This window comes from Paraburkholderia sp. AV2, from assembly GCF_054968425.1.
On the sequence record NZ_JBANLK010000043.1, the window covers coordinates 1 to 56489 of the forward strand.

Genomic DNA, 56489 nt, shown 5'->3' on the forward strand with positions numbered 1-56489 from the left:
CAACTGCCGGCTTCTTCCTGCGTCGCTGCGTCTGCAGCAGAGAAACGAGATTATGAAGCGTCTCTTTCGCTTCGTCAACACCTTTTTTGCGCTTCCGCTTGAAAGCTGTCAACTCCACCGCCGCCCGTTTCCCTCCGGCGGCCCCGCTGCCCGTACATCTGAACTGCGAAGGGGGCGAATCTTACCGCCCCTCCACAGCACTACGCAAGGGGGAACGAGAAAAACTCGGCTTACCTCCCGGCCAACGCTGCCAGCGGCACCGCCTCAGCCATCGCCGCATAGCCCGTATCGCTTGGATGGATGTGGTCGCCGCTGTCGTATTCGCGGCGCAGTCGCACCGGATCGGCCGGATCGCGCAGCACGGCATCGAAATCCGCGACGTCGTCGAACGCGTGGCTAGTCCGGATCCATTTATTCACTGCCTGGCGAATCGCCTCGCGTTCCGGCGGCAACGAGGCCGGAGTCAGCGTCGCCCCGACAATACGCACGTCGTGCGCGTGGGCCTGTGCAATCACCCGCTTGTACCCCGCAATCAGATCCTCCGCGTTCACGCGCGTATGCGGCGCGTCGCAGTCGAGACCGCCACGCGGCGGCATTGCCTGAAAGTTGATGTCGTTGATGCCGATGAGCAGCACAGCCGTTTTCACACCGGGATGGCCGAGTGCATCACGTTCGAAGCGGCGCTCCAGCGCGTCGCCGTAGCAGGGCGAGTCGCTCAACAGCCGGTTGCCACTGATCCCGAGGTCGATCACGGCCAGACCCGGCCTTTGCTCGCGCGCAAGCCGTCTGGCCAGTGCATCCGGCCAGCGGCGGTTCTGGTTCAGCGATGACCGCATGCCGTCCGTGATCGAATCACCGATCGCCGCGACGGTCGCCGCACCGGGCGCCTCGACGGCAAGCCCCGTCACCCACGCATACTGCGTGAAGCGCTGCGAGAAGGCCGCGCCCGATGCGTCGGCGACGTGATCGCCCGGCCGCGAGACGTAGTTCACCTGGCTCGCCACCCTATGCCAGGCGACCATCGTTTGCCCGGATCCCATATAGGAGCTGATCGCGTACGCCGAGCCCGCGCGTATGTCGATGCGCACCGGATCGCTGTCCACAGCCCCGCCAGGCGGCACCGCCACACCCGGCTGTCCGCCGAACGTCACCCGTGCGGCGCCCGCTTCGCTGGCCGCCGCCTCGCCCGACGACGGCGCGATTCCCATCGCCTCGATGACGAGCGGCGCGCGCCCGTACTCATTGCTGATATGCACGCGAGCGACCTGGCCGCCCAACGTCGGATAGACGATCTGCCGAACCGTGCGCCCCGCGACGGCCGGCGCCCGATAAAGGGGCGGTGGTGCCACGAGCGCAGGAATCGACTGCAGCGCCGTCGCCCAGCTCGTCACCCAGGAGGCCGAAGGTTGATCGGCAAACGAAGGCCCGCTAACGGCCAGCGAAGCAAGAAAAGCGGCGCCGGCCGCAACGCGCGAAAGAGCAATCTTCATCCGGAAGAGCATGGGAGAACAAAACGCCCATTGTGCCCGATGCCCCGCAACATCGACCTTCCAACCTGCTGACACGACGAAGATCCCTCTTCGATCCGCGATCGGGGCACACCGCTGGCGATTCGCATCCGATCCGCTAAAACTCAATAAGCGGGTTCGGCCCGCTCTTTTTTGCTCCATCGCAAAAATTTATTTACCGACCGGTCGGTTGGTTTATACTGCGCACCATACCTAACCTCGAAGAGAGCGTTCGCCATGTACACGCAATCCCTCGACATCCCCGGCAACGTCGCCCCGCTCGACGCGGACGCCGCCTCGCCGGAGCAGGCCCGGTTCGATGCCGTGATGGCCGCCGACGGCAAGATCGAGCCGCAGGACTGGATGCCCGAAGCCTACCGCAAGACGCTCGTGCGCCAGATTTCGCAGCACGCGCATTCGGAAGTGGTGGGCATGCTGCCGGAAGGCAACTGGATTTCGCGCGCGCCAAGCCTCAAGCGCAAGGCGATCCTGCTCGCCAAGGTGCAGGACGAAGCGGGCCACGGCCTCTACCTCTATAGCGCGGCGGAAACGCTCGGTGTCTCGCGCGATCAGTTGGTCGATGCCCTGCACGCCGGCAAGGCCAAATACTCCAGCATTTTCAACTACCCGACGCCCACCTGGGCGGACGTCGGCGTGATCGGCTGGCTCGTGGACGGCGCCGCGATCATGAACCAGATCCCGCTGTGCCGCTGCACCTATGGCCCTTACGCGCGCGCCATGATCCGCATCTGCAAGGAAGAGTCGTTCCATCAGCGCCAGGGCTTCGACGCCCTGCTCGCGATGATGCAAGGCACCGACGCCCAGCGCGAGCTCGTCCAGCAGGCCGTGAACCGCTGGTGGTGGCCGGTGCTGATGATGTTCGGCCCAAGCGATGCCGATTCGGTCCACAGCAACCAGTCGGCCAAATGGGGGATCAAGCGCATCTCGAACGACGACCTGCGCCAGAAGTTCGTCGATGCGACCGTCGAACAGGCCAAGGTGCTGGGCGTGACGCTGCCCGACCCGGATCTGAAATGGAACGAGGCGCGCGGCCACTACGACTACGGCACGATCGACTGGGACGAATTCTGGCGCGTCGTGAACGGCGACGGCCCGTGCAATCGCGAACGCCTTGGCACGCGCGTCAAGGCGCACAACGAGGGCGCATGGGTGCGCGAAGCCGCGCTTGCCCATGCGGAGAAGCAACGCCAGCGCGCCGCGAAGCAGGCCGCCTGACCTGGCGCAAAACATGGGGCCGGAGTCGGCGTCGAAGCGCCCGTTCCGGCCGACACAGGAATCTGGAAGGAGATCAGTGATGAACAAGGAATGGCCGATCTGGGAAGTGTTCGTGCGCAGCAAACAGGGCCTCGACCACAAGCATTGCGGCAGCCTCCACGCCGCCGACGCCTCGATGGCGCTGCGCATGGCGCGAGACGTCTACACGCGCCGCCAGGAAGGCGTGAGCATCTGGGTGGTGCCGTCGTCGGCGATCACGGCGTCGGATCCGAACGAGAAGGCCGAGCTCTTCGAACCGGCCGGCGACAAGATCTATCGCCACCCGACGTTCTATACGCTGCCCGACGAAGTCAATCACATGTAAGAGCACCAACATGACGACGCCCACGCAAGAACACCTGGCGTACGTGCTGCGCCTCGCCGATACGGCGCTGATCCTCGGTCAGCGCAACACGGAATGGTGCGGCCACGGCCCGATCCTCGAAGAGGACATCGCGCTCGCCAACATGAGCCTCGACCTGATCGGCCAGGCGCGCCTGCTCTACACGCATGCCGCGACGCTCGACAAGACGCTCACCGGCCGCGAGCTAACCGAGGACGACTACGCCTACTTCCGCGCCGAGCGCGAATTCGCGAACTACACGCTCGCCGAGCTACCGCACTTTGGCCCGCTCGCCGGCACGACGCATTCGGCCAACGATTATGCCGTGACGATCGTGCGCAACTTCCTCTACGCCTCGCTGATGGCGCATCTGTGGACCGCGCTCCTGCGCTCCGCCGATCCGCAACTGGCCGCGATCGCCGAGCGCTCGATCAAGGAAACGCGCTATCACGTGCACCACGCGCGCGAGTGGCTGATCCGCTTCGGCGACGGCACCGAGGAGTCCCATCGCCGCGCGCAGGCGGCACTCGACTGGCTGATGCCGTACACGCGCGAATTCTTCAGCACCGACGCGGTGGAAACCGCCGTAGCCGAGGCCGGCATCGCGCCCCTCACCGCGCAGTTCGAAGCCGCGTGGCGCGCCGAAGTGGAAGCCGCGCTCGAAGAAGCCACGCTCACGCTGCCGGAAGCCGTCAAGCATGTTACGACCGGCAAGCTGGGCGAGCACTCGGAACATATGGGCTACGTCCTCGCCGAGATGCAGAGCCTCGCCCGCCAGCATCCGGGCGCGCGCTGGTAAGCCGGACCCGCCCACGCAGCCAATCAAGGAAGTCACGATGCAAGCCATGGCAGATCACGCACTCGAGCGCGCCTGGGAGGTGCTGGAATCGGTACCCGATCCGGAGATTCCGGTCGTGTCGATCCGCGAGCTCGGGATCCTGCGCGACGTGCGACGTGCCGCCGACGGCCAGCTCGAAGTGGTCATCACGCCCACCTATTCGGGCTGCCCGGCGATGTCGCAGATCGCCGAAGACGTCGCACACGCGCTCGATAGCGCCGAACTTGCGCCGTACCGCATCGCGACCACCCTGACCCCCGCGTGGACCACGGACTGGATGACCGACGCAGCGCGCGAGAAGCTGCGCGCCTACGGCATCGCACCGCCCACGGGCCAGTGCGGTTCGGGCGCCGCCACCGCCGGCGAACAGCCCATCACGTTCATGCCGCGGCCGCTGCCCGCGCCCGCTTGCCCGCACTGCGGTTCGCAGCATACCGAGCGCCTCGCGCAGTTCGGCTCGACCGCCTGCAAAGCGCTGTACCGCTGCCTCGACTGCCGCGAACCCTTCGACTACTTCAAACCCTACTGATATGGCCACTCCGCAATTCCATTCGCTGCGCATCCGCGAGGTGCGGCCCGAAACCGCGGACGCGGTCTCCGTCGCCTTCGAGATTCCGCCCGAGCTCCGCGAGGCGTATCGCTTCACCCAGGGGCAGTTCGTCACGCTCAAGACCCACATCGACGGCGAGGAAACGCGCCGTTCGTACTCGATCTGTGTCGGCGTGACCGACTACGACCGCGACGGCGAACTGCGCATCGGCATCAAGCGTGTGCGTGGCGGGCGCTTCTCGAACTTCGCGTTCGACCAGCTCAAGCCGGGCCACGAAATCGACGTGATGACGCCCGACGGCCGCTTCTTCACGCACCTGAACGCCGAACACGGCAAGCACTACGTGGCGTTCTCCGGCGGCTCGGGCATCACGCCGGTGCTCGCGATCATCAAGACGACGCTCGAAACGGAGCCGCGCAGCGCGTTCACGCTCGTGTACGGCAACCGCAGCGTGGACCAGATCATGTTCGCCGAGGAACTGGAGGACCTGAAGAACCGGTTCATGAACCGCTTCATGCTCTACCACGTGCTCTCCGACGACATCCAGGACGTCGAGCTCTTCAACGGCGTGCTCGATCAGGCGAAGTGCGCGTCGTTCCTCGAATCGTTGCTGCCGGCTGCCGGAATCGACGAAGCGTTCATCTGCGGCCCGGCGCCCATGATGGATGCCGCCGAAGCCGCGCTCAAGGTCGCGGGCGTGCCGTCCGGGAAGGTGCACGTGGAGCGCTTCGGCACGCCGCTGCCGCAGGCCGGCGTGCCGCCCGTCGAGATCACCGAAAACACCCCGGCCGCCGATCTCGAAATCGTGCTCGACGGCAAGAAGCGCAAGCTGCGCCTGCCGTACGAGGGCGTGAGCCTGCTCGACGTGGGTCTGCGCGCGGGCCTCGCGCTCCCCTACGCGTGCAAGGGCGGTGTGTGCTGCACCTGCCGCGCAAAGGTGATCGAGGGAGAGGTGAAGATGGACAAGAACTACACGCTCGAGGAGCAGGAAGTGAAAGACGGCTTCGTGCTGACCTGCCAATGCCATCCGGTGAGCGAGCGCGTGGTGGTGAGCTACGACGAACGCTAGAGGCGGCTGACGCCAGGCTGACGGGGCGCTCGCGCAACAGTGCGCTTTCGGCGCTCAAGCGATCCGCTTACACTAGGGGCCGCCCGCAACCGGCATGGTGCCGGAACGCGGGTGGTCCTTTTTGTTCTGGCATTCCCGATGACCACGATCCACCTCACTCACAGCGAGCCGGCAGCGGCCGCACTGCGCCAGGCCCTCGAAGCGGAAGGGCGGACCGAACGCGTGATCGCGCTGCCCGACGACCTGACAGTCGGCCCGCTGCGCGACATCGACGAGCCCGCCGACCCGGCCGCCGACCAACGCGCCGCGTTCTGGCAGCGCCTGGGCGGCGTGCCCGAGACGCTGACGGCCCACGACTGCGCGGCGCTCGACGCTCTCGAAGCCGACGATGCCAACGTGGTGATCTGGCACACGAACGACGCCGCCAATCAGTTGACGCTGCGCCGCATCTGCTATCGGCTGCGCAACGTGCCGCAGCGCCTGAACGAAGTGCGTCTCGCACCGGACGAAGTCGCGGGCGAAACCGCGGCGGCGCGCCTCGCGGCCCGCCTGCCGGACGCCGCGCCGATTTCCGTGCTGCGCATCACGCGGCTCGCACTCGAATGGCAGGAGGCGAAGTTCGCGAACGGCGAGACGCGCCGCTGGCGCGACAATACGTTCACGAGCGGCACCTGGGCGGATCTGGACCAGTTGATCCTCGATACCCTGAGCGCGGCCCGCACGCCGTGGCTCGCTCCGGACGCAATCGCGGCGGCCCTGCCGCGCGCGGGAGCGCGCGCGCCGGTGGCCGAACCCGTCGTGCTGTGGCGCCTGCGCGAACTGGCGGCAGCCGGCGAACTGCGCCTGCGCGACGACATGCACGCGGCGCCGGCGAACATCGAGCCGCAGCCCCGCACCGCCACGCTTCATACGGCAACGCAGCCTCCCCTTCCCCGCTGACAAAAAATCAAACATGGCCCGTACCCGAGCGCCCGACCACGAGACCCAACGCGACCAGATTCTCGAACTCGCCGCCGCGAAATTCGCGCAGACGAGCTACCCGAGCACGTCGATGTCCGATCTCGCCGCGGCGAGCGGCACCTCGAAGGCGCGTCTCTACCACTACTACGAGAGCAAAGAAGCGATTCTCTTCGACCTGCTCGACCGGTACACGAAGCGGCTGATGCTGATCATCGCCGAGGTGGAAGGGACGAGCCAACGACGCGGCCTTGACGAGCGGGAAACCTTTGCCGAGCTGATCCGCGCGTTCCTCGCCGAATACGAGACGTCGCACAGCCGCCACGTCGCACTGCTCAACGACGTCAAATACCTCGTCGACGCGCAGCGCGAGATCATCCTGAACCGGCAGCGCGACGTCGTGGCGGCTTTCACACGCCAGCTCGCGCGCGCCTACCCCGGGCGCGTCACCCCGGAAAACCAGACGGCGCTGACAATGATGGTGTTCGGCATGATCAACTGGACCTTTACCTGGCTCAAGCCGGGCGGACGGATGGCCTACCGGGACTTCGCCGAGCAGGCGATCGCCGTGATCGATCACGGCTTGCAAGGGGCTTGAGCACGATGTGCTGACCGAGCAGTTGCACTGCATCGCAGCATGACGCTCTTCCGCAACACTTCGGACCCTTATGCGGCCCCAAAAATCAATCTCATAAAAATCAATGGCTTGCGCGAATCCGACTCTTAATTAGGCGCAACACTCAAATCGAAAATACGGGTTTTCCCTAGCCCCACCCCAGGGTTTTCGCTAGAATTCGTTTTGCGGCGCATCATGCCGCATGAATTTTAAGGAGAACCGACCCATGAACAAGCTTTCGACCCAAGCCGCCGCGCCGATCCTGCCGTCCGGCCGCACGCTGACGTCCGGTCGTTCGCCCGCCATGGTGCGCGTCCTCACTTCGGCCGACCGCGAGCGCCTGCTCAAGCACTTTCTCGCACTCGACCAGGACGATCGCCTGCTGCGCTTCGGCCAGGCTGCACCCGACCATGTGATCGAGAACTACGTCCGTTCGATGGACTTCACGCGCGACACGGTGTTCGGCGTGTTCGACCATCAGCTGCAACTGGTCGGCGTAGGCCATCTCGCCTACCTCCCCGCGGACGGCAATGGCCGCACGGCCGAATTCGGCGTTTCGGTGCTGGAAAGCGCGCGCGGCCAGGGCATCGGCTCGAAGCTGTTCGAGCGGGCCGCGATCCGCAGCCGCAACACGCATGTCACGACGCTCTACATGCACTGCCTGTCGCGCAACGCCACGATGATGCACATCGCCAAGAAGTCGGGCATGAAGATCGAGTACGCCTACGGCGAAGCCGATGCTTACCTCTCGCTCGCACCGGCCGACCAGAGCAGCATCATCGCGGAAATGCTGCAGGAGCAGGCTGCCGTGTTCGACTATGCGCTCAAGCGCCAGGCACGCCAGGCGTCGAAGCTGATCGAGTCGATTCTGCCGCAGGCTATCGCAGCCTGAATCCTGACTCATCGGCTTGAATGAAAAAAGCGGCTTCGGCCGCTTTTTTCATTCCTGCTCCATTCCTGCGCCGCCGCCGGCATTTCAACGGATCAACGGATCGGCAGCGCCGTCGTCTCCTTGTACGTCTGGAGCGAGAAGCTCGACCGCACGTCGATCACCGAAGGATGGTGCAGCAACTGGTCCTGCACGAAGCGCGAGAAGTGCGCCATGTCCTCCACCTGCACACGCAGCAGGAAATCCATGTCGCCGGTCATGGCGTGGCAGGCCACGACTTCCGGCCAGGTCTGCACTGCCGCGCGAAACAGCTCCGCATGCGTGACACCCTCCCGTCCCGCCGCCGTCGGGCCGCGCTTCTCCAGCCGCACGCTGACGTAGGCCAGCAGGTCGAGCCCCAGCTTCTGCGCATCGAGCAGCGCCACGTAACCGCGGATCACCCCGGTCTCCTCCAGCCGGCGGATGCGCCGCAGGCACGGGCTCGGCGAGAGGTTCACGCGCTCCGCGATCTCCTGATTCGAAAGCCGGCCATTCTCCTGAAGAATCGCCAGAATCCGCCGGTCGATCGCGTCCAATTCCAGATCAGCCATTTTCTGCCACTCAATAATGTATCGATGGCATTTTATAGCTCAATCTGGCGATTCCAAGCCCCATATCGCAAGCTTCCTTCCGAATTGAACGACTACACTGCCTGCACGAAATTCGGACGTTCAACTTCGATCGCTCTTACGGGCGTGGGCCCCGAGTAAGCGCTAAAGCGCTAACTCGGGTCGACACAGGAGACAACCATGCAGGTCCCCACCTGGGATAACCCCGTCGGCACCGACGGCTTCGAGTTCATCGAATACACCGCGCCGGACCCCAAGGCGCTCGGCAAGCTGTTCGAGCGGATGGGCTTCACGGCCGTCGCCCGTCACCGCCACAAGGACGTCACCCTGTACCGCCAGGGCGACATCAACTTCATCGTGAACGCCGAGCCCGACTCGTTCGCGCAGCGCTTCGCGCGCCTGCACGGCCCGTCGATCTGCGCCATCGCGTTCCGCGTGCAGGACGCCGCGAAGGCCTACCAGCACGCGCTCGAGCGCGGCGCCTGGGGCTTCGACAACAAAACCGGTCCGATGGAGCTGAACATTCCGGCCATCAAGGGCATCGGCGATTCGCTGATCTACTTCGTAGACCGCTGGCGCGGCAAGAACAGCGCGGCGCCCGGCAGCATCGGCGACATTAGCATCTACGACGTCGATTTCGAGCCGATCCCCGGCGCCGAGCAGAATCCGAAGGGCCACGGGCTCACCTACATCGACCACCTGACGCACAACGTTCACCGCGGCCGCATGAACGAGTGGGCGGAGTTCTACGAGCGCCTCTTCAACTTCCGCGAAATCCGCTACTTCGACATCGAAGGCAAGGTGACAGGCGTGAAGTCGAAGGCGATGACCTCGCCGTGCGGCAAGATCCGTATTCCGATCAACGAGGAAGGCTCGGAGACGGCCGGCCAGATCCAGGAATACCTCGACGCCTATCACGGCGAAGGCATCCAGCACATCGCGCTCGGTACGAACGACATCTACGGGACGGTCGATGGCCTGCGCGCGTCCGAGATCGCGCTGCTCGACACGATCGACACGTACTACGAACTCGTGAACCGCCGCATCCCGAACCACAGCGAGCCGCTCGCGGAACTGAAGAAGCGCAAGATCCTGATCGACGGCGCCCCCGAAGACCTGCTGCTGCAAATCTTCACCGAGAACCAGATCGGGCCGATCTTCTTCGAGATCATCCAGCGCAAGGGCAATCAGGGCTTCGGTGAAGGCAACTTCAAGGCGCTGTTCGAGTCGATCGAGCTCGACCAGATTCGCCGCGGCGTGGTGCAGGACAAGGCCTGACCCAGGCCTGGCCGCAGTGCGGCCATGAAAAAAGGGCGAAGACCGCAAGATCTTCGCCCTTTTTGTCTTTCTGGAGCCACCGCCGCACACCCGGCAGGCGCCCCGGTGAATGGAATGCCGCGCGGATCAACGCGGCATTACGGAAATCATCAGGATTGGCGTTCGGCCTTCGTGGCCCCGGTAACACCGATATCAGCCTTCGCGCACTGCGTGTACTGCGCCGTGCGGACGAACGCATTCGACGAGCCGTTGCTGCTCGCGTTCGAATGCAGCGGCGCGCTCATGGCGAAGAACGCGGCCGAGACCGTCAAGAAGGTCTGGATATGCCGATTGTTCATGCTGTACTCCTTTTTTCAGACTGCCTGTTGCGGTAGTACCCCTATTTGCTGCCTGGGGCGCTGCGCGGTTTGCACAGGTGGGGGATTAGACAGAAATATCAAGACTGGTTCCGGATTCGTGTAGTTTTTACACGCTGTTACGCCGCGCAGCATTCGGATACATCCTCTGTTACACGGCTTCCCCGGGTTTAACGCACGGCACGCCGCCGCGAAGTCGGGCTTCCCCCGCGCAATCGTGCTTTCTTGCGCCGAGCGGCGGGTTTGCCCCAGTGCTACCATCGGTAAAAACACGCCAATATGGCGCCCCGGGCCGGAGCATCCACAAGATGCCGAGGCACTGAAGTTCTGGTGATCCCAAGACTAATGGTGGATGGAGGAGTACCCACAATGAATGCCCCGCTAGACGCTGGTCAGCGTGCTTCGCTCGAAGCCGCGCTAGCTTCCGTCACGCTCGACGACAAATACACCCTCGATCGCGGCCGCGCGTACATGAGCGGCATCCAGGCGCTGGTGCGTCTGCCGATGCTGCAACAGGAACGCGACAAGGCTGCCGGTCTCAATACTGCGGGATTCATTTCCGGCTATCGCGGTTCGCCGCTCGGCGGTCTCGATCAGTCGCTCTGGAAGGCGAAGCAGCATCTCGCCGGCCATCAGATCGTGTTCCAGACTGGTGTGAACGAAGATCTCGCGGCCACGGCCGTCTGGGGCTCGCAGCAGGTGAACCTGTACCCGTCCGCAAAGTACGACGGCGTGTTTTCCATGTGGTACGGCAAGGGCCCCGGCGTGGACCGCTGCGGCGACGTGTTCAAGCACGGCAACTCGGCCGGCTCGTCGCGTCACGGCGGCGTGCTCGTGCTCGCCGGCGACGACCACGCGGCCAAGTCGTCCACGCTTGCGCATCAGTCGGAGCACATCTTCAAGGCCTGCGGCCTGCCGGTGCTGTTCCCGTCGAACGTGCAGGAATACCTCGACTTCGGCCTGCACGGCTGGGCCATGAGCCGCTACTCGGGCCTCTGGGTCGCCATGAAGTGCGTGACCGACGTGGTGGAATCGTCGGCCTCGGTCGAGATCGACCCGCATCGCACCCAGATCGTCCTGCCGGAAGATTTCCTCGTGCCCGACGGCGGACTCAATATCCGCTGGCCGGACCCGCCGCTCGTGCAGGAAGCGCGTCTGCTCGACTACAAGTGGTATGCCGGGCTCGCTTATGTGCGGGCGAACAAGCTCGACCGCGTCGAGATCGACTCGCCGCATGCGCGCTTCGGCATCATGACCGGCGGCAAGGCCTATCTGGACGTGCGCCAGGCCCTCACCGACCTCGGCCTCGACGACGAGACCTGCTCGCGCATCGGCGTGCGGCTCTACAAGGTGGGCTGCGTGTGGCCGCTCGAAGCGCAAGGCGCGCAGGCGTTCGCGCGTGGGCTCGAAGAGATTCTCGTGGTCGAGGAAAAGCGTCAGATCCTCGAATACGCGATAAAGGAAGAGTTGTACAACTGGCCCGACGCGCAGCGTCCGCGCGTGTACGGCAAGTTCGACGAAAAGGACGGCGCCGGCGGCGAATGGTCGGTGCCAATGGGCAACTGGCTCCTGCCCGCCCATTACGAGCTCTCGCCCGCGATCATCGCGAAGGCGATTGCCACGCGTCTCGAGAAATTCGACCTTCCTTCCGACGTGCGCGCGCGCATCGCCACGCGCATCGCCGTGATCGAAGCGAAGGAGAAGGCGCTCGCGAAGCCGCGCGTGCAGGTGGAACGCAAGCCGTGGTTCTGCTCGGGCTGCCCGCACAATACCTCGACGAACGTGCCGGAAGGCTCGCGCGCGATGGCCGGCATCGGCTGCCACTACATGACCGTGTGGATGGACCGCAGCACGAGCACGTTCAGCCAGATGGGCGGCGAAGGCGTGGCGTGGGTCGGCCAGGCGCCGTTCACGAACGACAAGCACGTGTTCGCGAACCTCGGCGACGGCACCTACTTCCACTCGGGACTGCTCGCGATCCGCGCGGCGATCGCCTCGAAGGCGAACATCACCTACAAGATCCTCTATAACGACGCCGTCGCGATGACGGGCGGCCAACCCGTGGACGGCGTGCTCACCGTGCCCCAGATCACGCATCAGCTCGCGGCCGAGGGCGCGGCGAAGATCGTGATCGTCACCGACGAGCCAGAGAAGTATCAGGGCGTGACCTCGCTCGCACCGGGCGTCACCATTCATCACCGTGACCAGCTCGACACGATGCAGCGCGAACTGCGCGAGATCCCCGGCACCACGATCCTGATCTACGACCAGACCTGCGCCACCGAAAAACGCCGTCGCCGCAAGCGCGGCACGTATCCGGACCCGGCGAAGCGCGTCGTCATCAACGAGGCTGTCTGCGAGGGCTGCGGCGACTGCTCGGTGCAGTCGAACTGCCTCTCCGTGGAGCCGCTCGACACCGAGTACGGCACGAAGCGCCAGATCAACCAGTCCACCTGCAACAAGGACTTCTCGTGCGTGAATGGCTTCTGCCCGAGCTTCGTCACCGTTGAAGGCGGCCAGTTGCGCAAGCCGAAGGCGAGCAGCGTAGCAAATGAAACGATGCCGGCCGTGCCGACGCCCGACCTCCCCGGCCTTGCGCAGCCGTACGGCGTGCTCGTGACGGGCGTGGGCGGCACCGGCGTCGTGACGATCGGCGCGCTGCTCGGCATGGCCGCGCACCTGGAGAACAAGGGCGTGACCGTGCTCGACGTGACCGGCCTCGCGCAGAAGGGCGGCGCCGTGATGAGCCACGTGCAGATCGCGAACCAGCCCGCCGACATCCACTCCACCCGCATCGCCATGGGCGAGGCGAAGCTCGTGATCGGCTGCGACGCCATCGTGACCGCCAGCGACGACTGCGTCTCGCGCATGCAGGCCGGGCAGACGCATGTGGTGCTCAACAGTGCGCCCACACCCACGGCCGAGTTCATCAAGAACCCGAGCTGGCAGTTCCCGGGCTCGAACACCGAGGCCGACGTGCGCGCGGCGGCGGGCACCGACAACGTCTCCGCCGTCGACGCGAACCGCTACGCGCTCGCGCTGCTCGGCGACGCGATCTACACGAACCCGTTCGTCCTCGGCTATGCGTGGCAGCGCGGCTGGTTGCCGCTCACGCACGAGTCGCTCACGCGCGCGATCGAGCTGAACGCCGTGCAGGTGGAGAAAAATCTGGCGGCGTTCGAGTGGGGCCGCCGCGTCGCGCACGATCGTGCTGCCGTGGATACGCTCGTCAAGAAGCCGTCTGCCGGGCAGAACACCGAAGCTGCGGACACCAGCGCCGGCGCGAAGATCGTCTCGCTGCACACGCCGAAGGCGCTCGACGCGCTGATCGACAAGCGCGCGCAGTACCTCGCCGCGTATCAGAACGACGCCTGGGCGTCGCGCTACCGCGCGCTGGTTGCCGACGTGCGCGCGGCGGAAGGCAAGATCGAGCGTCCCGACGGTCAGTTCGCGCTGACCGAAGCCGTCGCGAAGAATCTGCACAAGCTGATGGCGTACAAGGACGAGTACGAAGTGGCGCGCCTCTACGCCGACCCGGCGTTCATCGAGAAGCTGAAGGCGAGCTTCGAGGGCGACTGGAAGCTGAACTTCCATCTCGCGCCGCCGACCTTCGCGAAGCACGACGGCAAGGGCCACCTGGTGAAGAAGCAGTACGGCCCGAGCATGCTCACGGCGATGCGCCTGCTTGCGAAGCTCAAGTTCCTGCGCGGTACGGCGTTCGATCCGTTCGGCCGCACTGAGGAGCGGCGTCACGAGCGCGCGCTGATCGGCGAGTACGAGGCGCTGGTGCGCGAACTGGCGAGTGGCGCGAACGCGGAAAATCTCGCGCTTGCGGTGGAATTGGCAAGCCTGCCGGACGGCATCCGCGGCTACGGTCACGTGAAGGAGAACAACCTCAAGGCCGTGCGGGCGAAGTGGGCGACACTGCTGGACAAGTGGCGCTCGCCGCAAGGCGGCGCGGCGCGTCATGCTGCGTGATACGCCGTGAGGCAGTAGCCCTGCCGTAAAGACGAAGGGCGCTCCGTGAAAACGGAGCGCCCTTTTCTATTGAGCATCTGAATCGGGGACAACGCCGGCGCGCGTCGCACGCACGCCGGCATTCGCATCACGCGCTCAGCGCGCCGCCGCCTTCGCGTTCGCCGCGTTCGCCGAAGCCACCGCCGTCATGTTGATGATGCGTCGCACGGTTGCTGCCGGCGTGAGGATGTGCACCGGCTTCGCTGCACCCAGCAGGAACGGACCGACCGTCACGCCTTCGCCGCCGATCACTTTCAGCAGGTTGTACGCGATGTTCGCCGCTTCCACGTTCGGCATGATCAGCAGGTTCGCCTCGCCCGCGAGCGTCGTGCCCGGGAACGACTGCTTGCGGATCAACTCCGAAAGCGCCGCGTCGCCGTGCATTTCGCCGTCCACTTCGAGCTGCGGCGCGCGCTGCGCGATCAGCTCGCGCGCCGCCTGCATGCGCTGCGCCGTCGACGAACGCACGCTGCCGAAGTTCGAGCTCGACAGCAGCGCGACCTTCGGCACGATGCCGAACTTCTCGATCTCGCGCGCGGCGAGGATCGTCATGTCGGCGATCTGCTCGGCGCTCGGCACTTCGTTCACGTAGGTGTCGGAGATGAACAGGTTGCGGCCCGGCAGCATCAGCAGGTTCATGGCCGCGTAGTTCTCGGCCTCCTTTGCCTTGCCGAACACCTGCTCGACGAACTTCAGGTGATAGTCGAAGCTGTTGAGCAGGCCGCAGATCATGCCGTCGGCGTCGCCCAGATGCACGAGGATCGCGCCGATCAGCGTGTTGAACTTGCGCATCGACGCCTTCGCGACCTCGGGCGTGATGCCCTGGCGCGCACCCAGGTCATGGTAGGCCTGCCAGCTCTTCTGGAAGCGCGGATCGTCTTCCGGATCGACGATCTCGAAGTCGGTGCCCGGACGCAGCTTCGATCCCATTTTCTTCAGACGCATTTCCACCACCGACGGACGGCCGACGATGATGGGCTTCGCGATCTTCTCGTTGAGCACGAACTGCGCGGCGCGCAGCACGCGCTCGTCCTCGCCCTCCGCGAACACGATGCGCGCGCAGTTGGCCTTCGCCGCCGCGAACACCGGGCGCATCACCATGCCCGAGCGGTAGACGGTCGCGCCAAGCTGCTCGCGGTACGCGTCCATGTCGGCGATCGGGCGCGTGGCGACGCCCGAGTCCATCGCGGCTTGCGCCACGGCCGGCGCGATCTTGATGATGAGACGCGGGTCGAAGGGCTTCGGAATCAGGTATTCCGGGCCGAATTCGAGCGTGTGGCCTTCATAGGCCTTCGCCACTTCGTCGCCCTGGTCGGTTTCCTCGGCGAGTTCCGCGATCGCGCGCACGCACGCGAGCTTCATCTCTTCCGTGATGGTCGTGGCGCCCACGTCCAGCGCGCCGCGGAAGATGAACGGGAAGCACAGCACGTTGTTGACCTGGTTCGGATAGTCCGAACGGCCCGTGGCGATGATCGCGTCCGGGCGCACTTTCTTCGCTTCTTCCGGACGGATTTCCGGTTCCGGGTTCGCCAGCGCGAGGATCAGCGGCGTGTTGGCCATGTCCACGACCATCTCGGGCTTGAGCACGCCGGCGCTCGAACAACCGAGGAACACGTCCGCGCCCTTGATGGCGTCGCCGAGCGTGCGCGCGCCGGTGTTCGCCGCATAGCGCGCCTTCGACGGATCGAGATTGCCGCGGCCTTCGTAGATCACGCCCTTCGAGTCGACGACGAGCGTGTTCTCCTTCTTCAGGCCGAGCTTCACGAGCAGGTCCAGACACGCGATGGCCGCCGCGCCCGCACCCGAGCACACGAGCTTCACGCTGCCCAGTTCCTTGCCCACGACCTTCAGGCCGTTCAGGATCGCCGCGGAGGCGATGATGGCCGTGCCGTGCTGGTCGTCGTGGAAGACGGGGATCTTCATGCGCTCGCGCAGCTTCTGCTCGATGTAGAAGCACTCGGGCGCCTTGATGTCCTCGAGGTTGATACCGCCGAGCGTTGGTTCAAGCATGGCAATGGCGTCGACGAGCTTGTCCGGATCCGACTCGGAAAGCTCGATGTCGAACACGTCGATGCCGGCGAACTTCTTGAAGAGACAGCCCTTGCCTTCCATCACCGGCTTGGCCGCGAGCGGGCCGATATTGCCAAGGCCCAGCACCGCGGTGCCGTTGGTCACGACGCCGACGAGGTTGCCGCGCGACGTGTACTTCTGCGCGTCGAGCGGATCCGCGTGGATCGCTTCGCACGCGGCGGCGACGCCGGGCGAATAGGCGAGCGAGAGGTCGAGCTGGTTCGACAGCGGTTTGGTAGGCGTGACCGAAATCTTGCCGGGCTTGGGATTCTGGTGATACGCCAGCGCGCTTTGCTTCAGTTGTTCATCCATTTTCGGGCCTGCCTGGACGTGAGAGACGTGAGAGGTTTTATGGTCATGAACCCGCCGTCCCGCATGGCACGCTCAGGGCTTCGATTGCGTCAGGCCTGTGGCCGGACCCGCGGCGAAGCCACCTCTTGCGGCCGGCGAAGCGGCGAGGGCGAATTGGCGGGGGGAACTAGTGTACACCCCGGGCACAGCGCAGGAACTCGGGGTGAGGACTGATACCCGGGATAGCGCGGACATGAACTGTCCACGGGTGAAACGGCGGAATGGAGAGGGGTCTGTGGGGGCCGCTACTCCAGAGCGGCGCCGCGCCGTTCCGGGATCAGGAACAGCGTCGCGAGTATGTCGAGCAGGTAGATCGAGGCCAGCATCGCGAGCGCCGCGCCGAACGAAAACCGCGCCGCCAGCGCGCCGACGGCCAGCGGCCCGAAGCCGCCCACGGCCCGCCCGATGTTGAAGAGCACGTTCTGGGCGGTGGCGCGCGCAGCCGTGGGATAAAGCTCGGAGATGAGCGCGCCGTACCCGCCAATCATGCCGTTCACGAACACGCCCATGGCCGCGCCGCCCACGAGCAGCGCGATCGGCGTCGCGAGATGCGCGTAGGCGAACACCATCGCGACGGCCCCGGCCTGATAGAACAGGAATGCGGGCTTGCGCCCGAAACGGTCGGCGGCAAGGCCGAAGAGCCAGATACCGAGCGCCATGCCGGCGACGGTCGCCGCCGTCCAGAGCCCGGACTTCGTCAGCGAGTAGCCGAAGGACCGCGACAGATAGGCGGGCAGCCAGATCATGAGCCCGTAATAGCCGAAATTCTGCACCGAACAGAGAACGACGACACCCAGGCTCGCACGCGCGGTGCGAGCGTCGGCCACGAGCAGGCGCAGCGCGCCGGGACGCTCGCCCCGTACCGCCTGCTCCACGCGCGACGCATGGGCGACGAAGAGTGCCGGCTCCTCCACGCGGCGGCGCACCACGAACGACACGACAGCCGGCAGGAGACCGAGCGCGAACATGCCGCGCCAGCCGATCACGGGCAAGAGCCACGGCGTAAGGAGCGCGGCGGCGAGCACGCCGAGCTGCCAGCCGAGCCCGACATACGACGACGCCCGCGCGCGCAGATGCGCCGGCCACGCCTCGGCGACGAGCGCCATGCCAATGCCGAACTCGCCGCCCAGACCGATACCGGCGATCGTCCGGTAGACGAGCAGATCCGCATAGCCGCGCGCAAGCGCACAAAGGCCAGTAAAGACGGCGAACAGCAGGATCGTCCAGGTAAGAACGCGCACGCGGCCGTAGCGGTCGGCGAGAAGCCCGAACGCGATGCCGCCGGCCACGGCGCCGACGAGCGTCCACGTGACGAGCGAGCCGGCCTGGGCGGTGGAGAGATGCAGCTCGGCGCTGATGGCCGGCAGCATGAAGCCGAGCATGAGCAGATCGAAGCCGTCCATCGCATAGCCGAGCACGGAAGCGACGAGCGCGCGCAAGGCGTGGCCGCGCGTCGTTTCGACGGAGGCAGCGGGAGGAGAAACGACGGTCATGGAGACTTCCTGTACAAGCCGGGTGTCGGGTATCGGGTGTCCGCCCGGATAAACCCGCGAGAGTGTAATGGTGAGCTCGCGCGGTCACAACCGTGAAAGAAAAGCGCGAAAGCCACATCGGCCGAGAAATGATCGATCCCCCAAATACCGCCCGGACCGCGTTACACGTTGCGCGAACCAGCCCCACCAGCCAACTCGTCTCAAAAGTTCAAGTCGGGTAAAATACCGGCCTACGCGCGCAAGAGAAGCCGTCCGAACCGAGCGGGTGAATACTGCCCCGCGCCTTCGGGCCGCGCACGCCAGAGACCCCAGCGGTACTGCCGGGTCCGCCGTGCCAGCGCCACCGGGCTTGACGCCCACCCTCCCTCGCTCTCATATCCAAGGATTCGCCCATGACAGGCTACGATCGCCAGACGATCTCGGACACGACCGCCAAGATGCTGCTCGAAGTGAAGGCCGTGCACTTCAACGCCGAAAAGCCCTTCATCTTCACCTCCGGCTGGGCGAGCCCGGTCTACATCGACTGCCGCAAGCTGATTTCGTATCCGCGCGTGCGCCGCGGCCTGATGGAAATGGCCGAAGCCACGATCCTGCGCGACGTCGGCTACGAGCAGATCGACGCCGTGGCCGGCGGCGAAACCGCGGGCATTCCGTTCGCCGCATGGCTCTCGGACCGCCTGATGGTGCCGATGCAGTACGTGCGCAAGAAGCCGAAGGGTTTCGGCCGCAACGCGCAGATCGAGGGTCTCCTCACCGAAGGCCAGCGCGTGCTGCTCGTCGAGGATCTGACCACCGACAGCCGCAGCAAGATCAACTTCATCAACGCGCTGCGCACGGCCGGCGCGACGGTGAACCACTGCTTCGTGCTGTTCCACTACAACATCTTCAAGGAGAGCGTGTCGGTCCTCAAGGACATCGACGTGGACCTGCATGCGCTCGCCACGTGGTGGGACGTGCTGCGCGTCGCGAAGGCGTCGGGCTACTTCGAAGCGAAGACGCTCGACGAAGTCGAGAAATTCCTGCACGCTCCGGCCGAATGGTCCGCGGCGCATGGCGGCGCAACGGCGGCACCGCAGTAAGTACGCAACGCCAGGCATCGCGCCCAAGCAACAGGCCATCTGCCCGCCGGGCGATGGCCTTTTTTCATGGGCGCCGCCGGCGCCACGGGCGTGTTACCGGGCGGCGCAACGCTGCGTCAATGCGAAGCTTCGACACCGTGGTGCGTGTCTGGCACATGCGAAGAGAGGTTCAGCAAGCCATTGCTCTGCGCGTACTGAAACAGCTCCGAGTCGCGGTCGAGCCCGAGCTTGCGCATGGCCGTGTTCTTTTGCGTGCTGATGGTCTTGATGCTGCGGTTGAGCTTTTCCGAGATCTCCTTGATGGTCATGCCCGACACGAAAAGCCGCACGACCTCCAGTTCGCGCCTCGACAAGAGCACTTCGTCGGTCTTGCCGCCGCTGTTCAGGCGCAGCGATTCGAGCGCCGCCCTCACCTGCGGGCTCATGTATTCGATGCCGCGGCTCACCTGTTGCACCGCGAGGCCAATGTGGCCCAGGTCGTCGGACTTGTGAACGACGGCGATCACGCCCAGCTCTCCGAGTCGTTTGAGCAGGGCGGCATTCTCGAGCATCGTCAAGACGACGATGGGAATATCGGGAAAATTGCGGCGCAAATAACCGATCAGCGGCAAGCCGTCGCCAAACTGCCCGCCGGGCATGGCGAGGTCGGTCACGAGCACGTCGCACGGAGTCGTCAGCAGCGCCTTGATCAGCTCGGTGGACTGGCGTGCGCGCGCGACGACCTGGACACCCGGAAATTTGAGGAGCGCTTGTTCCGCGCCGAACAAGATAACAGGATGATCGTCCGCGACTACGATCCTGATTGGCTGCTGCATTCACCCTCCTCTCGGCAGGCCTGTGCTCCTTTCGGGCAAGCCTGCTTGTTTTGTTCTGGCGTACCCTCACGGACATGCAGCAGGCCTCTGCCCGACACTGCCCGCGATCCTCACCGGCAGACGAGGGCGCACGCGACTATAGCCGATGTCCTCTACCCCACAACGACCGATGTGGCGAAGCCTCGCCCTGAAATGCCGCTATATTTGATCGAGTTCAATTCGGAGCACAATTCGAATCGGCCTCGCAGGAAATGCCTGGACGGCTCGAAAAAATACAGGAAACCATCCGATGGCTTGCCCGTATGTCGCGATCACGGTCCCGCTCGCCCGTCGCCGGCATGGCATGGCGCGCGGTTTGGTCCTGCTCGTCGCTGCCCTGCATACCGCCGGCATGGCGCATGCCGAAGGTGCGTTTTCGGTTTCCAGCACAACCTTCGGGAACGGCGGCAGTGTCGCCACCGCGCAAGTCTTCAACGCGGAAGGCTGTGAAGGCGGTAACCGCTCGCCGCAGCTCTCGTGGCGCAATGCGCCCGAAGGCACACGCAGTTTCGCAATCACGATGTTCGACCCCGACGCTCCGGGCCGCGGCTGGTGGCATTGGGCCGTCGCGAACCTCCCGGCCCGCGTGAAGGCCTTGCCGGAAAACGCGAGCGGGTCCGGCGCATTGGCGAAGCTCGGCGCAGTGGAAGCGCGCAACGATTTCAACACCGGCGGCTATGGCGGTCCCTGCCCGCCGCCCGGCAAGCCGCACCGGTACGTGATCACGGTCTACGCCATCGGCACCGACAAAATAGCGGGGCTCGAACAGGGACGTCCGGCTGAGATGTTCGATCACGAGATAGACGGCGCTGCGCTCGGCCGCGCGCAGCTCACCGTCAGCTACGGCCGCTGAGCATGACGACGCGGGCCGGGCCAGGCTGCCCGCCAGCAAAAACGCCACCGCATAACCGTCACACGACGGCCGCATCATCTCGTTGCGGGCTCCGGCAAAGCCGTGAGCCGCGGCGGTTCCCGCCCGTACGGGTTACTCCCGATTTTTTTTCCCGCCGGCACGCACGGTGGCGCGTCCGAAGTCTTAGAATAACGTTCCGGCGCTGGGCGGATCCCCCGTTGTCCACGCGCGCCCCGGGCCCATTTAACTGCGCACCCCGCGTTCAGAGAGATCGAGATGAGCACGAAAGTTTTTGTCGACGGACAGGAAGGCACGACCGGCCTGAAGATTTTCGAATACCTGTCAGCGCGCGCCGACGTCGAAATCCTGCGGATCGACGAAGCGAAGCGCAAGGACGTCGAAGAACGCCGCCGTCTCATCAACGCCTCCGACGTGACGTTCCTCTGCCTGCCGGATGTCGCCTCGCGCGAATCGGCTTCGCTGGTGGAGAACGACCGCACCGTGCTGATCGACGCGAGCACGGCGTTCCGCACGAGCTCCGACTGGGCCTACGGCCTGCCCGAACTCACCCGCCAGCAGCGCGAGCGCGTGCGCACGTCGAAGCGCATTGCGGTGCCGGGCTGCCACGCGTCGGCATTCGTGCTGGCGATGCGTCCGCTCGTCGAGGCCGGCCTCGTCGGTCCCGATTTCGCGGCGCACGCCTACTCGCTGACCGGCTACAGCGGCGGCGGCAAAAAAATGATTGCGGAGTACGAAGCAGGCGGCAACCCGAAGCTGATGAGCCCGCGCCCCTACGCGCTCGGCCTCACGCACAAGCACCTGCCGGAGATGAAGTCGCACGGCGGACTTTCGTCCACGCCCGTGTTCACGCCGGTAGTCGGCCCGTTCTACAAGGGCCTCGCGGTCACGACCTACTTCTCGCCGAAGCAGCTCACGCGCGGCGCGAAGCCCGAGGACGTGCTGGCGCTTTACGCCGAGTACTACGCGGGTGAGGCGTTCGTGCGCGTGGCGCTGTTCAACGCCGAGGAAAACCTCGATGGCGGCGCCTTCGACGTTCAGGCGAACAACGACACGAACCGGGTGGATCTCTTCGTGTTCGGCAACGACGAGCAATTCGTGACGGTCGCGCGCCTCGACAACCTCGGCAAGGGCGCTTCGGGCGCGGCGATCCAGTGTATGAATCTCGCGGTAGGCGCAGCGGAAGACGCCGGCCTCAAGGGATGAGCGACACGCCACCGCTCGCCTGATGCGGCGGGCACCACGCAAAACCGGAGCCTCGCGCTCCGGTTTTTTTATGCCTGTCTCGGCCTGGCGCGCAAAGCAAGCAAAATGCAGGGACGAAAAAAAGCCCGCCAAAGAGGCGGGCTTAATCCATATCAGAGGAGACATGGAGGAGACAGAAACAAGTATAGCCGCCTAGGTGATGCAATGCAACATGTAAAGTAGTACGCACCCTAGTACGCCCCGTATTTGTTGTAAATTTACAACATTCGTCTAGCTGCCGATCATCGAAAGAATAAAGGTCAGCTGATCGAGCCCCACCGGGCGCACCAGATGCACGTCGAAGCCCACTGCGAGCGCCTCGTCGCGGTGGCGCGAGTCGGGCCATCCGGTCAGCGCGATCAAAAGCGGCGCGCAGGCACCACAGGCGTCGCGAAGGCGCCGTACGAGGGTTGCCGGCTCCTCCTCCAGCAAGGAAAGCGCGACGATGACCACGTCGGGCGTGAAGCGCGCGGCAGCCAGCAGCGTATCGTCGAGCGTGCGCGCGGCATAGGTCGCGTAGCCGAGATCGGTCAACAACGTACCTAGCTCCGTCAGCGATTGTTCGTCGTTGTCGGCGATCAGGATGCGCTTGTCCATCCCCCGTCTCCCATCCCATGCAGAACTGTCGCGCTCTGTGTCTTTGTCATGCCGGCCTGTTCAGGCCGTCCGGCGCGGCGCCCAACGCCTCCACTATGGTCATTGTGGCCGCCCGCTTCGATGCGCATCGTGCGTCAACGCGCAGTCATATGAGGATTGTTACGTCGGCACCCCGGTCGCCGCCAGCACTTCGACGAGCGAATCGCGCAATAGCGCGACGGCCCGCACAAGCCGCCCCGGCAGCGCATGATGCACGAGCCAGGCGTCGACGCCGGTATCGAAATCGACCACGTCGATCGCCTGCAGCGCATCGCGAAACGGACTGCGCGCCAGCACGTGCGGCGACACGATGCCGATGCCGAGCTGGCGCGCCACGAGCGAAAGCTGCAGATCGGAACCGAATGCCTCGACGGCCACGTTGAACGGCAGCCCGGCCCGCGCGAGCGAGCGCGAGAGCGCCGAGCGCATGCCGCAGCCGTCCTGGTTGAGCACCCACGGATGCAACGCCAGATCTTCCAGCGTGACCGGATCGCTGGGCAAACCCAGCGCGCGCGACGCGACCACCGTTGTCGGCATGAAGGCGAGGCGTGTGCGTTCGAGCGATTCCGGCAGCGCGCTGTCGCCCGGCATCAGCACGACGGCGGTGTCGATTTCGGCCCGCTCGACCGACTGCAGCAATCCCGGCGACCAGCCCGCCGTCACGCGCAGCGTGAGCTTCGCAAAAGCGCCGCGCAGGCGGTCGAGCGGCTGTTCGAGCGCGAGGTCGGAGAGAAACGGCGGCACGCCGATGCGCAGTTCGCCGGCCGGCTCGCTTTCGGGCGACGCGACGGCCAGCAGTTCGTCCACGGCACCCAGCACGTTGCGCGCGAGACGGTACACCTCGCGGCCTGCGGCGGTGGGCTTGAGCGGCTTGGCCTGGCGGTCGAGCAGCGCGAGACCCAGCGTGCTTTCCAGACTCTGGACGCGGCGCGTCAGCCCGGGCTGGGTGAGATGAAGCCTTTCGGCGGCGCCGACAATCGAGCCGCTTTCCACCACAGCCACGAAGGCTTGCAGATCACGCGTGTTCAAAACAATCTCGCATAATTAATATCAAGATATTTCAATTGTCGCATAACCTTCCGGCTTCTAGGATAGGCGAAACCGTCTCATCCGGAGCGCCAACATGACTCGCCTCGCCGAGCTTTCGTCCCCTTCCTGTGCCGTCGTCGCCACCGACAAACCGCACGCCGATCAGCAAGACGAACTCCACGCCGGCCAGCTGACCACGGCGATGACGCTGTTCTTCAGCGCGACCGTGGGCTTCATCGTCATCAATCTGTTCGCCGCGCAGCCGCTCACCGGGCCTATCGCCGCTTCGCTGCAGGTCCCGCACGCACTGACCGGCCTGATCTCGATGCTGCCGCAGCTCGGCTATGCCGCCGGCCTCGTCCTGCTCGTTCCGCTGTCCGATCTGATCGAGAACCGCCGCCTGATCGTGCGCACGCTCCTCGCCTGTGCCGCACTGCTCGCCGTGCCGCTTTTCGCGCATTCCGCCTGGGCGTGCCTCGCCGCGCTATTTCTCGCAGGCGCCACGTCCAGCGTGATCCAGATGCTCGTGCCGATGGCCGCCTCGATGGCGCCGGAAGCGCAGCGCGGCCGCGCGGTCGGCAATGTCATGAGCGGGCTCATGCTCGGCATCCTGCTTTCGCGGCCGCTCGCGAGCTTGATCGCCGGATCGATGGGCTGGCGTGCGTTTTACGGTGCGGCCGCACTCATCGACGCGCTGCTCGCCGCCGTGCTCGCGCTGCGCCTGCCGCTGCGCACGCCGCACGCCCATACGCGTTATACCGGGTTGCTGCGCTCGCTCTGGACGCTGCTCGCCACCGAGCCCGTCCTGCAACGGCGCGCGATCTCGGCCGGCCTCGCGATGGGCGCGTTCAGCGTGTTCTGGGCGTCGATTGGCCTGCGGCTTGCCCAGGCGCCGTTCGGCTTCGGCCTGCACGGTGTGGCGCTGTTCGCGCTCGCCGGCGCGAGCGGCGCCATTGTCACGCCGCTCGCCGGGCGGGCCGGCGACCACGGGCACGGTCGCGCCGCCCTGTGCCTCGCGCATCTGCTGATGCTGGCTGCGCTCGTGCTGGTCGCCGTGGCCGGAGCGGGCGGATTCGGATTTTCGCCCCATGCGCACCCGCGCCTCGCGCTCGCCGCGCTCGTGATCGGCGGCGCAGCGCTCGACGCCGGCGTCGTGATCGATCAAACGCTGGGCCGGCGCGCCGTCAATCTCATGAATCCCGCCGCGCGCGGGCGGCTGAACGGATTGTTCGTCGGTGTGTTTTTCGTTGGCGGCGCGCTGGGCGCCGCGCTTTCAGGCGTCGGCTGGGCCCTCGCGCAATGGCCCGGCGTGTGCGCCGTGGGCGCGGCGTTTGCCGGGGGGGCGTTCCTGTATGGCATCGTGGGGCGAACCAACCGGGTCGGGACGTAGCGGCATGCTCAATACCGCTCAGCGCCAGACGGCGGGCCTCACGCCCGCCCTGCGCGCCGCGCCGCCACCTTACCGAGCACCGCAAAGTCGCGCTCCCCGTCGCCGTGTGCAACGGCTTCGATCAAGCTGTCACGCACGACGCTCGCCACCGGCATCGGCGTGGACACCGCATCCGCCGCCGCCAGCGCGAGCCGGACGTCCTTGAGACCGAGTCGGGCCTTGAACATCGCGGGCTCGTAACGATCCTCCGCAATCATGGCTCCGTAGCCCGCGTAAACCGGTCCCGGAAACGGGCCGCCCGTAATCATGTCGAGAAAGTCGCGCATCGCCACGCCATGCCCCGCGAGCAGGGCCGCCGCCTCGCCGAGCGTCTCCACCGCAGCCCCCAGCATGAAGTTCGCCGCGAGCTTCATCACGTTCGCCTGCTGCGGCAGCGAGCCGATGCGGCAGGTCCTCTGCCCCACGGCGTCGAAGAGCGGCTGCACGCGGTCGACCGCCTCGGCGTCGCCGGCCGCGATGATCGTCAGCTTTGCCGCCCTCGCGACGTCGGGGCGGCCCATCACCGGCGCCGCCACGTAACGCAACCCCCGCTCGGCATGCTCGCGCGCCAGCTCCCCGGCCAGCGCGACGGAAATCGTCGCCATGTTGACGTGTACGAGACCGCGCGGCGCCGCGTCCAGCAACGCCGCGCCGAACACCTCGCGCAGCGCCGCGTCGTCGGCGAGCATCGAAAAAGCAGCGTCGCCCGAAAAAGCCTCGGCCGGCGTGGCGACGATCTGCGCGCCCGCCTCGGCGAGCGGCCGCGCGCGCTCCGGCGTGCGGTTCCAGACTCGCACCCGGTGCCCCGCCTTCAGCAGATTCGCGACGATCGCGCTGCCCATTTCACCAAGACCGATGAATCCGATATCCATTACATCCTCCTTCATGTTGGGAACGCGCAAGTAAAGCATAGGCGTCCGCGCGCTGCAGACGGCCGCCCGGACGCCGATGGTCGGTGCGATACTCACCGCATGGTCACCGCCACCTTTCGCTTCTACGAGGAGCTGAACGATTTCCTTGCGCGGCCGCTGCGCCAGCGCTCGTTCAGTTGGCAGTGCGCGCGCGCCGCCTCGGCCAAGCACATGATCGAGGCGCTTGGCGTACCGCATACCGAAGTGGAGCTGATCCTCGTGAACGGCGAATCCGTGGGCTTCGACCATCCGCTCGCCGATGGCGACCGCGTTGCCGTCTACCCGAAGTTCGAGGCGTTCGACATCCGTCCGTTGCTGCGCGTGCGGGCCGCGCCGCTGCGCGAACCGTCCTTCGTCGCCGACGCGCATCTGGGCGGTCTGGCCCAATTGCTGCGGCTGGCGGGCTTCGACACGCTGTACGACAACAACTACCCCGACGACGAGATCGAGGCGCTGGCCGCCGCGCAACATCGCATCGTCCTCACCCGCGACCGCGAACTGCTCAAGCGCCGCACGATCACGCACGGCTGCTACGTGCGCGCGCTCAAGCCCCAGATACAGTTGCGCGAGATCTTCGAGCGGCTCGACCTTGCCGCCAGCGCGCGCCCATTCCGGCTCTGCCTGTCGTGCAACGCGCCGCTGCATGCCATCGATCGCGACGAGGCCCGCGAGCGCGTGCCGGAGGGCGTATTCGAGCGCCAGACGCGCTTCGTCACCTGCGACGTCTGCCGGCGCGTGTTCTGGGAAGGTTCGCACTGGCGGCGCATGCGCGCACTGATGGACGGCCTCGCGGCTGACGGACACGCCGCGTCCGTCGTTTCCCGCCCCTGACTTGCCCCTGATTTGCCGACATCCTTGGGCGGCGACGGCAATGAACATAGCGATGGACGCTGTCGCGCGAATGCGTACAATGCGCGCCACTGCCCAATACCGGAGCCGCAAACATGGCGATGAAGAAAACCGACCTTGAGAAGAACAAGGCGCTGAAACTGATGCAATCGACGAAGCAGGCGGGGCCCGATCGCTTCGGCAAGGGCTCGGCGCCGGCCGAGCTGGACCGCCGCGAGCGCCGCAAGCTCGACCAGGCGCAAGGGCTTGTGCCGTTCGCCTGCAAGCTCAACGCCGATCTGGTCGCGCAGTTGAAGTCGCGTGCCGAGAGCCATCCGGGCGGCCTGAACGGGCTGCTGACCGAGCTGCTGGAAGCAGGCCTCGCGCACGACGCGTCCTGAGCGTCATCGCAGCAATCCGGTCGCGCCGGCAAGACGCGGCTGCGAAAAAAGCCAGAGCGTTGCTCTGGCTTTTTTTTGCGCGATGCCTGGCGGAAGACAATTGGCTTTCAGTTCGGATACGATCTGGATTCGTCTTCCCGGCAAATCGCATACGGACCGTTGCTCCCGCCACCGGGAGCGGTCCCGCAGCCGTCTTCGCAGAACGAGAAACCCGCTTGAAATCCCGCCTGAAATCCGCTTCCCGCCAACACCTGCGCGCCAACCTGCTCATGCTGGCCGCCGCCATGATCTGGGGCTCGGCGTTCGTCGCCCAGCGACTGAGCCTCGACGCCATCGGACCATTCCTCTTCACCGGTCTGCGCTTTCTGCTGGGCGCCGCCGTCGTGTCGGCGCTCGTGCTCGCGCAGCGCCGCACCACGGCGCGACGCACCATGACCGCGCCGCCAGCGCTCTTCGATGCCCGGTTGCTGCGTTCGGGCTGCCTGCTCGGGCTCATGCTGGCCGTGGCCATCTCGCTCCAGCAGATCGGCCTGCGCTATACGAAGATCGCCAATGCCGGCTTCATCAGCTCGCTCTATGTCGTGATCGTGCCGCTGCTGGGCGTGCTGCTGCGTCATCGCACCGGCCCCGGCACCTGGATCGGCGCCGGGCTGGCCGCAGTCGGGCTCTATTTCCTGAGCATCAACGATCACTTTTCGGTGATGTATGGCGACTCGTACCAGCTTGGCTGCGCGATCATCATTTCGATTCAGGTGATGCTCGTGGGCCACTACGCGCCGCGTCACGATCCGCTCGTGCTTTCCGTCGTGCAGTTCGTGGCCTGCGGTGCGGCCTGCCTGCTCGTCGGCCTCGCCTGCGAACCGCTCCCGCTCGCGAGCCTCGTACGCGCCGCGCCGGCCATCCTCTACGGCGGCGCGCTTTCCGTGGGCGTCGGCTACACGATCCAGGTCGTCGCGCAGCGCGACGCCGCACCCGCCCACGCGGCGGTGATCTTCAGCATGGAAGGCGTATTCGCGGCCCTCGCGGGATGGATCGCGCTCGGCGAAACGCTCACGTCGCGTGCACTCGCAGGCTGTGCGCTGATGCTGACCGGTCTGCTCGTCTGCCAGTTGCTGCCGTCCCGCCAGCCCGAAACTGACAAAGAAGCGCACGAGAAGCACCCGGCAACGCAACCGCAGCCGGCGGAACCGGCCTGATCGTCCGCAGGTTCGTAACGCACGCATCGACCGTCGCGCACGGGCGGATCAGGCGGGGTTATCCACGGCACCTTCTGGACAAGCTGGGGATGACCTGGCGAACGTCCTGTGGAGGACTTCTTGATAACTGCCGCACTCACGAGAGATGCCCAAAAGTTATCCCTGAAGCCCGCGCGACATTCAGAGTTTGTCCGCATGGCTATTCGTTCGGCATCGTTTTGAACCGGCAGGTATTTCGGACGTTGTCCACAGTAAATGCCCCGCTTTGTTAACTGTTACTACGTATACATATAGATGGGTATACAAACCCATAACGCGCGCGGCATTGGCTGCGTGCCTGTGCTGCACACCTGCGCAGCGTCGATGAAGAAGAAACCCCGGGCTGTTCGTTCTAGCCGCCCGCCATCATGCGCTCGACGGTATCGGCAAGGTTGCGCAGGCCGAGCGTGGCCGGATTGCGCTCCACCACGCCAAAGCATTCCGTCCGGCGCGGCGCCGGGTCGACGACGAAATTGCGCGGGTGCTCGCCAAGCCGTTCGCGCGGCAATAGCCGCTCGGGTGGAATCACCTCGAACGCGGTGCCCACGGCGATGAACAGGTCGTCGGGCGTCATGGCCTCCTGGATGCGCCAAAGCGTCTCGTATTCGGGCGCGGCTTCATTGAAGAACACCACGCCGGGCTTCACGCCCTCGACTTCGCCACACGCCGGACAGGCCGCCTTCGGATCCAGCCCCGGGCCGCTCGCCGGGAAACGATAGTCGCAGTCGGTGCAAAGCAGCGAGATCATGTCGCCGTGCAGGTGCGTGACCTGGCGCGCGCCCGCCTGCTCCAATAGGTTGTCGATGTTCTGCGTGACGAGATGCACGCGCTCCGTGCCCCAGGTGTCCTGCCATTGGGCGAGCAGCCGGTGCGCGTCGTTGGGACGCGCGCCCGCGCATTCGCTGATGCGCTGGTTGTAGAAGCGGAATACCGCCGGCCGGTTACGACGCCACGTCAGGTAGTTGCACACCTCGTCGAGGTTGGCGTGCGACCAGATGCCATCGCCCGTGCGGAACGTGGAAATGCCGCTCTCCGCGGAAAGTCCCGCTCCGGAAAACACATACAGGCGCGGCGCCCGTTCTCGCTGCTGTTCGGCCAATTTCATCTCCTTGCCTGATCGGCGCCATTATGATGCCGCCTCGCGCCTCGCGCCTCGCGCCTCGCGCCTCGGGCAGCCTTCGCACGCGGCGCTACACCCTGAGGCAACCCAGAAACACGAAGGGCGCTGAAGACTGCTTCAGCGCCCTTTCTGGCTACCACCTATCGACACTCATCGCCGACCAAGAACCCAACTCACTCCACCGTCACCGACTTCGCGAGGTTACGCGGCTTGTCCACGTCGGTGCCCCGCGCACAGGCCGTGTGATACGCGAGCATCTGCAGCGGCACGACATGCAGGATCGGCGAGAGCAGCCCATAGTGCTCCGGCATGCGGATCACGTGAATGCCGTCTTCGCTCGTGATGTGCGTGTCGGCATCGGCGAACACATAGAGCTGGCCGCCGCGCGCGCGCACTTCCTGCATGTTCGACTTGAGTTTCTCGAGCAGCGTGTCGTTCGGCGCCACCGTCACCACCGGCATGGCCTCCGTCACGAGCGCAAGCGGCCCGTGCTTGAGCTCGCCGGCCGGATAGGCCTCCGCGTGGATGTACGAGATTTCCTTGAGCTTGAGCGCGCCTTCCAGGGCGATCGGATAGTGCAGCCCGCGGCCGAGGAACAGCGCATTCTCCTTGCGCGCGAATTCCTCCGACCACGCGATGATCTGCGGCTCCAGCGCGAGCACGCCGTTGAGCGCGGCCGGCAGATGGCGCAGCAGCTTGAGGTACTGCGCTTCCTGCTCGGCGCTCACATGGCCGCGCAGCTTGCCGAGCGTCACCGCGAGAATGAACAGGCCCACGAGCTGCGTCGTGAACGCCTTCGTCGAAGCCACGCCGATCTCGCGGCCCGCGTGCGTAAGGAAGCTGAATTCGGTGAGGCGCACCATCGCGCTCGTGGCCACGTTGCACACCGCGAGCGTGTGCTGCATGCCCAGCGACTGCGCGTGCTTGAGCGCGGCGAGCGTGTCGGCGGTTTCGCCCGACTGAGAAATTGTCACGACGAGCGCGCGCGGATTGGGCACCGACTCGCGGTAGCGGTACTCGCTCGCGATCTCGACCTCGGTGCGGATTTTCGCCACCGACTCCAGCCAGTATTTGGCCGTGAGGCCCGAGTAATAGCTCGTGCCGCACGCGAGGATCAGGATGCTGTCGATGCCTTGGAACACCTCGCGCGCGTTCTCGCCGAACAGTTCCGGTTCGAACGACTCAGCGGCCGGAATGGTGTCGCCGATGGCACGCGGCTGCTCGAAAATTTCCTTCTGCATGTAGTGGCGATACGGGCCGAGCTCGACGGCGGCGCCGTAAGCCTGCACCTCGCGCGCCTCGCGCATCACGATATGGCCTTCGCGGTCGGCAATGCGCACGCCTTCGAGCGTGATCTCGCAAACGTCGCCCTCTTCCAGATAGCTGATGCGGTTCGCGCTGCCGGCAATGGCGAGCGCGTCCGAGGCGATGAAATTCTCGCCCGCCTCGCCGTAGCCCACCACGAGCGGCGAGCCCGCGCGCGCGCCCACCACGGTATGCGGCTGGTCCTTGTGCACGACGCCGATCGCATAGGCGCCCGCAAGCTGCCGCACGGCCTCGCGCACGGCGGCGAACAGATCGCCCTTGTAGAGGCTGTGGATCAGATGCGCGATCACCTCGGTGTCGGTCTGCGTGATGAACTCGTAGCCCTTCGCGCGCAGCGCCTCGCGCAACACTTCGTAGTTCTCGATGATGCCGTTGTGCACGAGCGCCAGCGCTTCGTGCGAGAAGATCGGGTGCGCGTTGTTCACGGTCGGCGCGCCGTGCGTGGCCCAGCGCGTGTGGGCAATGCCGGTCACGCCTTCGAAGCGCGCTTCGCGCACCTGCTCGTCGAGCTCGGCCACGCGTGCGACGCTGCGCACGCGCTGAGGTCCGGCCGACGTGACGATCGCCACGCCGCACGAATCGTAGCCGCGATATTCGAGGCGCCGCAGTCCTTCGATCAGAACGGGCACGATGTTACGTTGCGCTACTGCACCGACGATGCCGCACATGGATTTCGATCCTTTGCAAAGAGAGGCTGTACGGTTGCGCTGCGATGGCGCGCTACCGGCTGCTGCAATTCATTACTTCTTTTTCTTGACGGGCCGCACGTAGCCGGCCTTCTCGACCTGGGTCTTGCCGTTGAGCACGAGCATGTCGTTGGCCACGTCCTTCCACACCGTCGTGCCGGCCGCGACGGTCACGCCGCTACCTACGCGCACCGGTGCCACGAACTGCGTGTCGGAGCCGACGAAGACGTTGTCGCCGATCACCGTGCGATGTTTGTTGGCGCCGTCGTAGTTGCAGGTGATGGTGCCCGCGCCGATGTTCACGCCGGCGCCCACGTCCGCATCGCCCACATAGCTCAGGTGATTGGCCTTCGAGCCCGTGCCGATGTTCGCATTCTTCACCTCGACGAAGTTGCCCACATGAACCTCGTTGGCCAGCTTCGCGCCGGGGCGCAGACGGGCATACGGCCCAAGCACGGCCGCTTCGCCGACCGTCGCGTCTTCGATATGCGTGTAGGCGTCGATGCGCGTGCCCGCGCCGATCGCGGCGTTGCGGATCACGCAGTTCGGACCGACCGTGACGTTGTCCGCCAGCGTCACGTTGCCTTCGAACACGCAGTTCACGTCGATCGACACGTCGCGCCCGCACTGGAGCGTGCCGCGCACGTCGATGCGCGCCGGGTCCGCGAGCGTGACGCCCGCCACGAGCAGCGCCTCGGCGACGTTGCGCTGGTGCACACGTTCGAGTTCGGCGAGCTGCTGCTTGCTGTTGACGCCGAGCGTTTCCCACTCTTCGTCGGGCTGAGCCGTGACGACCGGGTGTCCCGCCGCGATGGCCTGCTCGACGACGTCGGTGAGATAGAACTCGCCCTGCGCGTTGTCGTTCTTGAGCGCGGCGAGCCAGCCCGCAAGCGGCGCGCTCGGCGTAATGACGATGCCCGTATTGATTTCGGCGATTCGGCGCTCGGCCTCGCTCGCATCCTTCTGCTCGACGATGCGCACGACCTGGCCCGCCGCGTCGCGCACGATGCGCCCGTAACCGGTGGGATCGTCGAGCGTGACGGTCAGCACGCCGTAGCCGTCCTTGCCTGCTGCTGCGGCAAGGCGTTCGAGCGTCGAGGCGCGCGTGAGCGGCACGTCGCCGTACAACACGAGCGTGGGCACGCTCGTGTCGATGAACGGCAGCGCCTGCTGGAGAGCGTGGCCCGTGCCGCGCTGCTCGTGCTGGACCGCGAACTGGACGTCGGGCGCGGCGACGGCTGCGCGCACCGCGTCGCCGCCATGGCCGATCACGACGACGAGTCGCGTGGGCTCAAGCATGCGGGCGGTATCGATGACGTGCGAGAGAAGCGGCCGGCCGGCCAGCGGGTGCAGGACTTTGGGCAGCGCGGAGTGCATGCGCTTGCCCATGCCCGCAGCCAGAATCACGATGTTCATGGCATCGGCGAACAGGAATTTGAAGCTGCCGATTCTAGCATGCGGGTTTGTCCGGAAAACGCGCCGCAGCGGTCAGTTAAGCCTTGTTTGACAAGGCTTTGTGCGCGGGCCGGGGAGCCTGCGCAGCGGCGCCGCCGGACGGGGTCAAAACCCGGCATCCGGCGGCAGGCAAACGTTAAAGATCGTCGAACTTCGTAAACGAGATCGGCGTGCCTTCCGCGGAGGGCGACGGCGTATCCGTCGAGCACGGCTCCTCGTCGAAGGCGATATCGCCCTGCGGATCGGCCTCGCCCGTCGCGCGCAGGTCCTTGAAACCGAACAGCGACGCGTCCATCAGGTGCGACGGCACCACGTTGCCGAGCGCGTTGAACATGTTCTCCACGCGGCCCGGGAAACGCTTGTCCCATTCGCGGATCAGCGCCTTCATTTCGGCGCGCTTGAGGTTCGGCTGGCTGCCGCAGAGATTGCACGGAATGATCGGGAATTCGCGCAACTGGGCGTACTTTTCGAGATCGACTTCCTTCACGTAGGCGAGCGGGCGGATCACGATGTTCTTGCCGTCGTCGGACTGCAGCTTGGGCGGCATGCCCTTGAGCTTGCCGCCGTAGAACAGGTTCAGGAGCAGCGTTTGCAGGATGTCGTCGCGATGGTGGCCGAGCGCGATCTTCGTCGCGCCCAGCTCGCCCGCCACGCGGTACAGAATGCCGCGGCGCAGCCGCGAGCACAGCGAGCAGGTGGTCTTGCCCTCGGGCACGAGGCGCTTGACGATGCTGTAGGTGTCCTGATTCTCGATATGGAACGGCACGCCGATCTGCGTCAGGTACTCGGGCAGCACGTGCTCGGGAAAGCCCGGCTGCTTCTGGTCGAGGTTCACGGCCACGATCCCGAAGTCGATCGGCGCGCGCTCGCGCAGGCGCAGCAGGACGTCGAGCATCGCGTAGCTGTCCTTGCCGCCCGAAAGGCATACCATCACCTTGTCGCCGTCCTCGATCATGTTGTAGTCGCCGATCGCCTGGCCGACCTGGCGCGCGAGCCGCTTGAAGAGCTTGTTGTTCTCGTACGCTTCCTTCTGCTCGCGGCGCGTGAGCGCGCGGCGGCCTTCGGCTTCGGTCTCCGGCGCGGCCCCTTCGAGCGGGCCGCGGTCCTCTACCGGGAGGGTTTCGGGGGCGTTCATGAATCAGTCCTCTTTGATGCGAAAGACCTCGACGCCCACCGCGTCGCAGTCCGGATAAACGTCGGGCTTTTCGGTCGACAGGCGCACCGCGCGCACGAGCGGGTGCGCGAGCAGGGCCGTCGCGAGATCGTCGCAGAGGGTTTCCTGCAGATGGATGTGGCCCTGGCCCACGCGCGCGGCCACGGTCGCGCGCATGTAGTCGTAGTCGACCACTTCGCGCAGCTTGTCCTCGCGCGGCGTGGTCTGCGCGAGCGGCACGAACAGGTCGACGTTGATGACGACGCGCTGTTCGCCGCGCTTTTCGAAGTCGTGCACGCCGATATTGATGTTCACTTCGTAGTTGCGCAAAAAGAGCCGGCGGCAATCGGCGAGCCGGGGGTGCAGCAAGACGGCGGACATAGTCGTTCCAGTCGATAAAAAACCGTGCCTTCGCGGCACGGGCGGCGCCGCTCAGGCGCCGGTCAAAAACATCACGTCGCGCGGCAGCGGCACGAGGTGCTGGCCGCCGTCCACGACGAGCGTCGTGCCCGTCACGCCGGACGCGCTCGCCAGATACAGCGCGGCCGCCACGAGATCCGCGGGCCGCGACGCACGCTTGAGCGGCGTCATCTGGTGCGCGGCCGCGAAGCTTTCCGGCGTCTGGTCGCCCGACTGCAGCGTGAGGCCCGGCGCGAGCCCGACCACGCGCACCTTCGGCGCGAGCGCCTGGGCGAGCGCGACGGTGGCGTTCGCGAGCGCGGCCTTCGTCAGCGTGTACGAGAGATAGTCCGGATTCATGTTGTACAGCTTCTGGTCGAGCACGTTGATGACACACGTGCGCAGCGACTCGTCGGTTGCCGCGGCCTCGGGCGTCGCCTCGTAAAGCGTGCGCGCCAGCACGAGCGGCGCGCCGACGTTGATCGCCATGAGCTGCAGCAGCTTTTCGTAGCCGACGTCGAGCGCCGAATCTTCCTCGAAGCGCGAAGCGTTGTTCAGCACGCACGCGGGACGCCCCAGCGCCGCCGTGCAGGCCGGGACGAGCCGCGCGACCTCGCTTTCGTCGGCGAGATCGGCCTGCAGCGCCACCGCGCGGCGGCCCAGCGCCTCGATCTGGGCGACGACTTCATCGGCTGCCGCGCGCGATTCGCCGAAATGCACCGCCACGTCCCAGCCATGCGCCGCAAAGCCCACCGCCAGCTCCCGCCCGATCCGGCGCGCGCCGCCCGTCACCAGCACCACGCGTGCAGCGGCCGGCGCTCCCGAAAAATCGGGGCCGGATACTGGGGCCGCCGCGGAGAAGCCGGAAGCCGGGCGGATGCCGGAAGTAGCGCTCATTTACAATGCCGGGATGAATCCGAAAGCTCACGAGCCCGATAGTTTACCTGTTCCCGAGCCGATCGCGCTCGCGCAGTCCGAGGCGCTCGCCGCGACGCTGCGCGCGCAGATCGCGGCGGCGGACGGCTGGCTGCCGTTCGACCGCTATATGGAGCGTGCGCTCTACGCGCCGGGCCTCGGCTACTACGGCGGCGGCGCGCGCAAGTTCGGCTTCGATGCCCGCGACGGCAGCGACTTCGTGACGGCGCCGGAGCTCTCGCCGCTTTTCGCCGCGACGCTCGCGCGCGCGCTGGCCGAAGCGCTCGCCGCGAGCGGCACGCGCGCGCTGATGGAGTTCGGCGCGGGCACCGGCAAGCTCGCAGCCGGCATCCTGCTCGCGCTCGATGCGCTCGGCGTCGACTTCGATTCCTATGCAATCGTCGACCTGTCCGGCGAGTTGCGCGCGCGCCAGCGCGCGACGATCGAAGCGCTCGCGCCGCATCTCGCGCCGCGCGTGACCTGGCTCGACGCGTTGCCGGCGCAGTTCGAAGGCGTGGTGGTCGGCAACGAAGTGCTCGACGCAATGCCGGTGCGTCTGTTCGCACGCAAGGATGCGGTCTGGCACGAGCGCGGCGTGACCGTCGGCGCGCAAGGCGCGTTCGTTTTCTCCGACCGCCCCGCCATGAGCGGGCTCGACGCGCACTGGCCCGAAGGCGTGCTCGCGGGCGTCGAGGGCAGCGAAGACTACCTGACCGAAACCCACGAGGCGGCGCTCGCGTTCACGCGCACGGTCTGCACGATGCTCGTGCGCGGCGCGGCGTTTTTCATCGACTACGGGTTCCCGCGCCGCGAGTACTATCACCCGCAGCGCGCGCAGGGCACGCTCATGTGCCACTACCGGCACCGCGCGCACGGCGATCCTTTCCTGTACCCCGGCCTCCAGGACATCACGGCGCACGTCGAATTCACGGGCATCGCGGAAGCGGCCGTCGAGTCCGGCGCGGAAGTGCTCGGCTATGCGTCGCAGGCGCGCTTCCTGATGAACGCGGGCATCACCGAAGTGCTTTCGGAGATCGATCCACGCGATGTCCAGCGTTTCCTGCCCGCCGCGAACGCCGTGCAGAAGCTGGTCTCCGAGTCGGAGATGGGCGAGCTCTTCAAGGTGATCGCGTTCTCGCGCGGCATCGACACTACGCTCACGGCGTTCGCGCGCGGCGACCGCAGTCATACGTTATGACGAGGCGCGCAACGCCATGATCCGCTGGTTCCTGACCACCTTCATCGCCGTTGCGATACTGTCGAGCGCGCAGCCCTGGCTGAGCAAGCTCGGCATCGGCAGGCTGCCCGGCGATATCACGCTGCGCCTTTTCGGCCGCGAGTATCCGCTGCCATTCATGTCGACGCTCGTGCTTTCGATGGCGCTTTCGCTGCTCGTGCGCGTGCTGTAACGCTCACGCGGCCGCGAGCGCGTCCTCCACCGCCTTGACACGCGCGCGGTGCACCGCTTCCTTGATCTGCTCCGCACCGCCGCCGCAATCCCGCGCGATGGCGCCCGCGTCCACCGCGCGTGCCGCCACCAGCGCCACGCGCAACCGTTCGGCCTGCGGATACGGCGCGTTCTCCCAGCCGAGGCGCCCGCGCAGATCCGCCTCGCAGGCCTGCAGCGCTTCCGCGAAACGCGCCGGCTTGCGCAGCGCGTCGCCGCGTTCGAGCATCCGCACGAGCGCCGCCCCGCCCATGTCCATCACGCGATGCACGTTGCCGTGTTCGCGCGCAACGAGCATGGCCAGGTCGCGGCATTCGTTGGGTACGCGCAGGCGATCGCACAACGGCTTGAGCAAATCGACGCTGCGCCCTTCGTGGCCGATATGGCGCGGCAGCACGTCCTCGGGCGTGGTCGCCTTGCCGAGGTCGTGCGTGAGCGCCGCAAAGCGCACCGGCAGCGCGTAGCCCTGCGCCGCCGCGTAGTCGATCACCATCATCACGTGCACGCCCGTATCGACTTCCGGATGGTAGTCGGCGCGCTGCGGCACGCCATAGAGGCTGTCCACTTCGGGCAGCACGCGCGCGAGCGCGCCGCACTCGCGCAGCACCTCGAACATGCGCGAGGGCTTGTCCTCCATGAGGCCACGCGCCACTTCCTGCCACACGCGTTCCGGCACGAGCGCATCGGCTTCGCCCGCTTCGACCATGCGGCGCATCAGCGCCATGGTTTCGGGCGCGACGGTGAAATCCGCGAAACGCGCCGCGAAGCGCGCGACACGCAGAATGCGCACCGGGTCTTCGAGAAAGGCGTCGCTCACGTGGCGGAACACGCGCGCGCGCAGATCGCCCGCGCCGTCGAACGGATCGATCACCGGCCCGCTCATCACGTCGCCCGGCAGCATTTCGCGCGCCATCGCATTGATCGTGAGATCGCGGCGGGCGAGATCCTCTTCGAGCGTCACGTCGGGGGCATAGAAGAACTGAAAGCCGTGGTAGCCGGCTGCGGTCTTGCGCTCGGTGCGCGCGAGCGCGTATTCCTCGTTCGTCTGCGGATGCAGGAACACCGGAAAGTCCTTGCCCACGGGACGATAGCCCTGCGCCGCCATCTGCTCGGGCGTCGCGCCCACCACCACGTAATCGCGGTCGCGCACCGGCAGCCCGAGCATCTCGTCGCGGATCGCTCCGCCCACGACATAGATTTTCATGGAGCGAGTTCGTCGTCCGCCACGATGTGGGTCTCGCGGCGCGCCGCCTCGATCCACGCGGCCACGGCCGGCAGCGCCGTCACCCGTTGCACGTAGGCAGCCGCTTCGGGCGAGAGCTTCGGCTGATAGCTGTTGAAGCGCATCGCGACCGGCGCATACATCGCGTCGGCAATGCCGAACTCGCCGAACAGGAACGGTCCGCCGCTCGCCGCCAGGCATTCGCGCCAGAGCGCGTCGATGCGCGCGATGTCGGCGAGCACGTCCGGCTCCGTGCCCACGCCGGGACGCGTGAGGCGGATGTTCATCGGCATCGCGTTGCGCACGGCGCCGAAGGCCGAGTGCATTTCGGCGCTGATGCTGCGCGCGCGAGCGCGCGCATTGGGCTCGCGCGGCCAGAGCGCGTGCTGCGGATAGCGGTCGGCCAGCGTTTCCGCGATCGCGAGCGAGTCCCACACGGCGAAGCCGTCGTCGGACACGAGGCACGGCACCTTGCCCGAGGACGAGTAGGCGAGGATCGCGGCCTTGGTGCCCGGCTCGTCGAGTTCGATCAGCACTTCTTCGAACGGAATGCCGAAATGCGTGAGCAGCAGCCACGGCCGCATCGACCACGACGAATAGTTCTTGTCTCCGATTACGAGTTTCATCACAGGCTTGAAGTGTAGGGTTGGAAAGATGCGGCTAGCGCCCCGCGTGCGTGCGGAACAGGTTGAGCCGCGAACGCTGCGAGGCGTCGCCGAGATACAGCGGCGCGACGGCTTCGATGCTCGCCGGCTCGATGCCGAGCTCCGGCGCAAGCGGCCCCGACAACACGCTGTCGACTTTCATCGAATCGAGATTGTCGCGCGTGAGCATCGGCTCGCCAGGCGCGATCTCGAACGAGAGCGCCTGCAGCCGCGCAAACGCTTCGGGCAGGCGCATGATGCGCGCATGGCGGCCCACCACCTCGCCGCAATACGCGACCAGCTGTTCGAGTGTGTAGACGCTCGGGCCGCCGAGTTCGTAAGTGTGCCCGCTGGCGGCGTCGAGATCGAGCACGTTGACGATCGCCTTCGACACGTCGCCCACGTAGACGGGCTGGAACTTCGCGTCGGGCATCGCGAGCGGAATCGCGGGAAAGAGCTTTTGCAGGAGCGCGAAGCGGTTGAGAAACAGGTCGTCGGGGCCGAACACCACGGAAGGCCGAAAGATCGTCGCGGCCAGCGACGCCGACGCATGCACGGCCTTCTCGCCGTCGCCCTTCGAGCGCAGGTACATGCTGGGCGCGCGCGGATCGGCGCCGATCGCGCTCACGTGAACGAGCCGATGTACGCCCTTGCCTTCGCAGACGGCGACGATCTTCGTCGGCAGCTCGACGTGCAGCTTCGCGAAGCCGGCTCCGTAAGGATCGCCGCGCCCGCCGTTGAGCGTGCCGACGAGATTGATGACGGCGTCGGCGCCTTCCACGAAGCTCGCGAGCGCAACGGGATCGAAGACGTCGGTCTCGATCACGTCGATGGGAAGCAGCGTCAGATGGCGGGCGCTGTAGCGCCGCCGCGTGGCGATGCGCACGGTCTTGCCCGCCTCGACGAGCGCGTTGACGAGATGACTGCCGATGAACCCCGAACCGCCGATCACTGCGATGGTTTGATGTCGCATCTCCGACCTCCCTGGTGCAGGCGGCGGCGCGGCCGCCTAGGGCGCGATGTAACCGAGACGCGCCTTCAGCGATTGCGGGCGGCCCTCGAACAGCGCCGCATAGTAGACCGTGTTCGACAACACGTTTTTCACGTAATCGCGGGTTTCCTGGAACGGAATGGATTCCGCGAAGATGGCGCCCTCAACGGGCTGCTGCAACGACTGCCGCCATGTGCTCGGGCGGCCCGGTCCGGCGTTGTAGCCCGCGGTGGCGAGCACGGCGGAACCGTCGAACTGATTGTAGATCATCGACAGATAGTTGGTGCCGAGCAGGATGTTCGTGTCGATGTCGTTGAGCTGGTCGCGCGACAGCGGGCCGAGGCCGATCTTCCTCGCCACCATCTGCGCCGTGGCCGGCATGATCTGCATGAGGCCGCTCGCGCCCACGCCCGAACGCGCGTTCATGATGAAGCGCGACTCCTGGCGCATGAGGCCGTAGGCCCATTCGACGTCGAGGCCGGTCGTTTGCGCGTCACGGTCGACAATGTCGCGATACGGCGCGAGATAGCGCAGCGAGAAGTCGTGCTCGCTCACGGTGCGGTCGGCCGTGTTGACGGTGCGGTCGAGCAACTGGATGCGCTTCGCGTATTCGGCGGCGGCGAGCAATTGACGGTCCGTCATGTTGCGCAGCGGCCAGTTCCATTCGCGATTGCCTTCAAGCCGCAGGTTCAGTGCGTAGAAGCGCTGCGCGAGGGCGAAGCCGGGCGTTTGCGCGGCCTGCGCGATTTCGGCGTCGGTGACCGTGGTCTTCGGCGGAATCGTGATCTTCTGGCCAAGCTCCTCGAGCGCCAGTTGCCCGTAGAAGTTGTAGCCCTGCGAGATCTGCGTGAATTCCTGGTTGGCGCCGGCCACGTCGCCCGCCTGCTTGAGCGCGCGGGCGTGCCAGTAGACCCACGAAGGCTGCGCGCGCAGCGCCGCGGGCATCTGCTCGATCGACCAGCGCACCATGGTCCAGTCGCCGCCCAGCAGCGCAGCGCGCACGCGCCACTCGTAAGCGGGATTCGAGAGCGGCGCGTTGGCCGAGAGGCGATACCAGTCGAGGGCGCCCGGCATGCGCTTCTGCGCGGCCTCATAGCCGATCGTGCCCCAGCCGATCCCGCGCTCGGGCAAGGCCAGCGACGGCGCCACCGCCGCGAAGGTCGCGGCCGCCATCGCCGGATCGTTGCGCGCCATCACCGTGACGGCGAGCAGCGCGAGCTGATGCGACAGCGGGTCCGCGCTCACGCCGGCCGCCAGCGTGATGGGCGGCGTGTTCACGGCCTGCGAGAACGCGGCCGCATCGGGCTGCGTGGCGAGGCCGCCAAGCAGCTTGAAGCCCGTGCCGGTCTGGTTCTGTTCGTAGGCGAGACGGATTTGCTGCCAGACGTCGTCGCTCGTCAACTGGCCTTTGATCGCGAGCGCGGTCACGAGGTCCACGCAGCCGTCGCCGTAGTAGCGCGGATCGGTGAGCAGCGCACGCGCGTCGTTCGCGACGTTCTCGCCGTGCGCCGCGCGCGATTCGAGCGCGTAGCACTTCACCTGCGTGTCGTCGTTGAGCACGAAGCGCGGGTATTGCTGATCGAAGTTCGCCCAGTCGTGGCGCGCGCCGAGCACGAGCAGATAGTCGTTGCGCAGCCGGTCGGCAATGGCCTCGCCGTCGTGGCGCTGCAGGAACGACAGCACGGGCGCATCGGGCGCGTCGGTGCGCGCGTGGCCCTGCGAATCGAAAAGCTGCGGCTTGAGCTGGAAGTACTCCAGATACGAGGGCGCCGGATAGTCCGGAATCATCGCGGCGAGTTGCGCGGCGCGCGCCGGGTCGTTGTTGCGCGCGGCTTCGCGAAGCTGGATGAACGTCTGGTCGTCCGGGGAAAGCTGGGCGTCGAGGGGAAGCGCAACGGGACGCACGGCCGACGCCGTGCTGCACGCGACGAGTGCCGCGGCGGCCAGCGCGAAACCGGCCGCGCGATATACTCGGACAAGGCGTTTGGACATCGTTATTTCTGGAGCACGAGGTGAGCCCAAGCATAGCACGCAACCCCCGCGCTCAATCCAAAAAGACGTGGCGCGCAACACTCGCTGCAACACGTCTCGAAGCCGCGTCGGACGTGGCGCTCAGCGCTGCGCTGGAGCAGCGTCTTGGCTTGCTCGTCGAACGTCTCGCGCCGCGCTCGATCGGCTTTTACTGGCCCTTGCGCGGCGAGTTCGACGCGCGTACGTGGATCGCCGCCTGGCTACGCGACGGGTCGTCGCGCAGCGCGGCGCTGCCCGGCATTCCCGAGCGTCACGCGCCGCTCGCGTTCTATGCGTGGATCCCCGAGGCACTCCTGCGCGAAGGTCATCACGGCATCCCCGAACCGGCATCGCAGGAGCGCGTGGTACCAGAATTGCTGCTCGTGCCCTGCGTGGGCTTCGACGCACAAGGCTACCGCCTTGGCTACGGCGGCGGCTATTACGATCGCACGCTCGCCGCGTGGCCGGGCGAGCGCCTGCCGATTACCGTGGGCGTCGCCTGGGAAGCGTGCCGTATCGACGAGGGCGTGCCCGAGCGCGAAGCGCACGACTTGCCGCTCGACGCCATCGTCACCGACGCCGCGACGCATCTCACGCCGCGACTGGATTCGCGCCTCGGCGCGCCCTGACACACACCCACACGCGGCGCGCAACTTAAAGCGAAGCCGCCGCGCGCGCCGCGGTGTCGTAGAGTCCCGACGCGTTGCGCATGATCTGTGCGGCGTCGCCAATCTGCTCGTTGCTGAGGCCGCTTTCCTTGAGCGTGGCGATCAGGCAGCTTTCGCGCACGTCGCGGTAGCGCAGGCACAGGTCGCGCCCCTCGGGCGTAACCGAAAAGAACACTTCCTTGCCGCTCTTCTCGCTTTTTACATACCCTCTGGCAACGAGCTTCTTCAGCGCATAGGTGGCGACGTGCGTGTCCTCGATGTTGAGCACGAAGCAGATGTCGGCGAGCTTCTTGCGTCGATCGCGATGTCCCACGTGATGCAGCAGCGACACTTCGACGGCCGTCATGTCCTTCACGCCCGCCGCCGACATGCAGCGCACCATCCAGCGGTTGAACGCGTTGCTGGCCATGATGAGGGCGTATTCGAGTTCGGAAAGCTCGGCGCTCGATTCGGAGACGAGATGCTCGGACGAAACGATCTTGGTCGGCTGGCGCGACATGAGGAGAACCCGTGGTCGGAAAGGATCGTGTCGAGAGTGTAGTGGTGCGCGAGGGAGCCAGCGCCTGGCGAAAACTCTTATTGAGATATTGTAGGTAATTTATCGACAATGTGTCCCAAACAAGGAAAGGCGGCCGCTCTGGCCTCCCGCCCTTACGCGCAACGCTCCCACCCTTACGCACAGCGAGCCGCCGCGACGATTCGCGCGGCCCGCGCCGCGGCGAGGCACAATCCTGTGAGGAACCGCATCCTTTAACCGCCATGCCGAACCCTACTCCACGCATCTTTCCGCTTGGTGACGTGGCGCTCGTCTGCGAAGCGCCGCCGCCCGCCACGCTCGAAGTCCAGCGCCGCGTCTGGGCCGTCGCCGCGCTCGCGCGAGACTGGGCGCCCGTGCGCGAGGTCGTGCCCGGCATGAACAACCTGACCGTCATCTTCGACCCGCTCGAGGCGGACGCCGACGAGCTCGCAGGGTGGCTCGAAGCCGCCTGGCGCGACGCGGATGCCGCGCCGTACGCGGGCCGCGACGTCGAGATTCCCGTCTCGTACGGCGGCGAGGGCGGTCCCGACCTCGAAGTCGTCGCGCGTCACACGGGCCTCGCCGCCGCCGACGTGGCCGCGCGCCACGCCGCGGGCGTCTATGTCGTGTTCTTCCTCGGCTTCCAGCCCGGCTTCGCCTATATGGGCGGACTCGACGCCGCGCTCCACACCCCGCGCCGCCGCGAGCCGCGGCTTGCCGTGCCGGCCGGATCGGTGGGCATCGGCGGCGAGCAGACGGGCATCTATCCCGCGCGGTCGCCGGGCGGCTGGCAACTGATCGGCCGCACCTCGCTCGCGCTCTTCGACCCCGCGCGCACGCCGCCTGCGCTGCTCATGCCCGGCGACCGCGTGCGCTTCACCATTGCGGAGCTCCTCGCGTGATCGAAGTGCTCCGCTCAGGCCCCCTCACCACGATCCAGGATCTGGGCCGGCCGGGCTACCGGCATCTGGGCATCGCGACGGGCGGCGCGCTCGATCCGCTCGCGCTCGAAGTCGGCAACCGGCTCGTCGGCAACCGGTCCGACGCCGCCGGCATCGAAGTCACCTTCGGCCCCGTCGCGCTGCGCTTCGCGCGCGCGACGCGCATCGCCATCACCGGCACCGAGTTCGGCGCGACGCTCGGCGGCCGCCCCGTCTGGTCGTGGTGGAGCCTGCCCGTCGCCGTGGGCGAAGAGCTCGTGCTAGGCGGCGCGAAACGCGGCATGCGCGCCTATGTGTGCGTGGCGGGCGGCATCGACGTGCTGCCGATGCTCGGCTCGCGCAGCACCGATCTTTCCGCCGGCTTCGGCGGCCTCGCCGGCCGCGCGCTCAAGGACGGCGACCGGCTCGCGACCGGCGCCAGCGCCGCGCCCGGCGGCGAGCGCGCGTCGCTCGCAACCGGCGCGCCGCCATTCGGCGTCAAGGCGCCGGCGCTGTGCAACTGGGTGCTCACCGGCGAAGCCCCTCACCGGCGCGGGCGCCATCCCGACGGCCTCCCATGGGCGGTGCCGGTGCGCGTGCTGCGCGGCCCGGAATACGACAGCTTCGCTCCCGAAGCGCATCGCACGTTCTGGTCGGACGAATGGCTCGTTACGCCGAACAGCAACCGCATGGGCTACCGCCTTTCGGGCACGGCGCTCGAACGCGAGAGCGGCGTGGACCTGCTCTCGCACGCGGTGCTGCCGGGCACGATCCAGGTGCCGCCGAACGGCCAGCCGATCGTGCTGATGAGCGACGCGCAGACCACCGGCGGCTATCCGAAGATCGGCTCGGTGATCCGCGCCGACCTCTGGAAGCTCGCGCAGGTCCGCCTGAACGGCGGCGTGCGCTTCGTGGAGACGACGCCCGCGGCGGCCCGCAAGGCGCTCGAAGAGGAACAGACCTACCTGCGGCAGATCGACATCGCGATCGCCATGCACGACGAACGCTACGCGAGCCGCCGGGCGGCGGCGCCACGCGCGTAGCCCAGCAGCAGCGACACCGGACAAGCAGGACAACCCAGGGCAACAGCGCCAGGAGGAACACCATGACCACCATCGATCTGAACGCCGATCTCGGCGAGGGCTGCGGCTCCGACGAAGCGCTGCTCGATCTCGTCAGCTCCGCCAACATCGCGTGCGGCTGGCATGCGGGCGGCGCCAACGCGATGCGGGAATGCGTGCGCTGGGCCGTCGGCAAGGGCGTGTCGATCGGCGCCCACCCGAGCTTCAACGATCCGGAAAATTTCGGCCGCAAGGAGATGCACCTTCCGGCCGGGGAAATCTACGCGGGCGTGCTCTACCAGCTCGGCGCGCTTTCGGCGATCGCCCAGGCCGAGGGCGGGCGCATCGCCCACGTGAAGCCGCACGGCGCGCTCTACAACCAGGCGGCGCGCGACGCGGAAATCGCGGATGCGATCGTCTCCGCCGTGCACGACTTCGACCCCTCGGTGGCGGTGTTCGCGCTCGCGGGCAGCGGCCTCGTGACGGCCGCGCGCAACGCGGGGCTCGCTGCCGTGGAGGAAGTGTTCGCCGATCGCGGCTACCGCGCGGACGGCTCGCTCGTGCCGCGCAGCGAGCCGGGCGCGCTGCTCGACGACGAAGAGACCGTGCTCGCGCGCACGCTCGCGATGATCCGCGAACAGCGCGTGCAGGCCGTGGATGGCGCATGGGTGCCGCTCAATGCGCAGACCATCTGCCTGCACGGCGACGGGCCGCATGCGCTGGCGTTCGCGCGGCGCATCCGCGCGGCGCTCGACGAGGCGGGCATCGGCGTGCGCCCCCTGGACACGGCAGGCGACTGAACAAGAAGCGGCACTCACGAAAACACCAATTATCCGGAGGAGATCGAGATGCCCACCACCGTCAGCCTGTGGCCCCTCATCGGGGTGGCCGTGATCATCGTCGGGTTCATATTGCGCTTCAATCCGATGCTGATCGTGGCCGCCGCCGCCATTGCCACAGGCCTCGCCGCCGGGTTCCCGCCCGGCAAGATACTCGCCGCCATCGGCACCGGCTTCATCAAGACCCGCAACATTCCGCTCATCATCCTGCTGCCGCTCGCGGTGATCGGCCTCTCCGAGCGCCACGGGCTGCGCGAGCGCGCGCAGATCTAGATCGGCAACATCCAGGCGGCTACCGCGGGACGCCTCCTGATCGTCTACCTGTTCGTGCGCGAGATCACGGCCGCAGTCGGGCTGACGGGGCTCGGCGGCCACCCGCAGATGGTGCGTCCGCTCATCGCGCCCATGGCCGAAGGCGCCGCCGAAAACCGCTTCGGCAAGCTCGCCGACTCCGTGCGCTACACGCTGCGCGCTTATGCGGCCTCCGCCGACAACGTGGGCCTCTTCTTCGGCGAGGACATCTTCGTCGCCTTCGGCGCGGTCGTGCTGATGACCACGCTGCTCAAGGAGGCGGGCGTGAGCGCGGAGCCGATGCATGTCGCGCTCTGGGGTATCCCGACAGCGCTCTGCGCGTTCGCGATCCACGCCACGCGGCTCTGGCTGCTCGACCGCCGGCTGGAGCGCGAGCTGGGCGGTGCGCGCAAGGACGGCGGTGCCGCTCTGGACGGAACCGGAGCCGGCGCCGAAGCCCCAACGCCGGATCGACAGCGCGGCATGGGACAGGGAGACGAGGCATGACGCTCACTATCGACTACCTGTTCTGGCTGCTCGGCATCGTGCTCCTGATCGTGGGCGGCATGATCGTCGCGGACCGCGCGCATCCGCGGCGCTTCACGGCCGGCGGCTTCTGGCTGCTCTACGCGCTGATCTTCCTCGCCGGCGACAAGCTGCCCGCCGAGGTCGTGGGTGCGCTCGTGATCGCGATGGCGCTGATCGCCGGCTTCGGCGGGGTGACGGCCGCGAAGCCGAAGGTCTTGTCGCTCGAAGCGCGCATGGCGAGCGCGAAGCGCCTCGGCAACCGCCTCTTCGTACCCGCGCTGACGATCCCGTTCGTCACCGTCCTCGTCACGCTTGCCGCGAGCCACCTCGTGTTCGGCGGCACGCCGCTCTTCGAACCGAAGAACGTCACGCTGGTGGGCTTCGGCGTGGGCTGCGTGATCGCGCTCGCCATCGCCTGCCTCATCACGCGCGACAGCGTCGGCCAGTCGATGCAGGAGACCCGCCGGCTCGTCGACGCGCTCTCGTGGGCGGCGGTGCTGCCGCAGATGCTCGGCATGCTCGGGCTCGTGTTCTCGGACGCGGGCGTGGGCAAGGCGGTCGCGCACGTCACGACGTCGTACATCGACATGGACCTGCGCTTCGTCGCGGTGGCGGTCTACTGCGTGGGCATGGCGCTCTTCACGGTCATCATGGGCAACGGCTTCGCGGCGTTCCCGGTGATGACGGGCGGCGTGGGCGTGCCGGTGCTCGTGGGCGTGTTCCATGTGAACCCGGCAATGATGGCCGCCATCGGCATGTTCTCGGGCTACTGCGGCACGCTCATGACGCCGATGGCGGCGAACTTCAACATCGTGCCCGCCGCGCTGCTCGAACTGCCGGACAAGAACGCGGTGATCCGCGTGCAGGTGCCGACCGCACTGGGCATTCTCGTCTGCAATATCGTGCTGCTGAATCTGCTCGGGTTTTGAGGCGCGCGGCGCTCACCCCGGATCGACATTGAAGCCGTGCTGGCGCCGCAGCGCCCGCCCCCCCTTGGGGCCGCCCAGGTGCAGCGAGCCGATGGCAACGAAGAGCGGCTTGTTGGGCGCGGCGATCTGCAGCATGCGCGAGACGAAGCGCCGATTGCGCGCGTAGAGGATACGTTCGTCGATCGAATCGGAAACGCGCGGGTCGTGCGCCAGCTTCTCCGAACGCGCGCTCTCCCACGCGGCAATCGCGTCGGCATCGCCCACGCGCCACAGGTGCAGCAAGGTCTGCACGTCGGCGGCGTTCTGCGCCGGCGTCTGCGCGAGATCCTGGGCCAGCATCTCGCGCTGCTGGGCCAGCGTGAGGCGCGTGAACGCGCGCATCTGCTCGGAAAGCGTCTCCAGCCCCACGATGCGGCGGCCCTTGAGCCGCAGAAAGACGTTCTGCAACTGCGCCTCGGTGCCGTACTCGGTCTGCAGGCCCGCGCTCAGCGAATCGTAGGTCTCCACGAGCAGCGATGCGAGCCACGGTCGCATCCGGCGGATTTCGGCGAGCGCCTCGGGATTGCCGCGCAGGCGCGCCTCCAGCTTCTGCCATAGCGGATCGGGCAGCAGTTGCGGCAGGCAGGGCCGCGAGCACACGCCATATTTCGAGACGTCGTCCTGCGAGACGAGCAGATCGTCGGGCGAGAGTTCGAGGGCGAGCGTGGGCGAGGCGTTGAGCGCCGCGAGGATCGACGGGCGGAACGGCTGGTTCGGCGGATAGTCGGCCGGATCGCCCACGTGCAGCGTGCCGAGCACGTAGATGGTGGTCGTGCCGCGCGTGGCGACGTAGTACGGCATGCGCGCCGGCTGCACGCGCACGGGACCGCCGGCGGTCGTGCCCGAGGCGTAGCTCGGCACCGCGGGCGGCGCGTGGAAGCCGGGGATGCCCGCGCCCGTCGAGGGCGCACCCGGCACCGGCATGGGCGGCCGGATGCCGGGCGTATTGCCGGCGGAGCCGCCCGCGAGCGCCGCAGGCACGAACGAAGGCCCGAACGCGACCGCCAGCGCGAGCGACGCGCCCACGGCTACACGCGCGGCAGTACGCTTCGGCATACGCCATAGCGCACGCAGGACCGAAGCGATACGGCCACCGGCTGTACGCAGGCGGCGCGTCGCGCAACGCGCCGCTGTCTCATCAGGCCGGCATGGGCCGCCCATCCTGTTCCCCCACCTCCTCAGCACGATGGCAGGATACCTGACGACCGTCCACTTCGCGAAGCCCCGGAACCTCCTTGCGGCACCGCTCGATCGCATACGGGCAGCGCTGATGAAACGTGCAGCCCGAGGGCGGATGGAGCGGCGAAGGCAGCTCGCCTTCGAGCTGGATCTTCACGCGCCGGTCGGCCGCGAAGATCGCGGGCGTGGCGGAGAGCAGCGCCCGCGTATAAGGGTGGCGCGGCTGCCCGATCACGGTCCTCCGGTCGCCCAGCTCGGCAATGCCGCCGAGGTACATGACCATCACGTCGTCGGCCACGTGCTCCACCACCGAAAGGTTGTGCGAGATGAAGACGTAGCTCGTGCGGAACTGTTCCTGCAGGTCCATGAACAGGTTCAGGATCTGCGCCTGGATCGACACGTCGAGCGCGGAGACGGGTTCGTCGGCCACGACGATCTGCGGATCGAGGATCATCGCGCGCGCGATCGCCACGCGCTGGCGCTGCCCGCCCGAAAACATATGCGGATAGCGACTCGCATGCTCGGGCCGCAGGCCGACGATACGCATCATGTGCGCGATGCGGTCCGCGCGTTCGCCGGCCGTCAGCTTCGTGTTGATCGCGAGCGGCTCGCCCAGCGTCTCTTCCACGGTCTTGCGCGGGTTGAGCGAGGCGTACGGGTTCTGGAACACCATCTGCACGCGGCGGCGCAGTGCGGCGGCTTTCTCTCCGCTCGCGCGCGCGACGTCCTCGCCGTCGATCACAAGGCGGCCCGCCGTGGGCGGCTCGATCATCGTGAGCTGGCGCGCGAGCGTGGACTTGCCGCAGCCCGATTCGCCGACCACGGCAAGCGTGCGGCCGCGCGCGAGCGAGAACGAAACGCCGTTGAGCGCCTTGACCGTGCTCTCGCCGAACAGACCGCGCCGAACGGTGTAGTACTTCTTCAGATCCTCGGCGACGAGCACGCGATCGTCGTCGCGGCCCGCATCGCGGGGCGTTTGAGGCGTGTGGGGCGTGGGGTGGGGAACCGCGTTCATTGCGCGCCTCCGTTCGTCTGGGTTGCCGCTAGATTGAGCGGCTTGATGCAGCGAACCTGCGCGAGCGACGCTGCGCCCACGTCGGTCATGCTGCCCGGCAGCGGCCCGAGCGCGGGACGCGCCTTCCGGCAATCGTCCACCGCATACCGGCAGCGCGGCGCGAAGAGACAGCCGCCGGGCCGGTCGTCGCGACCCGGCACCATGCCCGGCAGCGCCGCGAGGCGCTTCGCGCCCTTGTTGTGCTCGGGAATCGCGGCGAGCAGCGCCTCGGTGTAGGGGTGATGCGGCCGCGCGAAAATGTCGGACACCCGGTTCGTCTCGATGATCTCGCCCGCGTACATCACGGCCACGCGCTGCGCGACCTCGGACACCACGGCGAGATCGTGCGAAATCAGCACGAGCGCCATGCCGCGTTCCTTCTGCAGATGCACGAGCAGTTCCATGATCTGCGCCTGGATCGTCACGTCGAGCGCCGTGGTGGGTTCGTCGGCGATCAGGAGCTTCGGGTTGCAGGCCACGGCCATCGCGATCATCACGCGCTGGTTCATGCCGCCCGACATCTGGTGCGGAAAGTTGTCGATGCGGTTCTTCGCGTCGGGTATGCCCACCTGGTCGAGCAGTTCGAGCGCGCGTGCGTGCAGCGCGGCGCCGCGCAGGCCCTCGTGCAGCTTCAGCACTTCCTTGATCTGGAAGCCGACGGTGTAGCTCGGATTGAGGCTCGTGAGCGCGTCCTGGAACACCATGGCGATGTCCTTGCCCACGATCCTGCGGCGCTCCCTGCCCGTGGCGCTGAGCAGGTCGCGGCCGTCGAATGCGATGGAGTCGGCGCTCACCTTGCCGGGCGCGTCGACGAGGCCCATCAGCGCCATCATCGTCACGCTCTTGCCCGAGCCCGATTCGCCGACGATGCCGAGCACCTCGCCGGGCGCCACGGAAAGATTCACGCGGTCCACGGCAGGCAGGCCGTTGAAGTTCACCGCCAGATTGCGGACGCTCAGCAGCGCATTCGTCTGGATATTGCTCTGATCGTTCATCTCAGGCCATCCGTTTCAGCTTGGGATCGAGCGCGTCGCGCAGCCCGTCGCCGAGCAGGTTGATCGCAAGCACCGAAATCAGGATCGAAAGGCCGGGCATCGTGACGATCCACCATGCGCTGTCGATATAGTCGCGTGCCGAGGCGAGCATCGCGCCCCACTCCGCCCGCGGCGGCTGCACGCCGAGGCCGAGGAAGCCGAGCGCGGCGGCGTCGAGAATCGCCGAGGAAAAGCCGAGCGTCGCCTGCACGATGAGCGGCGCCGTGCAGTTGGGCAGCACCTGCGAAAACATCAGCCGCAGCGTGCCCGCGCCGGCCACGCGCGAGGCCGTGACGTACTCCTTGTGCAACTCGCCGAGCGCGGAGCCGCGCGTGAGACGCACATAGCCCGGCAGCGCGACGATCGCGATCGCGAGCATCGTGTTGGTGAGGCCCGGACCGATGATCGCGACCACGGCCACCGCCAGCAGCAGCGACGGCAAGGCGAGCAGCACGTCCATGAGACGCATGATGGGCGTGTCGGCCCACTTCTCGAAGAACGCGGCGACGAGCCCGAGCACGACGCCCGGAATCAGCGCGAGCACCACCGAAACACAGCCGATCCAGAGCGAAAGGCGCGCGCCGTACATGAGGCGCGAGAGGATGTCGCGGCCCGCTTCGTCGGTGCCGAGCAGGAACTTCGCGTTGCCGCCGTCGAGCCAGGCGGGTGGAATCTTCACGTAGTCGCGGTATTGCTCGATGGGACTGTGCGGCGCGATCCACGGTGCGAAGATCGCGACGAAGACCAGCACGAGCACGATGACGCCGGCACCCACGGCGCCTTTGTTCTGCGCGAAGTTCGCCCAGAATTCGCGCAGCACGAGCAGGCGGCCCGAGGGCGGCGCGAGCGTTTTGGGCGCGGCGTTCTGAATGTCGGCCATCACGCCTCCTCGTTTCGTTTCAGGTATTGTGGGGTTGGCATCGTCATGGCGCGATTACCTCGTATGGCGGATGCGCGGATTGAGCACGCCGTACAGAAGATCGACGAAGAGATTCACGAGGATCACGAGCGTCGCGATCATGAGGATGCCGCCCTGCACCACCGGATAATCGCGGCGCGCAATCGCGTCGATGAGCCATTTGCCGATGCCGGGCCAGGAGAACAGCGTTTCGGTGAGCACCGCGCCCGCCAGCAGCGTGCCGACCTGCAGGCCGATCACGGTGACGACGGGGATCAGCGCGTTGCGCAGCGCGTGCACGACGATCACGCGCGCGGGCGAAAGCCCCTTCGCGCGCGCGGTGCGAATGTAGTCCTCGCGCAGCACTTCGAGCATCGAAGACCGCGTCATGCGCGCGACCACCGCGAGCGGGATCGTGCCGAGCACGATGGCGGGCAGGATCAGATGCGAAAGCGCGGAGCGGAACGAGCCTTCGTCGGTGCCGGGCAAGAGCGAGTCGATCAGCATGAAGCCGGTCACGTGCGGAATGTCGTACTCCACGGCGATGCGCCCCGAAACCGGCGTCCAGCCCAGCTTCGCCGAGAACACCATGATGAGAATGAGGCCCCACCAGAAGATCGGCATGGAGTAGCCGGTGAGCGCGGTGCCCATCACGCCGTGATCGACGAGCGTGCCGCGCTTGAGCGCCGCGAACACGCCCGCGGGCAGGCCGATCACGAGCGCGAAGAGAAGCGCGCAGATCGAGAGCTCGACGGTGGCGGGAAAGCGCGCGAGGAACTCGCCCATCACGCTCGTATTGGTGATGATCGACGTGCCGAGATTGCCCTGCAGCGCATGGCCGACGTAGTGCAGATACTGAAGCGGCAGCGGTTCGTCGAGCCCGAGGCGATGCATCGCCTCCGCATGCATCTGCGGGTCGACGCCGCGCTCGCCCATCATCACTTCGATGGGATCGCCCGGAATCAGGTGGATGAGCGCGAACGCCAGCATGGTGATGCCGATGAAGGTGGGTATCACCATGCCGACCCGGCGCAACACGAAGCGGAACATGTTGTGCTCCCCCCAAAGCTTGAAGTGAGTCTGAAGACGAGTTTGACAATAAAGCGCGACCGGCGACGGGGGCTCGTGACCCCGGTCGCCGGACCTGATCCGGCCAGTCGTCCTGGTTGCAGGGCCGACGGGCCGAACGACCACTCGCCCGATGTTACTGCACGCTCACACCGTCGAAGCGCGCGTAGCCCAGCGGCTCGATGCGCATGTCGATCACCTTCTTGCTGACCGGCTGATAGACGGTCGAGTGCGCGATGGGCGAGAACGGCAGTTGCTGGGCGAAGATCTGCTGCGCCTCGGTATAGTACTTCGTGCGCTGCGCCTGATCCGACGTCACGCGGCCTTTCTGGACCAGATCGTCGAACGGCTTGTAGCACCACTTGCCGAAGTTGTTGCCGTTAACGGCCTCGCAGCCCAGCAGCGTGCCGAGCCAGTTGTCGGGGTCGCCGTTGTCACCCGTCCAGCCTATCAGCATCGCGTCGTCCTCGCCCGCGTGCGCGCGCTTGATGTACTCGCCCCATTCGTACGTGACGATCTTCGCCTTCACGCCGATCTTTGCCCAGTCGGCCTGGATCATCTCGGCCATCAGGCGTGCGTTCGGGTTATACGCGCGCTGCACCGGCATCGCCCACAGCGTGATCTCGAAGCCGTTCGGCAAACCGGCCTTCGCGAGCAGCGCGCGGGCCTTCGCCGGATCGTACGGATTGGCCTTCAGGCTCTTGTCGTACGACCACTGCGTGGGCGGCATCGGGTTGGTGGCGGGCTGACCCGCTCCCTGGTACACCGAATCGATGATTGCCTTCTTGTTGATCGCCATGTCCAGCGCCTCGCGCACCTCGACCTTGTCGAGCGGCTTGTGTTCGACGTTGTACGAGAGATAGCCCAGGTTGAAGCCCGGCTGCGACGGCATGGCGATATTCGGTTCCAGCTTGAGCGGGGCGATGTCGGCGGGACGCGGATAGCTCATCACCTGGCATTCGTCGCGCTTGAGTTTCTGCACGCGCACGCTCGCGTCCGGTGTAATCGAGAAGATCAGCTTCGAGATCTTCACCGCGCCCGGCTTCCAGTAGTCGGGATTGCCTTCGAAGCGGATGGTCGCGTCCTTCGTGTAGCTCTTGAAAGCGAACGGTCCCGTGCCCACCGGATACTGGTTGATGTCGGCGGCCTTGCCGGCCTTCAACAGTTGATCGGCATACTCGGCCGAGAGGATCGAGGCGAACTCCATCGCCATGTTCTGGATGAACGGCGCGTTCGGCTCGTTCAGCGTGAACTTCACCGTGTACGGATCGACCTTTTCGACCCTGGCGATCAGCTTGTCGAGGCCCATGTCGGTGAAGTACGGGAACGACGCCGGGTACGCCTTGCGGAACGGCTGGTTCGGATCCAGCATGCGCTGGAACGTGAACACCACGTCGTCGGCATTGAACTCGCGCGTGGGTTTGAAGAACGCCGTGGTCTGGAACTTCACGCCGTGGCGCAGATGGAAGGTGTAGGTCTTGCCGTCGGCGGAAACGTCCCACGACTGCGCGAGACCGGGCTCGACCTTCGTGCCGCCGCGCTCGAATTCGACGAGGCGGTTGTAGACCGTGAACGTGTTCGCGTTGAAGTCGACGCTCGTCGTGTATTGCGCGGGATCGAAGCCGGCGGGGCTGCCTTCCGAGCAGTAGACGAGCGTTTTGTTCGGAATGCTTTCGGCCTGCGCGAGAGGGGCTCCAGCCATCGTTGCGGCCGCAAGCACGAGGCAAGAGGACCGTCGTGCAGCGCGCAACAGTTTATTTTCGTTCATGTTTCCTCCAGTTCTGTGCCGGCCGGAACCGGCTTGGCGCATCTTGCCCGAGACCATGCTGCGGTCACGAGCAAGCGGCGTGATGCGTATGCAAAACACGCGCAAAACGCATAACTTTCTATTGTCGCCGCCCCTCCAGCGCAGACGTATGATGGCCGTCAATCCAGATGGTATTTGATACGCAACTCGAATGGATTCGAGCGTGCATAAAAAACCGCGCGGCCCTGCCATGTGACAGGAGCCGCGCGGTCTGTCGATCGAGTTCGTCGCGGCGTTCGCGCGCCGCCTGCGCCTCAGAAGCCGAGGCGCTCGCAAACGGCCTTGGTGGCCGCAGCGCTATTGAGCGTGTAGAAGTGCAGGCCCGGCACGCCCGCTTCGGTGAGGCGGCGGCACAGCTCCGTCACCACGTCGAGGCCGAACGCGCGGATCGACTCGCGGTCGTCGCCGAAGCTTTCCAGACGCTTCGCGATCCAGCGCGGCACTTCCGCGCCGCACATCTCGGAGAAACGCATCAGCTGCGAGTAATTCGTGATCGGCATGATGCCGGGCACGATCGGCACGTCCACGCCGAGCTTGCGGGCGTCCTCGACGAAACGGAAGTACGCGTCGGCATTGAAGAAGTACTGCGTGATCGCCGAATCCGCACCCGCCTTCACCTTCTGCGCGAACGCGTCCAGATCGTGGCGCGGCGAGCGCGCTTGCGGATGGTACTCGGGATACGCGGCCACTTCGATGTTGAACGCGTCGCCGGTCTCCGCGCGGATGAACGCAACGAGGTCCGAGGCATAGCGCAACTCGCCCATTTCGCCCATGCCCGAAGGCAGGTCGCCGCGCAGCGCGACGATATGGCGGATGCCGTGCGAACGATAAGCCGCGAGGATCTCGCGCAGGCTATCCCTCGAGGCGCCGATGCACGAAAGGTGCGGCGCCGCCTCGATGCCTTCCTTCGCGATGTCGACCACGGTGTCGAGCGTGCCCTGTTGCGTCGAGCCGCCCGCGCCGAACGTCACCGAGACGAACTTGGGCTTGAGCGTGGCGAGCTCCGCGCGCGTGGCGCGCAGCTTCTCCACGCCGTCCGGCGTCTTGGGCGGGAAAAATTCGAATGAAAGTTCGATCGGTTTCATGATGGGTTGCCGCTGCGGCGCCTCAGAGGCTGCGGTTGCCGAAAATCAGGGCGGACAGCAGCCACGACACGATGCTGTAGAGGATCGAGCCGAAGAACGCCGACCAGAAGCCCGACACTTCGAAGCCTTTGAGCAGCGAAGCCGCGAGCCAGAAGCACAGCGCGTTCACCACGAGGATGAAGAGGCCGAGCGTGACGATCGTCACGGGCAGCGTGAGCAGGATCAGCACCGGGCGCAGCACGGCGTTGATGAGGCCGAGCACGAGCGCGATGATCAGCGCGGTGCCGAAGCTGCGAATGTGAATCGACGGCACGAGCCAGGTGATGATCAGCAGCGCAAGCGCGTTGATCACCCAGGTCAGCAGCACGGTCATGGTTAGCTCCTTGTTCTTGACGGTATGGCAGGTGGCCGAAGGGGGGGGGGGGGGGGGGGGGGGGGGGGGGGGGGGGCCCCCCCCCCCCCCCCCCC

At 66.5% G+C, this 56489-nt stretch carries 52 protein-coding genes and 1 pseudogene; 25 read left to right on the forward strand and 28 right to left on the reverse strand.

Translation table 11 applies throughout. The features are described from left to right. Positions 1-230 precede the first annotated feature (230 nt). On the reverse strand, positions 231-1490 hold the full coding sequence (locus V8683_RS24200) for an SGNH/GDSL hydrolase family protein (RefSeq protein WP_411188249.1): 1260 nt from the start codon (positions 1488-1490) through the stop codon (positions 231-233). Positions 1491-1745: 255 nt separating this feature from the next. On the opposite strand from V8683_RS24200, the gene paaA reads away from it, so the two are divergent. The 8 genes from paaA (at position 1746) to V8683_RS24240 (ending at position 8048) form a co-directional block, all read left to right on the forward strand. Then, entirely contained in the window at positions 1746-2744 is a 999-nt protein-coding gene (gene paaA, locus V8683_RS24205) for a 1,2-phenylacetyl-CoA epoxidase subunit PaaA (protein ID WP_411188248.1), read from the forward strand. A gap of 79 nt (positions 2745-2823) precedes the next feature. Continuing rightward, positions 2824-3108 carry a 1,2-phenylacetyl-CoA epoxidase subunit PaaB gene (paaB, locus tag V8683_RS24210; RefSeq protein ID WP_010092957.1) on the forward strand — a complete coding sequence of 95 codons (285 nt, stop codon included), beginning with the start codon at positions 2824-2826 and terminating at the stop codon, positions 3106-3108. 10 nt (positions 3109-3118) lie between these two features. After that, positions 3119-3925 (forward strand): 1,2-phenylacetyl-CoA epoxidase subunit PaaC, encoded by an 807-nt coding sequence (gene paaC, locus V8683_RS24215; RefSeq protein ID WP_411188247.1) that lies wholly within the window; start codon positions 3119-3121, stop codon positions 3923-3925. A gap of 37 nt (positions 3926-3962) precedes the next feature. Then, the gene (gene paaD, locus V8683_RS24220) at positions 3963-4493 is read left to right on the forward strand and encodes a 1,2-phenylacetyl-CoA epoxidase subunit PaaD (RefSeq protein WP_411188246.1); all 531 of its coding nucleotides are present in this window, start codon (positions 3963-3965) and stop codon (positions 4491-4493) included. Position 4494: 1 nt separating this feature from the next. After that, positions 4495-5583 carry a 1,2-phenylacetyl-CoA epoxidase subunit PaaE gene (gene paaE / locus V8683_RS24225; RefSeq protein ID WP_411188245.1) on the forward strand — a complete coding sequence of 363 codons (1089 nt, stop codon included), beginning with the start codon at positions 4495-4497 and terminating at the stop codon, positions 5581-5583. 138 nt (positions 5584-5721) lie between these two features. Further along, on the forward strand, positions 5722-6522 hold the full coding sequence (locus V8683_RS24230; RefSeq protein ID WP_411188244.1) for a DUF1835 domain-containing protein: 801 nt from the start codon (positions 5722-5724) through the stop codon (positions 6520-6522). Between the two features lie 13 nt (positions 6523-6535). Continuing rightward, positions 6536-7138 carry a TetR/AcrR family transcriptional regulator gene (locus V8683_RS24235; protein WP_411188243.1) on the forward strand — a complete coding sequence of 201 codons (603 nt, stop codon included), beginning with the start codon at positions 6536-6538 and terminating at the stop codon, positions 7136-7138. A 244-nt stretch (positions 7139-7382) separates the two neighbouring features. Further along, on the forward strand, positions 7383-8048 hold the full coding sequence (locus V8683_RS24240) for a GNAT family N-acetyltransferase (RefSeq protein WP_411188242.1): 666 nt from the start codon (positions 7383-7385) through the stop codon (positions 8046-8048). Positions 8049-8140: 92 nt separating this feature from the next. On the opposite strand, the gene V8683_RS24245 is transcribed toward V8683_RS24240, so the two are convergent. Next, the gene (locus V8683_RS24245; protein ID WP_411188241.1) at positions 8141-8635 is read right to left on the reverse strand and encodes an Lrp/AsnC family transcriptional regulator; all 495 of its coding nucleotides are present in this window, start codon (positions 8633-8635) and stop codon (positions 8141-8143) included. A gap of 198 nt (positions 8636-8833) precedes the next feature. On the opposite strand from V8683_RS24245, the gene hppD reads away from it, so the two are divergent. Continuing rightward, a complete protein-coding gene (gene hppD, locus V8683_RS24250) occupies positions 8834-9931 on the forward strand; it encodes a 4-hydroxyphenylpyruvate dioxygenase (protein WP_411188240.1) in 1098 nt (365 codons plus the stop codon). Positions 9932-10080: 149 nt separating this feature from the next. On the opposite strand, the gene V8683_RS24255 is transcribed toward hppD, so the two are convergent. Beyond that, on the reverse strand, positions 10081-10269 hold the full coding sequence (locus tag V8683_RS24255) for a hypothetical protein (RefSeq protein ID WP_411188239.1): 189 nt from the start codon (positions 10267-10269) through the stop codon (positions 10081-10083). 387 nt (positions 10270-10656) lie between these two features. On the opposite strand from V8683_RS24255, the gene V8683_RS24260 reads away from it, so the two are divergent. Beyond that, entirely contained in the window at positions 10657-14265 is a 3609-nt protein-coding gene (locus V8683_RS24260) for an indolepyruvate ferredoxin oxidoreductase family protein (protein WP_411188238.1), read from the forward strand. A 135-nt stretch (positions 14266-14400) separates the two neighbouring features. Here the strand turns inward: V8683_RS24260 and V8683_RS24265 are convergent, their stop codons facing one another. Both V8683_RS24265 and V8683_RS24270 read right to left on the reverse strand, forming a co-directional pair. Next, the gene (locus tag V8683_RS24265) at positions 14401-16686 is read right to left on the reverse strand and encodes an NADP-dependent malic enzyme (RefSeq protein WP_411188237.1); all 2286 of its coding nucleotides are present in this window, start codon (positions 16684-16686) and stop codon (positions 14401-14403) included. A gap of 284 nt (positions 16687-16970) precedes the next feature. Further along, entirely contained in the window at positions 16971-18218 is a 1248-nt protein-coding gene (locus tag V8683_RS24270) for an MFS transporter (protein WP_411188236.1), read from the reverse strand. Positions 18219-18610: 392 nt separating this feature from the next. On the opposite strand from V8683_RS24270, the gene V8683_RS24275 reads away from it, so the two are divergent. Further along, the gene (locus tag V8683_RS24275) at positions 18611-19297 is read left to right on the forward strand and encodes an orotate phosphoribosyltransferase (RefSeq protein WP_411188235.1); all 687 of its coding nucleotides are present in this window, start codon (positions 18611-18613) and stop codon (positions 19295-19297) included. A gap of 116 nt (positions 19298-19413) precedes the next feature. Here V8683_RS24275 and V8683_RS24280 read toward each other — a convergent pair whose 3' ends face one another. Then, positions 19414-20112 carry a response regulator gene (locus tag V8683_RS24280; protein ID WP_411188234.1) on the reverse strand — a complete coding sequence of 233 codons (699 nt, stop codon included), beginning with the start codon at positions 20110-20112 and terminating at the stop codon, positions 19414-19416. 343 nt (positions 20113-20455) lie between these two features. On the opposite strand from V8683_RS24280, the gene V8683_RS24285 reads away from it, so the two are divergent. After that, positions 20456-21004, forward strand: a complete 549-nt coding sequence (locus tag V8683_RS24285) for a YbhB/YbcL family Raf kinase inhibitor-like protein (RefSeq protein ID WP_411190478.1) — start codon at positions 20456-20458, stop codon at positions 21002-21004. 276 nt (positions 21005-21280) lie between these two features. Continuing rightward, positions 21281-22228, forward strand: a complete 948-nt coding sequence (gene argC / locus V8683_RS24290) for an N-acetyl-gamma-glutamyl-phosphate reductase (RefSeq protein ID WP_411188233.1) — start codon at positions 21281-21283, stop codon at positions 22226-22228. Between the two features lie 270 nt (positions 22229-22498). Here the strand turns inward: argC and V8683_RS24295 are convergent, their stop codons facing one another. Together V8683_RS24295 and V8683_RS24300 are read right to left on the reverse strand one after the other, a co-directional pair. Next, positions 22499-22864 carry a response regulator gene (locus V8683_RS24295; protein ID WP_411188232.1) on the reverse strand — a complete coding sequence of 122 codons (366 nt, stop codon included), beginning with the start codon at positions 22862-22864 and terminating at the stop codon, positions 22499-22501. A gap of 159 nt (positions 22865-23023) precedes the next feature. Then, complete coding sequence (locus V8683_RS24300; RefSeq protein WP_411188231.1) at positions 23024-23932, reverse strand: LysR family transcriptional regulator; 909 nt, start codon at positions 23930-23932, stop codon at positions 23024-23026. A 94-nt stretch (positions 23933-24026) separates the two neighbouring features. Here V8683_RS24300 and V8683_RS24305 point away from each other — a divergent pair, with 94 nt between their 5' ends. Beyond that, positions 24027-25322: an MFS transporter gene (locus tag V8683_RS24305; protein ID WP_411188230.1), complete on the forward strand. Its 1296-nt coding sequence runs from the start codon at positions 24027-24029 to the stop codon at positions 25320-25322. Positions 25323-25360: 38 nt separating this feature from the next. Here V8683_RS24305 and V8683_RS24310 read toward each other — a convergent pair whose 3' ends face one another. After that, entirely contained in the window at positions 25361-26233 is an 873-nt protein-coding gene (locus tag V8683_RS24310; protein WP_411188229.1) for an NAD(P)-dependent oxidoreductase, read from the reverse strand. Between the two features lie 99 nt (positions 26234-26332). Between V8683_RS24310 and V8683_RS24315 the strand changes: the two genes are divergently transcribed. The 3 genes from V8683_RS24315 (at position 26333) to V8683_RS24325 (ending at position 28697) form a co-directional block, all read left to right on the forward strand. Continuing rightward, positions 26333-27103, forward strand: coding sequence for a Mut7-C RNAse domain-containing protein (locus V8683_RS24315; RefSeq protein WP_411188228.1), 771 nt, complete (start codon positions 26333-26335; stop codon positions 27101-27103). A 113-nt stretch (positions 27104-27216) separates the two neighbouring features. Next, complete coding sequence (locus V8683_RS24320; protein WP_411188227.1) at positions 27217-27501, forward strand: hypothetical protein; 285 nt, start codon at positions 27217-27219, stop codon at positions 27499-27501. 269 nt (positions 27502-27770) lie between these two features. Further along, on the forward strand, positions 27771-28697 hold the full coding sequence (locus V8683_RS24325; protein ID WP_411190477.1) for a DMT family transporter: 927 nt from the start codon (positions 27771-27773) through the stop codon (positions 28695-28697). Between the two features lie 391 nt (positions 28698-29088). On the opposite strand, the gene V8683_RS24330 is transcribed toward V8683_RS24325, so the two are convergent. From V8683_RS24330 to V8683_RS24355, 6 genes are all read right to left on the reverse strand, one after another. Next, the gene (locus tag V8683_RS24330; protein WP_411188226.1) at positions 29089-29841 is read right to left on the reverse strand and encodes an SIR2 family NAD-dependent protein deacylase; all 753 of its coding nucleotides are present in this window, start codon (positions 29839-29841) and stop codon (positions 29089-29091) included. A 188-nt stretch (positions 29842-30029) separates the two neighbouring features. Beyond that, positions 30030-31850 (reverse strand): glutamine--fructose-6-phosphate transaminase (isomerizing), encoded by a 1821-nt coding sequence (gene glmS, locus V8683_RS24335; protein ID WP_411188225.1) that lies wholly within the window; start codon positions 31848-31850, stop codon positions 30030-30032. Between the two features lie 72 nt (positions 31851-31922). Next, positions 31923-33284, reverse strand: coding sequence for a bifunctional UDP-N-acetylglucosamine diphosphorylase/glucosamine-1-phosphate N-acetyltransferase GlmU (gene glmU, locus V8683_RS24340; RefSeq protein ID WP_411188224.1), 1362 nt, complete (start codon positions 33282-33284; stop codon positions 31923-31925). A 175-nt stretch (positions 33285-33459) separates the two neighbouring features. Then, entirely contained in the window at positions 33460-34458 is a 999-nt protein-coding gene (ttcA, locus tag V8683_RS24345) for a tRNA 2-thiocytidine(32) synthetase TtcA (RefSeq protein ID WP_411188223.1), read from the reverse strand. Between the two features lie 3 nt (positions 34459-34461). After that, on the reverse strand, positions 34462-34857 hold the full coding sequence (locus V8683_RS24350; protein WP_027792947.1) for a dihydroneopterin aldolase: 396 nt from the start codon (positions 34855-34857) through the stop codon (positions 34462-34464). A gap of 51 nt (positions 34858-34908) precedes the next feature. Continuing rightward, positions 34909-35772 (reverse strand): SDR family oxidoreductase, encoded by an 864-nt coding sequence (locus tag V8683_RS24355; protein ID WP_411188222.1) that lies wholly within the window; start codon positions 35770-35772, stop codon positions 34909-34911. 13 nt (positions 35773-35785) lie between these two features. On the opposite strand from V8683_RS24355, the gene V8683_RS24360 reads away from it, so the two are divergent. After that, entirely contained in the window at positions 35786-36988 is a 1203-nt protein-coding gene (locus V8683_RS24360; protein WP_411188221.1) for a class I SAM-dependent methyltransferase, read from the forward strand. A 16-nt stretch (positions 36989-37004) separates the two neighbouring features. Next, positions 37005-37199 (forward strand): DUF2905 domain-containing protein, encoded by a 195-nt coding sequence (locus tag V8683_RS24365; RefSeq protein ID WP_411188220.1) that lies wholly within the window; start codon positions 37005-37007, stop codon positions 37197-37199. A gap of 3 nt (positions 37200-37202) precedes the next feature. Here V8683_RS24365 and V8683_RS24370 read toward each other — a convergent pair whose 3' ends face one another. The 4 genes from V8683_RS24370 to V8683_RS24385 are packed head-to-tail and all read right to left on the reverse strand — an operon-like array spanning position 37203 to position 42086. Continuing rightward, a complete protein-coding gene (locus tag V8683_RS24370) occupies positions 37203-38441 on the reverse strand; it encodes a multifunctional CCA addition/repair protein (RefSeq protein ID WP_411188219.1) in 1239 nt (412 codons plus the stop codon). Beyond that, entirely contained in the window at positions 38438-39085 is a 648-nt protein-coding gene (locus V8683_RS24375) for a glutathione S-transferase family protein (protein ID WP_411188218.1), read from the reverse strand. Before V8683_RS24375 ends, V8683_RS24370 begins: the two co-directional genes overlap by 4 nt. A gap of 34 nt (positions 39086-39119) precedes the next feature. Continuing rightward, on the reverse strand, positions 39120-40076 hold the full coding sequence (locus V8683_RS24380) for a complex I NDUFA9 subunit family protein (RefSeq protein ID WP_411188217.1): 957 nt from the start codon (positions 40074-40076) through the stop codon (positions 39120-39122). 36 nt (positions 40077-40112) lie between these two features. Next, the gene (locus tag V8683_RS24385) at positions 40113-42086 is read right to left on the reverse strand and encodes a lytic transglycosylase domain-containing protein (RefSeq protein ID WP_411188216.1); all 1974 of its coding nucleotides are present in this window, start codon (positions 42084-42086) and stop codon (positions 40113-40115) included. A gap of 8 nt (positions 42087-42094) precedes the next feature. Between V8683_RS24385 and V8683_RS24390 the strand changes: the two genes are divergently transcribed. Then, on the forward strand, positions 42095-42733 hold the full coding sequence (locus V8683_RS24390) for a 5-formyltetrahydrofolate cyclo-ligase (protein ID WP_411190476.1): 639 nt from the start codon (positions 42095-42097) through the stop codon (positions 42731-42733). A 25-nt stretch (positions 42734-42758) separates the two neighbouring features. Here V8683_RS24390 and V8683_RS24395 read toward each other — a convergent pair whose 3' ends face one another. Continuing rightward, positions 42759-43271 carry a winged helix DNA-binding protein gene (locus V8683_RS24395; RefSeq protein ID WP_411188215.1) on the reverse strand — a complete coding sequence of 171 codons (513 nt, stop codon included), beginning with the start codon at positions 43269-43271 and terminating at the stop codon, positions 42759-42761. A 260-nt stretch (positions 43272-43531) separates the two neighbouring features. Between V8683_RS24395 and pxpB the strand changes: the two genes are divergently transcribed. The 5 genes and pseudogenes from pxpB to V8683_RS24420 all read left to right on the forward strand — a co-directional run bounded on the left by pxpB (position 43532) and on the right by V8683_RS24420 (position 47857). Then, positions 43532-44191 carry a 5-oxoprolinase subunit PxpB gene (gene pxpB, locus V8683_RS24400; RefSeq protein ID WP_411188214.1) on the forward strand — a complete coding sequence of 220 codons (660 nt, stop codon included), beginning with the start codon at positions 43532-43534 and terminating at the stop codon, positions 44189-44191. Then, positions 44188-45252, forward strand: a complete 1065-nt coding sequence (locus tag V8683_RS24405; RefSeq protein ID WP_411188213.1) for a 5-oxoprolinase subunit C family protein — start codon at positions 44188-44190, stop codon at positions 45250-45252. Before pxpB ends, V8683_RS24405 begins: the two co-directional genes overlap by 4 nt. Before the next feature lie 62 nt (positions 45253-45314). After that, positions 45315-46070: a 5-oxoprolinase subunit PxpA gene (gene pxpA / locus V8683_RS24410; protein ID WP_411188212.1), complete on the forward strand. Its 756-nt coding sequence runs from the start codon at positions 45315-45317 to the stop codon at positions 46068-46070. Between the two features lie 48 nt (positions 46071-46118). Further along, a pseudogene (locus tag V8683_RS24415) lies at positions 46119-46907 on the forward strand (DUF969 domain-containing protein). Next, a complete protein-coding gene (locus tag V8683_RS24420; protein WP_411188211.1) occupies positions 46904-47857 on the forward strand; it encodes a DUF979 domain-containing protein in 954 nt (317 codons plus the stop codon). Before V8683_RS24415 ends, V8683_RS24420 begins: the two are co-directional and overlap by 4 nt. A gap of 12 nt (positions 47858-47869) precedes the next feature. Here the strand turns inward: V8683_RS24420 and V8683_RS24425 are convergent, their stop codons facing one another. The 8 genes from V8683_RS24425 to V8683_RS24460 all read right to left on the reverse strand — a co-directional run bounded on the left by V8683_RS24425 (position 47870) and on the right by V8683_RS24460 (position 56394). After that, on the reverse strand, positions 47870-49057 hold the full coding sequence (locus V8683_RS24425; RefSeq protein ID WP_462880685.1) for a TraB/GumN family protein: 1188 nt from the start codon (positions 49055-49057) through the stop codon (positions 47870-47872). After that, on the reverse strand, positions 49035-50090 hold the full coding sequence (locus V8683_RS24430; protein WP_411188209.1) for a peptide ABC transporter ATP-binding protein: 1056 nt from the start codon (positions 50088-50090) through the stop codon (positions 49035-49037). Before V8683_RS24430 ends, V8683_RS24425 begins: the two co-directional genes overlap by 23 nt. Further along, positions 50087-51124, reverse strand: coding sequence for an ABC transporter ATP-binding protein (locus V8683_RS24435; RefSeq protein WP_411188208.1), 1038 nt, complete (start codon positions 51122-51124; stop codon positions 50087-50089). The genes V8683_RS24430 and V8683_RS24435 overlap by 4 nt, the downstream gene beginning before the upstream one ends. Position 51125: 1 nt before the next feature. Further along, positions 51126-52043 (reverse strand): ABC transporter permease subunit, encoded by a 918-nt coding sequence (locus V8683_RS24440; protein WP_411188207.1) that lies wholly within the window; start codon positions 52041-52043, stop codon positions 51126-51128. A gap of 54 nt (positions 52044-52097) precedes the next feature. Next, positions 52098-53111, reverse strand: coding sequence for an ABC transporter permease subunit (locus V8683_RS24445; RefSeq protein ID WP_411188206.1), 1014 nt, complete (start codon positions 53109-53111; stop codon positions 52098-52100). Between the two features lie 154 nt (positions 53112-53265). Then, the gene (locus V8683_RS24450) at positions 53266-54897 is read right to left on the reverse strand and encodes an ABC transporter substrate-binding protein (protein ID WP_411188205.1); all 1632 of its coding nucleotides are present in this window, start codon (positions 54895-54897) and stop codon (positions 53266-53268) included. A 293-nt stretch (positions 54898-55190) separates the two neighbouring features. Further along, complete coding sequence (metF, locus tag V8683_RS24455) at positions 55191-56021, reverse strand: methylenetetrahydrofolate reductase [NAD(P)H] (RefSeq protein ID WP_411188204.1); 831 nt, start codon at positions 56019-56021, stop codon at positions 55191-55193. A gap of 22 nt (positions 56022-56043) precedes the next feature. Then, entirely contained in the window at positions 56044-56394 is a 351-nt protein-coding gene (locus V8683_RS24460) for a phage holin family protein (protein WP_411188203.1), read from the reverse strand. Positions 56395-56489: the final 95 nt, after the last annotated feature.

Coding starts and splice junctions, on each gene's coding strand:
- V8683_RS24200 (WP_411188249.1), bottom strand. CDS start 1,490: ATGAAGATTGCTCTTTCGCGCGTTGCGGCCGGCGCCGCTTTTCTTGCT.
- paaA (WP_411188248.1), top strand. CDS start 1,746: ATGTACACGCAATCCCTCGACATCCCCGGCAACGTCGCCCCGCTCGAC.
- paaB (WP_010092957.1), top strand. CDS start 2,824: ATGAACAAGGAATGGCCGATCTGGGAAGTGTTCGTGCGCAGCAAACAG.
- paaC (WP_411188247.1), top strand. CDS start 3,119: ATGACGACGCCCACGCAAGAACACCTGGCGTACGTGCTGCGCCTCGCC.
- paaD (WP_411188246.1), top strand. CDS start 3,963: ATGCAAGCCATGGCAGATCACGCACTCGAGCGCGCCTGGGAGGTGCTG.
- paaE (WP_411188245.1), top strand. CDS start 4,495: ATGGCCACTCCGCAATTCCATTCGCTGCGCATCCGCGAGGTGCGGCCC.
- V8683_RS24230 (WP_411188244.1), top strand. CDS start 5,722: ATGACCACGATCCACCTCACTCACAGCGAGCCGGCAGCGGCCGCACTG.
- V8683_RS24235 (WP_411188243.1), top strand. CDS start 6,536: ATGGCCCGTACCCGAGCGCCCGACCACGAGACCCAACGCGACCAGATT.
- V8683_RS24240 (WP_411188242.1), top strand. CDS start 7,383: ATGAACAAGCTTTCGACCCAAGCCGCCGCGCCGATCCTGCCGTCCGGC.
- V8683_RS24245 (WP_411188241.1), bottom strand. CDS start 8,635: ATGGCTGATCTGGAATTGGACGCGATCGACCGGCGGATTCTGGCGATT.
- hppD (WP_411188240.1), top strand. CDS start 8,834: ATGCAGGTCCCCACCTGGGATAACCCCGTCGGCACCGACGGCTTCGAG.
- V8683_RS24255 (WP_411188239.1), bottom strand. CDS start 10,269: ATGAACAATCGGCATATCCAGACCTTCTTGACGGTCTCGGCCGCGTTC.
- V8683_RS24260 (WP_411188238.1), top strand. CDS start 10,657: ATGAATGCCCCGCTAGACGCTGGTCAGCGTGCTTCGCTCGAAGCCGCG.
- V8683_RS24265 (WP_411188237.1), bottom strand. CDS start 16,686: ATGGATGAACAACTGAAGCAAAGCGCGCTGGCGTATCACCAGAATCCC.
- V8683_RS24270 (WP_411188236.1), bottom strand. CDS start 18,218: ATGACCGTCGTTTCTCCTCCCGCTGCCTCCGTCGAAACGACGCGCGGC.
- V8683_RS24275 (WP_411188235.1), top strand. CDS start 18,611: ATGACAGGCTACGATCGCCAGACGATCTCGGACACGACCGCCAAGATG.
- V8683_RS24280 (WP_411188234.1), bottom strand. CDS start 20,112: ATGCAGCAGCCAATCAGGATCGTAGTCGCGGACGATCATCCTGTTATC.
- V8683_RS24285 (WP_411190478.1), top strand. CDS start 20,456: ATGGCGCGCGGTTTGGTCCTGCTCGTCGCTGCCCTGCATACCGCCGGC.
- argC (WP_411188233.1), top strand. CDS start 21,281: ATGAGCACGAAAGTTTTTGTCGACGGACAGGAAGGCACGACCGGCCTG.
- V8683_RS24295 (WP_411188232.1), bottom strand. CDS start 22,864: ATGGACAAGCGCATCCTGATCGCCGACAACGACGAACAATCGCTGACG.
- V8683_RS24305 (WP_411188230.1), top strand. CDS start 24,027: ATGACTCGCCTCGCCGAGCTTTCGTCCCCTTCCTGTGCCGTCGTCGCC.
- V8683_RS24310 (WP_411188229.1), bottom strand. CDS start 26,233: ATGGATATCGGATTCATCGGTCTTGGTGAAATGGGCAGCGCGATCGTC.
- V8683_RS24315 (WP_411188228.1), top strand. CDS start 26,333: ATGGTCACCGCCACCTTTCGCTTCTACGAGGAGCTGAACGATTTCCTT.
- V8683_RS24320 (WP_411188227.1), top strand. CDS start 27,217: ATGGCGATGAAGAAAACCGACCTTGAGAAGAACAAGGCGCTGAAACTG.
- V8683_RS24325 (WP_411190477.1), top strand. CDS start 27,771: ATGCTGGCCGCCGCCATGATCTGGGGCTCGGCGTTCGTCGCCCAGCGA.
- V8683_RS24330 (WP_411188226.1), bottom strand. CDS start 29,841: ATGAAATTGGCCGAACAGCAGCGAGAACGGGCGCCGCGCCTGTATGTG.
- glmS (WP_411188225.1), bottom strand. CDS start 31,850: ATGTGCGGCATCGTCGGTGCAGTAGCGCAACGTAACATCGTGCCCGTT.
- glmU (WP_411188224.1), bottom strand. CDS start 33,284: ATGAACATCGTGATTCTGGCTGCGGGCATGGGCAAGCGCATGCACTCC.
- ttcA (WP_411188223.1), bottom strand. CDS start 34,458: ATGAACGCCCCCGAAACCCTCCCGGTAGAGGACCGCGGCCCGCTCGAA.
- V8683_RS24350 (WP_027792947.1), bottom strand. CDS start 34,857: ATGTCCGCCGTCTTGCTGCACCCCCGGCTCGCCGATTGCCGCCGGCTC.
- V8683_RS24355 (WP_411188222.1), bottom strand. CDS start 35,772: ATGAGCGCTACTTCCGGCATCCGCCCGGCTTCCGGCTTCTCCGCGGCG.
- V8683_RS24360 (WP_411188221.1), top strand. CDS start 35,786: ATGAATCCGAAAGCTCACGAGCCCGATAGTTTACCTGTTCCCGAGCCG.
- V8683_RS24365 (WP_411188220.1), top strand. CDS start 37,005: ATGATCCGCTGGTTCCTGACCACCTTCATCGCCGTTGCGATACTGTCG.
- V8683_RS24370 (WP_411188219.1), bottom strand. CDS start 38,441: ATGAAAATCTATGTCGTGGGCGGAGCGATCCGCGACGAGATGCTCGGG.
- V8683_RS24375 (WP_411188218.1), bottom strand. CDS start 39,085: ATGAAACTCGTAATCGGAGACAAGAACTATTCGTCGTGGTCGATGCGG.
- V8683_RS24380 (WP_411188217.1), bottom strand. CDS start 40,076: ATGCGACATCAAACCATCGCAGTGATCGGCGGTTCGGGGTTCATCGGC.
- V8683_RS24385 (WP_411188216.1), bottom strand. CDS start 42,086: ATGTCCAAACGCCTTGTCCGAGTATATCGCGCGGCCGGTTTCGCGCTG.
- V8683_RS24395 (WP_411188215.1), bottom strand. CDS start 43,271: ATGTCGCGCCAGCCGACCAAGATCGTTTCGTCCGAGCATCTCGTCTCC.
- pxpB (WP_411188214.1), top strand. CDS start 43,532: ATGCCGAACCCTACTCCACGCATCTTTCCGCTTGGTGACGTGGCGCTC.
- pxpA (WP_411188212.1), top strand. CDS start 45,315: ATGACCACCATCGATCTGAACGCCGATCTCGGCGAGGGCTGCGGCTCC.
- V8683_RS24420 (WP_411188211.1), top strand. CDS start 46,904: ATGACGCTCACTATCGACTACCTGTTCTGGCTGCTCGGCATCGTGCTC.
- V8683_RS24425 (WP_462880685.1), bottom strand. CDS start 49,057: ATGGGCGGCCCATGCCGGCCTGATGAGACAGCGGCGCGTTGCGCGACG.
- V8683_RS24430 (WP_411188209.1), bottom strand. CDS start 50,090: ATGAACGCGGTTCCCCACCCCACGCCCCACACGCCTCAAACGCCCCGC.
- V8683_RS24435 (WP_411188208.1), bottom strand. CDS start 51,124: ATGAACGATCAGAGCAATATCCAGACGAATGCGCTGCTGAGCGTCCGC.
- V8683_RS24440 (WP_411188207.1), bottom strand. CDS start 52,043: ATGGCCGACATTCAGAACGCCGCGCCCAAAACGCTCGCGCCGCCCTCG.
- V8683_RS24445 (WP_411188206.1), bottom strand. CDS start 53,111: ATGTTCCGCTTCGTGTTGCGCCGGGTCGGCATGGTGATACCCACCTTC.
- V8683_RS24450 (WP_411188205.1), bottom strand. CDS start 54,897: ATGAACGAAAATAAACTGTTGCGCGCTGCACGACGGTCCTCTTGCCTC.
- metF (WP_411188204.1), bottom strand. CDS start 56,021: ATGAAACCGATCGAACTTTCATTCGAATTTTTCCCGCCCAAGACGCCG.
- V8683_RS24460 (WP_411188203.1), bottom strand. CDS start 56,394: ATGACCGTGCTGCTGACCTGGGTGATCAACGCGCTTGCGCTGCTGATC.